57 protein-coding genes and 1 pseudogene (2 of these 58 only partly in view) are annotated in these 55,272 nt (G+C 66.4%); 17 read left to right on the top strand and 41 right to left on the bottom strand.

Going from position 1 to position 55,272, the window contains the following annotated elements:
- Both ACZK1G_RS12615 and ACZK1G_RS12610 read left to right on the top strand, forming a co-directional pair.
- Positions 1-305, top strand: partial view of a host attachment family protein gene (locus ACZK1G_RS12615; protein ID WP_014037377.1) — the 3' portion only. Its footprint begins 112 nt before the window's first position; only the last 305 of its 417 coding nucleotides appear in the window; the start codon falls outside the window, past its left edge; the stop codon is at positions 303-305.
- A gap of 5 nt (positions 306-310) precedes the next feature.
- A pseudogene (locus ACZK1G_RS12610) lies at positions 311-466 on the top strand (thioredoxin domain-containing protein); the annotation flags it as partial.
- Positions 467-518: 52 nt separating this feature from the next.
- Here the strand turns inward: ACZK1G_RS12610 and ACZK1G_RS12605 are convergent.
- Positions 519-761, bottom strand: coding sequence for a hypothetical protein (locus tag ACZK1G_RS12605; protein ID WP_049447317.1), 243 nt, complete (start codon positions 759-761; stop codon positions 519-521).
- Between the two features lie 415 nt (positions 762-1,176).
- Entirely contained in the window at positions 1,177-3,498 is a 2,322-nt protein-coding gene (locus ACZK1G_RS12600; protein ID WP_101765568.1) for an autotransporter family protein, read from the bottom strand.
- Positions 3,499-3,510: 12 nt separating this feature from the next.
- Between ACZK1G_RS12600 and ACZK1G_RS12595 the strand changes: the two genes are divergently transcribed.
- Positions 3,511-3,693 carry a hypothetical protein gene (locus ACZK1G_RS12595; protein ID WP_101765567.1) on the top strand — a complete coding sequence of 61 codons (183 nt, stop codon included), beginning with the start codon at positions 3,511-3,513 and terminating at the stop codon, positions 3,691-3,693.
- A 154-nt stretch (positions 3,694-3,847) separates the two neighbouring features.
- The gene (locus ACZK1G_RS12590; RefSeq protein ID WP_049447314.1) at positions 3,848-6,199 is read left to right on the top strand and encodes a GH92 family glycosyl hydrolase; all 2,352 of its coding nucleotides are present in this window, start codon (positions 3,848-3,850) and stop codon (positions 6,197-6,199) included.
- Positions 6,200-6,362: 163 nt separating this feature from the next.
- Here ACZK1G_RS12590 and ACZK1G_RS12585 read toward each other — a convergent pair whose 3' ends face one another.
- Both ACZK1G_RS12585 and ACZK1G_RS12580 read right to left on the bottom strand, forming a co-directional pair.
- Positions 6,363-7,745, bottom strand: coding sequence for a sensor histidine kinase (locus tag ACZK1G_RS12585; RefSeq protein ID WP_049447313.1), 1,383 nt, complete (start codon positions 7,743-7,745; stop codon positions 6,363-6,365).
- Positions 7,738-8,412, bottom strand: a complete 675-nt coding sequence (locus ACZK1G_RS12580) for a response regulator (RefSeq protein WP_014037371.1) — start codon at positions 8,410-8,412, stop codon at positions 7,738-7,740. The genes ACZK1G_RS12585 and ACZK1G_RS12580 overlap by 8 nt, the downstream gene beginning before the upstream one ends.
- A 62-nt stretch (positions 8,413-8,474) precedes the next feature.
- On the opposite strand from ACZK1G_RS12580, the gene ACZK1G_RS12575 reads away from it, so the two are divergent.
- The 3 genes from ACZK1G_RS12575 to ACZK1G_RS12565 are packed head-to-tail and all read left to right on the top strand — an operon-like array spanning position 8,475 to position 13,965.
- A complete protein-coding gene (locus ACZK1G_RS12575) occupies positions 8,475-9,722 on the top strand; it encodes a TolC family protein (protein ID WP_101765566.1) in 1,248 nt (415 codons plus the stop codon).
- Positions 9,719-10,891 carry an efflux RND transporter periplasmic adaptor subunit gene (locus ACZK1G_RS12570; protein ID WP_101765565.1) on the top strand — a complete coding sequence of 391 codons (1,173 nt, stop codon included), beginning with the start codon at positions 9,719-9,721 and terminating at the stop codon, positions 10,889-10,891. Before ACZK1G_RS12575 ends, ACZK1G_RS12570 begins: the two co-directional genes overlap by 4 nt.
- The gene (locus ACZK1G_RS12565) at positions 10,888-13,965 is read left to right on the top strand and encodes an efflux RND transporter permease subunit (RefSeq protein ID WP_049447305.1); all 3,078 of its coding nucleotides are present in this window, start codon (positions 10,888-10,890) and stop codon (positions 13,963-13,965) included. Before ACZK1G_RS12570 ends, ACZK1G_RS12565 begins: the two co-directional genes overlap by 4 nt.
- A 113-nt stretch (positions 13,966-14,078) precedes the next feature.
- Here the strand turns inward: ACZK1G_RS12565 and ACZK1G_RS12560 are convergent, their stop codons facing one another.
- Positions 14,079-14,822, bottom strand: a complete 744-nt coding sequence (locus ACZK1G_RS12560; protein ID WP_101765564.1) for an SDR family oxidoreductase — start codon at positions 14,820-14,822, stop codon at positions 14,079-14,081.
- A 105-nt stretch (positions 14,823-14,927) separates the two neighbouring features.
- On the opposite strand from ACZK1G_RS12560, the gene ACZK1G_RS12555 reads away from it, so the two are divergent.
- Entirely contained in the window at positions 14,928-15,869 is a 942-nt protein-coding gene (locus ACZK1G_RS12555; protein ID WP_101765563.1) for a LysR family transcriptional regulator, read from the top strand.
- Between the two features lie 19 nt (positions 15,870-15,888).
- Here the strand turns inward: ACZK1G_RS12555 and ACZK1G_RS12550 are convergent, their stop codons facing one another.
- From ACZK1G_RS12550 to dkgB, 5 genes are all read right to left on the bottom strand, one after another.
- The gene (locus tag ACZK1G_RS12550) at positions 15,889-17,256 is read right to left on the bottom strand and encodes a heavy metal sensor histidine kinase (protein ID WP_101765562.1); all 1,368 of its coding nucleotides are present in this window, start codon (positions 17,254-17,256) and stop codon (positions 15,889-15,891) included.
- Complete coding sequence (locus tag ACZK1G_RS12545) at positions 17,253-17,951, bottom strand: heavy metal response regulator transcription factor (RefSeq protein WP_101765561.1); 699 nt, start codon at positions 17,949-17,951, stop codon at positions 17,253-17,255. The genes ACZK1G_RS12550 and ACZK1G_RS12545 overlap by 4 nt, the downstream gene beginning before the upstream one ends.
- Before the next feature lie 45 nt (positions 17,952-17,996).
- Positions 17,997-18,881 (bottom strand): copper homeostasis membrane protein CopD, encoded by an 885-nt coding sequence (copD, locus tag ACZK1G_RS12540; protein ID WP_049444952.1) that lies wholly within the window; start codon positions 18,879-18,881, stop codon positions 17,997-17,999.
- A 10-nt stretch (positions 18,882-18,891) separates the two neighbouring features.
- Positions 18,892-19,269, bottom strand: a complete 378-nt coding sequence (gene copC, locus ACZK1G_RS12535) for a copper homeostasis periplasmic binding protein CopC (RefSeq protein ID WP_049444953.1) — start codon at positions 19,267-19,269, stop codon at positions 18,892-18,894.
- A gap of 126 nt (positions 19,270-19,395) precedes the next feature.
- On the bottom strand, positions 19,396-20,199 hold the full coding sequence (dkgB, locus tag ACZK1G_RS12530) for a 2,5-didehydrogluconate reductase DkgB (RefSeq protein ID WP_049444956.1): 804 nt from the start codon (positions 20,197-20,199) through the stop codon (positions 19,396-19,398).
- A 118-nt stretch (positions 20,200-20,317) separates the two neighbouring features.
- Between dkgB and ACZK1G_RS12525 the strand changes: the two genes are divergently transcribed.
- A complete protein-coding gene (locus ACZK1G_RS12525; RefSeq protein WP_014037360.1) occupies positions 20,318-21,220 on the top strand; it encodes a LysR family transcriptional regulator in 903 nt (300 codons plus the stop codon).
- Positions 21,221-21,361: 141 nt separating this feature from the next.
- Here ACZK1G_RS12525 and ACZK1G_RS12520 read toward each other — a convergent pair whose 3' ends face one another.
- Positions 21,362-21,838: a MerC domain-containing protein gene (locus ACZK1G_RS12520; RefSeq protein ID WP_014037359.1), complete on the bottom strand. Its 477-nt coding sequence runs from the start codon at positions 21,836-21,838 to the stop codon at positions 21,362-21,364.
- Positions 21,839-21,870: 32 nt separating this feature from the next.
- Here ACZK1G_RS12520 and ACZK1G_RS12515 point away from each other — a divergent pair, with 32 nt between their 5' ends.
- From ACZK1G_RS12515 to ACZK1G_RS12480, 8 genes are all read left to right on the top strand, one after another.
- Positions 21,871-22,404 carry a ZrgA family zinc uptake protein gene (locus ACZK1G_RS12515; protein WP_049444963.1) on the top strand — a complete coding sequence of 178 codons (534 nt, stop codon included), beginning with the start codon at positions 21,871-21,873 and terminating at the stop codon, positions 22,402-22,404.
- Positions 22,401-23,096, top strand: coding sequence for an ATP-binding cassette domain-containing protein (locus tag ACZK1G_RS12510; protein WP_049444965.1), 696 nt, complete (start codon positions 22,401-22,403; stop codon positions 23,094-23,096). Before ACZK1G_RS12515 ends, ACZK1G_RS12510 begins: the two co-directional genes overlap by 4 nt.
- Positions 23,089-24,342, top strand: coding sequence for an ABC transporter permease (locus tag ACZK1G_RS12505; RefSeq protein ID WP_049444967.1), 1,254 nt, complete (start codon positions 23,089-23,091; stop codon positions 24,340-24,342). Before ACZK1G_RS12510 ends, ACZK1G_RS12505 begins: the two co-directional genes overlap by 8 nt.
- A gap of 2 nt (positions 24,343-24,344) precedes the next feature.
- Complete coding sequence (locus ACZK1G_RS12500; RefSeq protein ID WP_049444969.1) at positions 24,345-24,896, top strand: DUF3299 domain-containing protein; 552 nt, start codon at positions 24,345-24,347, stop codon at positions 24,894-24,896.
- A complete protein-coding gene (locus tag ACZK1G_RS12495; protein WP_049444971.1) occupies positions 24,886-25,527 on the top strand; it encodes a DUF3299 domain-containing protein in 642 nt (213 codons plus the stop codon). The genes ACZK1G_RS12500 and ACZK1G_RS12495 overlap by 11 nt, the downstream gene beginning before the upstream one ends.
- Positions 25,527-26,273: a hypothetical protein gene (locus tag ACZK1G_RS12490; RefSeq protein ID WP_049444973.1), complete on the top strand. Its 747-nt coding sequence runs from the start codon at positions 25,527-25,529 to the stop codon at positions 26,271-26,273. Before ACZK1G_RS12495 ends, ACZK1G_RS12490 begins: the two co-directional genes overlap by 1 nt.
- 151 nt (positions 26,274-26,424) lie before the next feature.
- The gene (locus tag ACZK1G_RS12485) at positions 26,425-27,957 is read left to right on the top strand and encodes an MFS transporter (protein WP_101765560.1); all 1,533 of its coding nucleotides are present in this window, start codon (positions 26,425-26,427) and stop codon (positions 27,955-27,957) included.
- 4 nt (positions 27,958-27,961) lie between these two features.
- The gene (locus ACZK1G_RS12480; protein ID WP_049444977.1) at positions 27,962-28,519 is read left to right on the top strand and encodes a TetR/AcrR family transcriptional regulator; all 558 of its coding nucleotides are present in this window, start codon (positions 27,962-27,964) and stop codon (positions 28,517-28,519) included.
- Between the two features lie 129 nt (positions 28,520-28,648).
- Here the strand turns inward: ACZK1G_RS12480 and ACZK1G_RS12475 are convergent, their stop codons facing one another.
- From ACZK1G_RS12475 to ACZK1G_RS12330, 30 genes are all read right to left on the bottom strand, one after another.
- A complete protein-coding gene (locus tag ACZK1G_RS12475) occupies positions 28,649-29,530 on the bottom strand; it encodes an AraC family transcriptional regulator (RefSeq protein ID WP_049444980.1) in 882 nt (293 codons plus the stop codon).
- Positions 29,531-29,746: 216 nt separating this feature from the next.
- Positions 29,747-30,508, bottom strand: coding sequence for a DNA adenine methylase (locus ACZK1G_RS12470; protein ID WP_478447548.1), 762 nt, complete (start codon positions 30,506-30,508; stop codon positions 29,747-29,749).
- Positions 30,509-30,646: 138 nt separating this feature from the next.
- Positions 30,647-30,856 carry a phage tail assembly chaperone gene (locus ACZK1G_RS12465; protein WP_478448392.1) on the bottom strand — a complete coding sequence of 70 codons (210 nt, stop codon included), beginning with the start codon at positions 30,854-30,856 and terminating at the stop codon, positions 30,647-30,649.
- 16 nt (positions 30,857-30,872) lie between these two features.
- Positions 30,873-31,616 (bottom strand): hypothetical protein, encoded by a 744-nt coding sequence (locus tag ACZK1G_RS12460; protein WP_478447547.1) that lies wholly within the window; start codon positions 31,614-31,616, stop codon positions 30,873-30,875.
- A gap of 5 nt (positions 31,617-31,621) precedes the next feature.
- Positions 31,622-33,880 (bottom strand): hypothetical protein, encoded by a 2,259-nt coding sequence (locus ACZK1G_RS12455; RefSeq protein ID WP_478447546.1) that lies wholly within the window; start codon positions 33,878-33,880, stop codon positions 31,622-31,624.
- Positions 33,873-34,100, bottom strand: coding sequence for a hypothetical protein (locus ACZK1G_RS12450; RefSeq protein ID WP_478447544.1), 228 nt, complete (start codon positions 34,098-34,100; stop codon positions 33,873-33,875). Before ACZK1G_RS12450 ends, ACZK1G_RS12455 begins: the two co-directional genes overlap by 8 nt.
- Entirely contained in the window at positions 34,100-34,330 is a 231-nt protein-coding gene (locus ACZK1G_RS12445; RefSeq protein WP_049440510.1) for a hypothetical protein, read from the bottom strand. Before ACZK1G_RS12445 ends, ACZK1G_RS12450 begins: the two co-directional genes overlap by 1 nt.
- Positions 34,331-34,340: 10 nt before the next feature.
- On the bottom strand, positions 34,341-35,123 hold the full coding sequence (locus ACZK1G_RS12440; protein ID WP_478447542.1) for a phage BR0599 family protein: 783 nt from the start codon (positions 35,121-35,123) through the stop codon (positions 34,341-34,343).
- A complete protein-coding gene (locus ACZK1G_RS12435; protein ID WP_478447540.1) occupies positions 35,120-36,820 on the bottom strand; it encodes a hypothetical protein in 1,701 nt (566 codons plus the stop codon). The genes ACZK1G_RS12440 and ACZK1G_RS12435 overlap by 4 nt, the downstream gene beginning before the upstream one ends.
- Positions 36,820-37,794: a hypothetical protein gene (locus tag ACZK1G_RS12430; RefSeq protein WP_478447539.1), complete on the bottom strand. Its 975-nt coding sequence runs from the start codon at positions 37,792-37,794 to the stop codon at positions 36,820-36,822. Before ACZK1G_RS12430 ends, ACZK1G_RS12435 begins: the two co-directional genes overlap by 1 nt.
- A gap of 3 nt (positions 37,795-37,797) precedes the next feature.
- Entirely contained in the window at positions 37,798-38,772 is a 975-nt protein-coding gene (locus ACZK1G_RS12425) for a hypothetical protein (protein WP_478447537.1), read from the bottom strand.
- A 2-nt stretch (positions 38,773-38,774) separates the two neighbouring features.
- Positions 38,775-42,296, bottom strand: a complete 3,522-nt coding sequence (locus tag ACZK1G_RS12420; RefSeq protein ID WP_478447535.1) for a phage tail length tape measure family protein — start codon at positions 42,294-42,296, stop codon at positions 38,775-38,777.
- Between the two features lie 2 nt (positions 42,297-42,298).
- The gene (locus ACZK1G_RS12415) at positions 42,299-42,439 is read right to left on the bottom strand and encodes a hypothetical protein (protein ID WP_153857040.1); all 141 of its coding nucleotides are present in this window, start codon (positions 42,437-42,439) and stop codon (positions 42,299-42,301) included.
- A gap of 41 nt (positions 42,440-42,480) precedes the next feature.
- Positions 42,481-42,990, bottom strand: a complete 510-nt coding sequence (locus tag ACZK1G_RS12410) for a DUF6631 family protein (RefSeq protein ID WP_478447534.1) — start codon at positions 42,988-42,990, stop codon at positions 42,481-42,483.
- Positions 42,990-43,745 (bottom strand): phage tail tube protein, encoded by a 756-nt coding sequence (locus ACZK1G_RS12405; RefSeq protein ID WP_049403052.1) that lies wholly within the window; start codon positions 43,743-43,745, stop codon positions 42,990-42,992. Before ACZK1G_RS12405 ends, ACZK1G_RS12410 begins: the two co-directional genes overlap by 1 nt.
- Positions 43,746-43,748: 3 nt before the next feature.
- A complete protein-coding gene (locus tag ACZK1G_RS12400; RefSeq protein ID WP_478447533.1) occupies positions 43,749-43,970 on the bottom strand; it encodes a hypothetical protein in 222 nt (73 codons plus the stop codon).
- Positions 43,967-44,443, bottom strand: coding sequence for a phage tail terminator protein (locus tag ACZK1G_RS12395; protein ID WP_478447532.1), 477 nt, complete (start codon positions 44,441-44,443; stop codon positions 43,967-43,969). The genes ACZK1G_RS12400 and ACZK1G_RS12395 overlap by 4 nt, the downstream gene beginning before the upstream one ends.
- Complete coding sequence (locus ACZK1G_RS12390; RefSeq protein WP_478447530.1) at positions 44,440-44,973, bottom strand: gp436 family protein; 534 nt, start codon at positions 44,971-44,973, stop codon at positions 44,440-44,442. Before ACZK1G_RS12390 ends, ACZK1G_RS12395 begins: the two co-directional genes overlap by 4 nt.
- Before the next feature lie 9 nt (positions 44,974-44,982).
- Positions 44,983-45,468, bottom strand: a complete 486-nt coding sequence (locus tag ACZK1G_RS12385; RefSeq protein ID WP_478447528.1) for a hypothetical protein — start codon at positions 45,466-45,468, stop codon at positions 44,983-44,985.
- 161 nt (positions 45,469-45,629) lie between these two features.
- Positions 45,630-46,574, bottom strand: a complete 945-nt coding sequence (locus ACZK1G_RS12380; protein WP_478447527.1) for a major capsid protein — start codon at positions 46,572-46,574, stop codon at positions 45,630-45,632.
- A gap of 25 nt (positions 46,575-46,599) precedes the next feature.
- Complete coding sequence (locus ACZK1G_RS12375) at positions 46,600-46,941, bottom strand: capsid cement protein (protein WP_478447526.1); 342 nt, start codon at positions 46,939-46,941, stop codon at positions 46,600-46,602.
- A 22-nt stretch (positions 46,942-46,963) separates the two neighbouring features.
- Positions 46,964-48,220 (bottom strand): hypothetical protein, encoded by a 1,257-nt coding sequence (locus tag ACZK1G_RS12370; RefSeq protein WP_478447524.1) that lies wholly within the window; start codon positions 48,218-48,220, stop codon positions 46,964-46,966.
- Positions 48,221-48,465: 245 nt separating this feature from the next.
- Entirely contained in the window at positions 48,466-49,035 is a 570-nt protein-coding gene (locus tag ACZK1G_RS12365; protein WP_478447523.1) for a phage virion morphogenesis protein, read from the bottom strand.
- On the bottom strand, positions 49,035-50,312 hold the full coding sequence (locus ACZK1G_RS12360; protein WP_478447521.1) for a phage head morphogenesis protein: 1,278 nt from the start codon (positions 50,310-50,312) through the stop codon (positions 49,035-49,037). Before ACZK1G_RS12360 ends, ACZK1G_RS12365 begins: the two co-directional genes overlap by 1 nt.
- A gap of 3 nt (positions 50,313-50,315) precedes the next feature.
- Positions 50,316-51,842 carry a DUF935 domain-containing protein gene (locus ACZK1G_RS12355; protein ID WP_478447520.1) on the bottom strand — a complete coding sequence of 509 codons (1,527 nt, stop codon included), beginning with the start codon at positions 51,840-51,842 and terminating at the stop codon, positions 50,316-50,318.
- Positions 51,839-53,575: a hypothetical protein gene (locus tag ACZK1G_RS12350; protein ID WP_478447518.1), complete on the bottom strand. Its 1,737-nt coding sequence runs from the start codon at positions 53,573-53,575 to the stop codon at positions 51,839-51,841. The genes ACZK1G_RS12355 and ACZK1G_RS12350 overlap by 4 nt, the downstream gene beginning before the upstream one ends.
- Positions 53,576-54,133 (bottom strand): DUF3486 family protein, encoded by a 558-nt coding sequence (locus ACZK1G_RS12345; RefSeq protein ID WP_064968339.1) that lies wholly within the window; start codon positions 54,131-54,133, stop codon positions 53,576-53,578.
- Between the two features lie 4 nt (positions 54,134-54,137).
- On the bottom strand, positions 54,138-54,461 hold the full coding sequence (locus tag ACZK1G_RS12340) for a hypothetical protein (protein ID WP_024957611.1): 324 nt from the start codon (positions 54,459-54,461) through the stop codon (positions 54,138-54,140).
- Positions 54,458-54,775: a hypothetical protein gene (locus ACZK1G_RS12335; protein WP_049397725.1), complete on the bottom strand. Its 318-nt coding sequence runs from the start codon at positions 54,773-54,775 to the stop codon at positions 54,458-54,460. The genes ACZK1G_RS12340 and ACZK1G_RS12335 overlap by 4 nt, the downstream gene beginning before the upstream one ends.
- A protein-coding gene (locus ACZK1G_RS12330; protein WP_478447516.1) for a lysis system spanin subunit crosses the window boundary here: on the bottom strand, positions 54,772-55,272 show its 3' portion. 6 nt of this gene lie beyond the right edge of the window; the window shows 501 of its 507 coding nt (coding positions 7-507); the start codon falls outside the window, past its right edge; it ends in the stop codon at positions 54,772-54,774. The genes ACZK1G_RS12335 and ACZK1G_RS12330 overlap by 4 nt, the downstream gene beginning before the upstream one ends.

The raw sequence follows: 55,272 nt of genomic DNA, 5'->3' as shown, positions 1-55,272 counted from the left end.
AACTGCGCCTGCAGGACATCAGCGAACAGGGTGTATCCGGGCAGGGGCCGGCCGGTGCGGTGCCCAAGGACATGTCCATCTCCCAGCTCAACGAAGCGACGTTCGCCAAGCAGGTGGCCGAGCAGCTCAACGAAGATGCACTGAACAACCGCTATGCGCACCTGGTGCTGGTGGCCGACCCGACCACGCTGGGGCGCATCCGGCCGCTGCTGCACAAGGAAGTCCAGGCGCGCCTGCTCGGTGATATTGCCAAGGACCTGACCAACGCACCGTTGGCGGATATCCAGAAGGCGTTGGCGGCGTAGCGCGCATGCCTTTCATGCGTGATCACCTGTCGGCGGAGCCGGCCCGCGCGGATGTGGAAGCACAGGCGCGCGGGCAACTGCTGGAGTTCGGAGCGCCCTGGTGTGGACATTGCCAAGCGGCGCAACCTGCGCTGCAGGCATTCGTGGATGCCAACGATCTGGGGACGGTCGCGCGTGGCCTGTAGATCCGAGCGGGGCTTGGCGACATCGTACCTAGTGGTAGGTCACTTTCTCCGCCTCCTCGCGCAGCGCCCGCAGCAGGCATCGCCCATGCTGGCTCAGCATGACCATCGCATTGGCGATCTGCCTCGGGTTGTATCCCATCGGCGCGGGAGGCTTCGGCTCGGGGCCGTACTGTTCGCCGATGAGGATGGCCATGCCTTCGGCACTGTTGAGGGCATGTTCGATGCGCTGGAACAGCGACTCCATGGCCGGGCTGAGCGGACGTTGGGTCATGCGGGAACTCCTTGGGAAGCGAGGGCCACCGCAAGGGTGGCGGGCGATGCGAGGTTGGAACCCGGAGAGACTGAAGAAGAACTCCGATGGCCAGACGGCCACACGCAGCGCCCGCCATAGTCATGGCAGGCAGATCTTCAGTTTCATCCGGGGGTTCCAATCCCGGCAGCGGCATGTCCGCTGCGGCGCCATCCTGTACGCATCACGACGTGGAACGCTCATTGATGCTTTCTGCCAAACGGGCAGAATCGAAAGGTCATGTCACTCACTGCTGTAGACCCCGGCAAATATGTGTTGGGCGCGACAATCCCTGTCGCGCCCTTCACGCCGTGGCCGGGGACCCCAGTCCGACGGCCACACCTCCCGCCTTGATATCAACCCGCAATCGAAGCGATCACGGGCTGAAGGCGACCGATTACCAGCTGTAACTGACACCCACCTGTGCGGTGGTCTGGTGATAGCCGCTGGCGCGCTGCAGCGACAGCCCGCCCCAGGCGCCGATGCCGTTGGCGAACTTCACCGACGCACCGCCGCTGAACTCGCCACGGCTGCGCGGCACGCGTGCATCGGCGATCTCGTCATCCATGCGGATCCGCGATTCGGCACGGGTATGCAGCCAGTTGGCGGCCAGGTACGGCTGCACCTCGGTGGACCCGTTGCCCCAGCGGGTCACGCCGGACAGGCGCAGGCCCGCACGGCCGAACAGGCCGTTGGCATTCTCGGCACCCACCACCGTGCCGTTGGCCTCGGTTTGGCGGTTGCTGTCCCAGCGGCTGTAGCCCACCTGCAGCTGCGGTTCCAGATAGATGCCGCCGTTGCTGGCGCCACCCACACGGAATGCGTAGCCGGTTTCCACCGCACCCTGCCAAGCGCGGCTGTCGTAGCGCTCGGCAGCCAGGCCGATACCCTCTACGCGGTTACGGAACTGCGCACGCTGCAGCGAGCCGTCCACGTAGAAGCCCGCATACGGGTCGGCACCGTTGCCGCCGCGCCAAGTGCCATAGAGGCCCAGCGCCTCGCCCTTCACCTTGCCGCGGGCGTAGTAGCCCGTCAGTTCATTGGTGGAGGTGCTGGTGGCGTTGCCGGTCGACAACATCACACCCGCACTGCTGCCCGATTCGTGACGCCACAGATCGGCACCGACGGTCAGCGCCTGGCTTTTGCCTCGGATATCCAGCTGCTTGCTGACCGCATCGAAGCCATTGCGCGAGCCGTCCACGCGGGCCCAGGCACGGCCGGAGTTCTGGCCGGCGTTGCGGTCGTGGTAGCCCAGGCGGAACATGCTCTGCGCGGCCTGCAGGTTGGCCAGGTAGGCGCCGGGCTCGGGGCGCAGCACCGGCTCGCCCGGATCCACGGGATCGACCGGTTGGCATTGCGGCAGGCTGGGATCGACCACGCATGGGTCCGGCACGGTCGGCAGCTGCGAACGCAGGTACCAGTTGCCGTCGGCACCGGTGCCCTTGTGCAGGAAGTACTCATACTGGCCACCGACGGCACGGCCGGCCAGGTTGAACTGGCCATTGGACGCGCCGCCGACCTGGATCAGCTGGATGCCCTGGTTGGTCTGCGCACCGGCACCGCCCACGTTGTTGACGCGCACGTTGGCGGTACCGCTGGTGTCGCCACCGATGATCAGCTTGTCGGTGGCTGCATCATCGCCGGCCAGCACGGTGTTGAAGGCGAGGGTGCCGCCATTGCCAGTGAAGTTGCCGGCCACGTTGAGGGTGTGGAAGGCCGAACCGTCGCCGAGGGAGACGGTGCCGTTGCCGAGGTTGAGGGCGCCGACCGTGGAGTTTCCGGTCATGTTCCAGGTGGCGGAATCCAGCGTGGCGCTGGTGACGTTGGTCATCGCGCCGTTCAGTACGGCGCCGTTGGAGAAATTGGCGTGCAACTGCGACGTTGCATCGGCACGAAGCGTGCCCTGCAGTTGCGATGCGTCCACGTTCAGATTCAGGGTGCCCCCGTAAACGGCTTCTGCAATCACGCCATTGCCGCCGCTGACGGTGCTGCCGTTGAGAACGTTGACGGTGGTTGGGGCAATGATCCCTGCGCCGCTGACCACAATGCCTGAGCCGTTGCGGCCGATGACGCGCGACTTGTCGACGGTGAGAACGTTGTCAGTGATCGTACTGGTGGGCGTTCCCCCGATGTCCTTCACAAAGATGCCGTTCTCATCTCCGGCAATTGCGGAGCCATTGGTGATGCTGACGTTTGAATTGGAGAAGACTGCCAGACCGGACGAGATTTCGGGTGGAAGAAGCCCGGCTCCGATGCCGGTTCCATCAATCGTTGTGTTGCTCAGCGTCAGCATGCCACCCTGAACATAGCTTCCGATTCCCTGGCCGCTGATGCTCGAGTCAGTAACCGATGCGTTGCCGGCAGCACCACCAGAGCTGCCATTGGTTACCGCCAATCCCGCAGCGCGATTGTTCTGTATCCGGGTGCCGGTGATCGTCGCGCTGGAGGAGGCGATCTGGACGGCAGCAAACGGATTGGTGGCGGTGGCTGTTGCCCCCGTCATGGTGAGCGTGGATCCGTCGCTGATGCCTACGGATGTGGCGGCGCTGCCGGTGCTGAAGGTCAGCGTGGCGCCCTGTGCAGACCAGCTCTCAATAGGGTCGCCAGCATTGACGATGGCCGACTGGCCAGGACCGAGAGTTCCGGCCTGGGCGGTGGAGGCGAGGGCGACGCCGGCGGCGATGGCCAGCGGAAGGGAACGACGAACTGCGATCTTCATGACGGGACTCCTGTGGACATCGAACTTCAGGAAAGGGACCGCATTCACTTCGTCGGCGTGAATGAAACGCCGCTATCGTGTGAAGAGAAGGTGATTGCGATGCCATTTCCGGCCCAGGTGGCGCGAAGTGCGATGGCGGTCACGTCGCAGCCGGGGTTGTCGCGGGACGCCTTTTCGCGCCGCTTTTGGGCTTGACGACAGTCTGGTGAGCGCCATGGCGCCGAACCATGCAAATAGTTGCATTGGAAATCAGACAACTCCTGTCGCCTTTGGATTCATTCAGCTGCGCCGCAACATGCGGCGCCTGAGTCCCGGTGCTAGCATCCGGTCACCATCTGAATCGATCCAAATGCCGATGCCCACGCTGGACCGTCGTCTCCTGATCGCCTTCGCCGCTACCGCCATGCTTGCCTCCGGTGCCGCCCTGGCTGCCACACCGAACACCGCTGCCGAACGCGCCTATGCCGCGGTCGATCCCTTCATCGGCACCGGTGGAGAGGGCCATACCTACCCGGGCGCCACGGTACCGTTCGGCATGGTCCAGCTCAGCCCGGACACACGCATCCAGCCGCGCGAGAAGGCCTATGGCTGGGCAGCCGGCTACCGTTACGACGACAGCAGCATCGTCGGCTTCTCGCATACGCATTTTTCCGGCACCGGTCATTCGGACCTGGGCGACATCCTGCTGATGCCGTTCACCGGCAACCCCGGCCTGGAGCGCGGTGATCCGGAGAAGCCGCGCAGCGGCTATGCATCGCGCTTCCGCCACGCTGATGAGAAGGCCGAGCCGGGCTACTACGCGGTCACCCTGGATGACTACAAGGTGCGCGCCGAACTGACCACCAGTGCGCGCGTGGGCGTGCACCGCTATGCCTTCCCCAAGGGCACCGACGCCAAGGTGCTGCTGGACATGCGCACCAGCATGTACGACTACCCGGGCAAGGTGCTGTGGTCGCGGGTGCGGGTGCGCGCCGACGGTACGGTGACCGGCTTCCGCGAGACGCGCGGCTGGGCGCCGGGCCGCCAGCTGTATTTCGCGATGCGTTTCTCGCGGCCGCTTTCCGGGCACGAGCTGCACAACACCGAGCAGGACATCGTCTACAAGGGCTTCCCCCCGCCGGGTGAGAAGGATCCCGCGCAGCGTGCGCAGATCGAGGGCCGTCAGCTGGTCGGTACGTTCGCGTTCGGCAAGCTGGACGCACCACTGGTGGTCAAGGTGGCGATCTCGCCGGTCAGTGAAGCCGGTGCCATCGCCAACCTCGACGCGGAAGTGGCGGACTTCGATTTCGACCGCGTGCGTGCGCAGGCAAAGCAGGAATGGACGCAGGCGCTGTCGGTGCTCGATATCGATGCGCCGGAACACGCCCGGCGCAGCGCCTATACCGCGCTGTACCACACGATGCTGGGGCCGACGCTGTTCATGGATGCCGATGGCCAGTACCGCGGTTCGGACAACGCCGTGCACAAAGCCGATGGTTTCACGAACTATTCGACGTTCTCGCTGTGGGACACCTACCGTGCGCTGCATCCGCTGCTGACGCTTGTGCAGCCGGAGAAGCGCAACAGCGACTTCGTCAATTCGATGCTGGCCCACCATGAGCACAGCCCCTACGGCATGCTGCCGGTGTGGTCGTTCCACGGCCTGGAAGACTGGTGCATGATCGGCTACCACGCGGTGCCGGTAATCGCCGACGCCTACGTGAAGGGCATCCGCGGCTTCGACGCCAACAAGGCGCTGAAGGCGATGGTCGAGACCGCCAACTACGGTCCCTACGACGGCATCGCGCAGTACCGTGAGCTGGGCTACGTACCGATCGACGAGGAAGGCGAAGCGGCCAGCAAGACGCTGGAATACGCCTTCGATGACTGGACCATCGCACGCATGGCGCAGGCCATGGGCAAGACCGATATCGCGGCCACCTTCGACAAGCGCGCCGGCAACTGGCGCAACGCGTTCGACAAGGACACCGGCTTCATGCGTGCGCGCAAGCGTGATGGCAGTTTCCGCACGCCGTTCGATCCCAGTGCCAGTGGTTACGGCACCGACTACACCGAGGGCAACGCCTGGCAGTACTCATGGTACGTGCCGCAGGATGTGGCCGGCCTGGCGGCAGCGCACGGTGGCAGTGACAAGCTGCTCGCGCGCCTGGACGAGGTGTTCAACGCCAAGGTAGATCCGTCCATCTTCGAGCACATGGAAGACATCACCGGCCTGATCGGCTGGTATGCGCATGGCAACGAGCCCAGCCACCACGTGGCCTACCTGTATTCGTACGCCGGCCAGCCGTGGCGCACGCAGGCGCGCCTGAAGCAGATCATGGATACCCAGTATGCCGACCGCCCCGATGGCCTGGCCGGCAACGATGACGTCGGCCAGATGTCGGCGTGGTACGTGTTCACCGCGCTGGGCTTCTACCCGGTGGCACCGGGTTCGGGCGAGTACATCCTGGGTCGTCCGTTCCTTCCGAAGACCGCGATGCGACTGCCGAACGGCAAGACGTTCACCATCGTGGCCGACGGGCTGGATGACAGGCACACCTACGTCGGCAGCGTGAGCCTCAACGGCAAGCCGCTGCAGCGCACCTTCCTGCGCCACGACGAGATCCTGGCCGGCGGCGAACTGCGCTTCAGCATGCAGGCTGAGCCCAACAAGGCGTGGCCCGGGCAGGGCGCGCAGGCGCCGTATTCGATGAGCCGGTGATGATGGGCAGCCCCGCATTGCCGCCGTCATTGCCCCGCACTTGGTAGGTGCCAACCTTGGTTGGCACGCGGAACATCAACGGTGCCAACCAAGGTTGGCATCTACCGGAATCCGCCGGCCGTGGGCCCTTGGTAGGTGCCAACCTTGGTTGGCACGCCGGACGTCAGTGGGAACGAAACCGCAACCCCACCCGCGCGCCACCAATCGGCGCGCCATCAATCACCAGCGCCGCACCATGCCGCTGCGCGATCTCGGCCACGATCGCCAGCCCCAGCCCGCAGCCGTCGCCCTCGCTGCTGGCCCGGTAGAAGCGTTCCGTGACGCGCTCGCGCTCGGGCTCGGCAATGCCGGTGCCGTCATCGTCCACCCACACCTGCACGCCCTCGGCATCCTGCTGTAGCCCCAGGGTGATCACACCGGGCACGGCACCGTAGCGCAGCGCGTTGTCCAGCAGATTGCCCAGCGCCTCGCGCAGCAGCTGCGGATCACCCAGTACCTGCACGCCGTCGTCGGGTCCCTCGTAACCCAGGTCCACGCCCGCCGCCAACGCACGATCGGCGTAGCGCTCCACCACGCCGCGCGCCAGCGCGGCCAGGTCCAGCGGCTGCAGCGGCAGTGCGCTGCCATGCGGATCCTCGGAACGGCTGAGCATCAGCAGCTGGTTGACCAGGTGCTGCAGCCGCGCCAGCCCGGCCAGCGTGCCGGACAGCGCCAGCTGCTGGGCCTGCGGATCATGCTGGCGCAGCGAACTCTCCAGCTCCACCTGCATCGCCGCCAGCGGCGTGCGCAACTGGTGTGCGGCGTTGCTGACAAAGCGCCGTTGCGCGGCCTGCATCGCGTCCAGCCGTTGCAGCAGCGCGTTGTAGGCCTCCACCGCCGGCCACAGTTCGCGTGGGGCTTCCTGCGCGGGCTCCAGTGGCGCCAGCGGGTCCGGGCGCGGGCTGGCCAAGCGCCGCGCCACCTGGTTGGCATGGCGTGCGGCAGCGCCGGTACCGGACCAGGCCAACCATGCGGCCAGCGCCAGGATCGCGGCCTGGAACGGGATGCTGGTCAGCAGCAGCTTGCGTTCCAGGCGATGGCGCTTGCGCAGCGTTTCGGCCACGCGCAGCCGGATATCGTGGCCCGGCCCGGCACTGACCACCACTTCCACCATGCGCACGGCTTGCCCACGAAGGCGCGCATCGTAGTAGACGGCGTCGTCATCACCTGCAGGGCCGGCCGCGGGGCGTGGCAGCGCCTCAGGCAGGTCGCCATACAGTCGCCCGCCATCGGCATCCACCACCTCGCCGTGCACTTCGTCGGCGGTGTCCCAGGTGAACATGCGCGACACCGCCGGGGTGATCTCGATCGAGGCACGCCCGTCCTGCACCTTCACCAGCTCGGACAACGACATCGCCGAGTCCAGCAGCCAGCGGTCGTAGACCTGGCCGGCGTAGAAGCGGGCCAGCGCAAATGAACCCACCGCGCTGCACAGCAGCAGTACCAGCAGCGGCAGCCACAGGCGGCGCAGCAGCAGGCCACGCAGGCTGTGCACGCGCTCAGTCACCGCCGGCCTCCAGCCGATAGCCCAGGCCACGCAGCATGCGGATGCCGACGCCGGCGCGCGCCTGTTCCAGCTTGCGGCGCAGGCGGCTGACATGCACTTCGATCACCGACAGGTTGGCCTCGTGATCCCAGCTGTACAAGGCGTCGAACAGGCGCTGTTTGGTGACGGTGCGGCCGGGGTGCTGCATCAGAGCCTCGACCAGCGACAGCTCGCGGGCGGTCAGTTCGATGCGTTGGCCATCTACCTGCGCTTCATTGCGGATGCTGTCGAAGCACAACCGGCCCAGGCGCTTCTGCGCCGGTGCATCGCTGCGGCGGCGTGACAGTGCACGCAGGCGGGCTTCCAGCTCACCCAGTGCGAACGGCTTGGCCAGGTAATCATCGCCACCGCGGTCCAGGCCAAGAATGCGGTCCTCCACGCCATCGCGCGCCGTGAGGATCAGCACCGGCAGGGTGACGCCGTCGTTGCGCAGGCGCGAGAGCAGGTCCAGGCCATCGACGTCGGGCAATGAAAGGTCGAGCACCATCACGTCATACGGTGCGCTGGCCAGTGCAGCCGGCGCGTGCAGCCCACGCGAGAGGTGGTCGCAGAGATGGCCGGCGCCCTGCAGGGCACGGATCAGTCCATCCGCCAGAGCGGCGTCGTCTTCGATCAGCAGGATTCGCATTGCAAGCTTCGTGCAAGGTTGGGGCAAGTTTGGCGCAAGTGCGTCACCTTACCGTGACGTGCATGAATTTCTCCCCTCGTCTTGCGGCTCTGCTGGCCGCCCTTTCGTGCGCGCCTGCGGCTTCGGCGCTGTCCCTGGCGGATGCGCAGCGCGCAATGGAAGCGCACAACCCGGACCTGCGCGCGGCGGCACTGGAGCTGCGCGGGGTGCAGGGTGATGCGCAGACAGCGGCACTGCGCCCGGCCACCGAGCTGTCGATCGGTACCAGCAAGATCAGCCCCAAGCATGGCATCGGCCCGGGGCGCTGGCAGGACAAGCGGGTGGACAGCACGCTGGGCCTGGGCTGGACCTGGGAGCGCGGCGGCAAGCGCGCATTGCGCATCCGCCAGGCGGACGCGCTGCTGGAAGTGGCCGGACTGGACATGCTCGATACCCGGCGCCGCCAGCAGGTGGCGCTGCATGAAGCCTATTTCGGCCTGAAGGGTGCGCAGGAGCGGGCGCAGATTGCCGACGCCAACCGGCGGAGTTCGGTCGAACAGATGGCGGCGGCCGACAAGCAGGTGGCCACCGGGGCGATGGCGCCGGTGGATCGTGCGCGGCTGGCGGTGGACGATCTGGCGGTGGCCGACGCGGCGCGCGAGGCGGCCCTGGATCTGCGCGATGCGCGGCATGCGCTGGGCCTGCTGCTCGGCAGCGATGACAGCCGCGACCTCAGTGCCGATGACCCCTGGCCGGATGCCAGCGGCGTGGCCGATGTGCGCGCGTTCGATCCGCAGCAGCGCGCCGACCTGCGTGCGGCGCGTTCGCGCCTGGCCGCCGCCGACGCGGGCGTGGCACTGGCGCGTAGCGAGCGCCATCGCGACGTCCAGCTGGGCGTGGAGGCGGAGCGCGAGCCCACCGACATCAGCGGTGTCACCTGGGGTGTGTCGTTGACCATTCCACTCGGTGGCCCGTCGCGCGCACGCGGCGCGATCCAGCGTGCCGAGGCCGACCGCGACAGCGCCGCGCTGGAATTGCAGGTGCTGCAGCGCGAAGCACGCGCCGAGCTGGATCAGCTGCAGGCCAGCGCACAGTCCGCCGCACAGCGCCGCAGCGACTACGAGGGGCTGCAGTCCGACGCTGCACGCAAGGCGGTGGAGGGCATCGAACTGGCCTATCGCCGTGGCGCCGCCAGCCTGACCGATCTGCTCGACGCGCGGCGCAGCTGGCGCGATTTCGAGGCTGCGCTGATCGAAGCGCGTGCCGACCATGCCATTGCCCTGGCGCGCTGGGAAGCGGCCACATCCGTTGCTGAAGGAGAGTCCCGATGAAGTCCACCGTCACTTATCGCCCGCAGGCGCGACACGCCGTGCTGCCGGCCTTGCTGGCGCTGGCCCTGCTGGGCGGCTGCGGTCGCGAGCCGGCGTCCTATGCCGAGGACGCGCCCCAGGTCAGTGCCGGCCAGATCCAGTTTCCCGCCGACAGCCGCCAGCTGGACGTGCTGCGCAGCGAGGCGGTGACCGCCGGCGCCAGCGCCAGCCTGCAGCTGCCGGGCCGGGTGGTCTGGGACGAGACGCGCTCCAGCGCGCTGCGCACGCCGCTGGCGGGGCAGGTGGCGCGCATCGAGGCGCAGCCGGGGCAGAAAGTGAAGGCCGGCCAGGTGATCGCCTGGATCACCTCGCCCGAGTTCGGCCAGGCGCAGGCGGAGGGCGTGCGTGGCCGCGCCGAGCTGCAGCAGGCGCGCAAGGAGCTGGACCGTACCCGTGAACTGCATGCTGCGGGTGTGGCGTCCGGCCGTGAGCTGGATGAAGCCGAGGCCAGCTTCGCGGGCAGCCAGGCCGATCATGCGCGCGCCACCGCCTTCGCCAGGGCCTATGGCAATGGCCAGCACGTCGACCAGCGCCTGCCGCTGCGCGCGCCCATCGATGGCGTGCTGGTGGAGCGGCGGATGAGCCCGGGCATGTCGGTCAGCCCCGACAGTGAACAACCATTGGCGGTGATCGGCGATCCGGACCGGCTGTGGTTGCTGCTGGACATCCCCGAAAGCCTGGCGGGACGGCTGAAGGCGGGCATGCAGGTGAGCGTGCCCGGTGCCGATGGACAGCCGTTGCAGGCGACCCTGCAGCACGTGGATGACTTCGTCGACAGCGAGCGCCGCGTGGTGCAAGCGCGCGCCGAGCTGGACAACCGAGCGCGTGGCTTCAAGGCAGGGCAATACGTGCGCGCCCAGGTGGCGTTGCCGGCCGAGGGCGGTGTCTCGCTGCCCGACGCAGCGGTGCTGCTGATTGATGGAAAGCAGGTGGTGTTCGTGGAGGAAGGCAAGGGCCGCTTCGTGCGCCATGCCGTGCACGCCGAGGAGCTGGGTGACGGCCGTCTGTCGGTGCGTGAGGGCCTGCCCGTGGGCAGCAGGGTGGTGGTCGAAGGGGGGCTGCTGCTGCAGCAGCTGGTCGACAGTGCGCCAGCAGCGGCCAGCACCGGCGCGGGGCATGCCGCCCCATGATCGATCGCCTGATTGCCTACTGCCTGCGCCAGCCGCTGATGGTGATGCTGGCGCTGCTGTTGTTCATCGGCGCTGGCATCGCCGCGTTCCGCGTGCTGCCGGTGGAGGCCTTCCCGGACGTCTCCGACACCCAGGTGACGGTGGTGTCGCTGCACCCGGGCCGCGCCGCCGAAGAGGTGGAACGCGAAGTGACGATGCCGCTGGAAGTGGCGCTGTCCGGCATTCCGCATTCGGTGCGGGTGTTCTCGCATACGCAGTTCGGCCTGTCGATGATCATCCTGACCTTCGACGACAAGGCCGATGACTATTTCGCGCGCCAGCAGGTGCTGGAGCGCCTGCAGGGCGTGGAGCTGCCGGAAGGGGTGAGCCCGGAGCTGGAGGCGATGAGTTCGGCGGTAGGCGAGATCTACCGTTACGTGCTCAAGGGCCCGCACATGACACCGACCCAGCTGCGCACCGTGCAGGAATGGACGATGGAGCGCAGCCTGCGCACCGTGCCGGGCGTGGCCGATGTGATCAGCTTCGGCGGCTTCGCGCGCACCTTCCAGGTCAAGCCGGACCTGGACAAGCTGCGTGACCGCGGGATCAGCCTCGGTGAGTTCGCCGAGGCGCTGGAAAAGGGCAGCTCGAACGCCGGCGGCGGCTACGTGGAGCGCGGCCAGCAGCAGTTCCTGATCCGTGGCGTGGGCCTGATGCGTTCGCCGGCCGACATCGGCAACGTGGTGGTGGCGCAGCGTGGTGGCACGCCGATCCTGGTGCGCGACCTGGCCAGCATCGCCGATACCGGCCTGCCACGGCAGGGCCTGGTCGGCCAGGACGACAATGACGATGCGGTGTTCGGCATGGTGCTGATGCGCAAGGGCGAGAATCCGTCCGACGTGCTCGACGCCCTGCATGCCCGCATTGCCGAGATCCAGGCGAACCAGCTGCCGGCCGGGGTCAGCATCGAGCCGTTCTACGACCGCTCGTGGCTGGTGTCGACCACGCTGAAGACCGTCTTCCGCAATCTGCTGGAAGGCGCAGTGCTGGTGTTCCTGGTGCTGTGGCTGTTCCTGTACAACGCCCGCGCCGCGCTGATCGTGGCGGCGATGATGCCGCTGGCGCTGCTGTCGACCTTCCTCGGCCTGCACCTGTGGGGCGTGCCGGCCAACCTGCTGTCGTTGGGCGCGATGGACTTCGGCATCATCATCGATGGCGCGGTGATCGTGACCGAGCACATCGTCTCGCGATTGTCGAAGCTGCCACCCACGGCTGATCGGAAGACGCGGTTCTCGACCATTCTTTCTGCCGCATCGGAAGTGGGCCGGCCGACGTTCTTCTCGATGCTGATCATCATCGCCGCGCACATTCCGATCTTCACCCTGCAGCGCCAGGAAGGCCGCATGTTCGCGCCAATGGCGTACTCGGTGACCTCGGCGTTGATCGGTGCGTTGATCCTGGCGCTGACCGTGGTGCCGCTGTTCTGCTACTGGTGGCTGCGGCGTGACCGCATGCGCGACGGCAACCCGCTGATGGACCGCCTGACCGGCTGGTACCGGCCGATCCTGGAGCGCGCACTGGCGCGCCCGCGTGCGGTGGTGCTGACCGCGGTCGCGCTGCTGGTCGGCACGCTGGCACTGGGTACCCGCCTGGGCTCGGAGTTCCTGCCCGAGCTGGACGAAGGATCGATCTGGCTGACCGCCACGCTCGACCCGAGCACCAGCCTGGCCGAAGCGCAGCAGCAGTCGCGGCGCATCCGTGAGCTGGTCGGCACCTTCCCGCAGGTGTCGACGGTGGTGGCCAAGCTGGGGCGGCCGGAGGACGGCTCCGATGCCAAGGGCGCCAACCAGATCGAAGCGCTGGTGGCGTTGAAGCCGGAGAAGGAATGGCCGAAGGGTGTGGACAAGCGGCAGCTGGTCAGTGATCTGCAGCGCACGCTGGAGCAGCGCATTCCGGGGCCGGAGTTCTCGATCTCGCAGCCGGTGCGCGACAACATCCTGGAGAGCATCTCGCAGATCAAGGGTCAGGTGGTGATCAAGGTCAGTGGCTCGGATCTGGACGTGCTCAACCAGCACGCGCAGGCGATCCTGGGGCAGGTGCGTGGCGTGGAGGGCGTGGAGAGTGCCTTCATCGACCGCGACGGCTCCCTGCCGCAGCTGCAGATCGAGATCGACCGTGACCGCGCCGCGCGCTATGGCCTGAACGTGCGCGACATCGACGAGGTGATCGAGACCGCGCTGGGCGGGCGCCAGGTCGGCGAGCTGTGGGAGGGCGACCGCAAGTTCCCGATCACGCTGCGCCTGGACGATGCCGATCGTGACCTGCAGCGGCTGCGCACGGTGCCGGTGGGCATCGGCGATGGCCACACCGTAACGCTGTCCGACGTGGCCGACTTCCGCATGGCCAGCGGCGCGATCAACATTTCGCGCGAGAACGCACAGCGGGTGAAGGCGGTGAGCATCTTCATCGCCGGGCGTGACATGGGCAGCGTGGTGGCCGACATGCGCAAGCGGGTGGACGCCAGCGTGCAGCTGCCGGAAGGCTACCGGCTGGAGTGGTCCGGCGAGTTCGAGAACCAGCAGCGTGCGATGAAGCGGCTGGGCTGGGTGATTCCGCTGTCGGTGCTGATCATCTTCGTGTTGCTGTTCGATGCCTTCAAGGAGATCAGCAGCGCCGCACTGATCCTGGCCAACGTGCCCCTGGCGATGATCGGCGGCATCCTGGCCCTGTGGCTGACCGGCATTCCGCTGTCGGTGTCGGCGGCGATCGGCTTCATTGCATTGTTCGGGCAGGCGGTGCTGAACGGCGTGGTGATGCTCAGTCGCTTCGCGCAGCTGCGCGAGCAGGGCATGGACCTGCTGCAGTCGGTGGTGCAGGGCTCGCTGCAGCGCCTGCGTACGGTGCTGATGACCGCGCTGCTGGCGATGTTCGGCCTGCTGCCGATGGCGACCTCGCACGCGATCGGTGCCGAGACCCAGAAGCCGTTGGCGGTGGTGGTGATCGGCGGCCTGCTGTCGGCGATGCTGCTGACCCTGCTGGTGTTGCCGACGCTGTACTACTGGGTGCACCGCCGCCGCGAGGCGCGCGCCGGATGATCGGCACGGTAGATCCACGCCATGCGCGGATGCGACCCGGCCGCCAGGCATGGCCCGGTAGGTGCCCACCTTGGTGGGCACGCGGCGACGCGCCCACCAAGGTGGGCGACCACCTACACCATCCCGCCATTGGCGCGCAGCACCTGGCCATTGATCCACCGGCCATCGGCACCGGTCAGGAAGGCCACCGCGCCGGCGATGTCCTCCGGCGTACCCAGCCGTTCCAGGGGATTCATCTTCGCCAACCGCTCGATCAGCTCGGGTGACTTGCCCTCCAGGAACAGGTCGGTGGCCGTCGGGCCCGGTGCCACTGCATTGACGGTGATGTTGCGCCCACGCAGTTCCTTGCTGAGGATCGCGCCCATCGTTTCCACTGCAGCCTTGCTGGCGGCATACACGCTGTAGTTCTCCAGCCGGATGCCGACCACGCTGGTCGACAGGCTGATCAGGCGGCCGCCGTCGCGCACCCGTCGCGCACTTTCGCGCAGCACGTTGAAGGCGCCCTTCAGGTTGATCCCGATCACCCGTTCGAACAGGGCATCGTCGCTGTCGGCCAGCGGCGCCAGCTGCAGCACGCCGGCACTGTTGACCACCACGTCGATGCCGCCGAAACGGGCCTCGATGGCGTCGAACAGCTGGCGCACCGCCTGCGGGTCGGCCACATCGGCCTGCAGGGCAAGGGCCTGCGCACCGGCGGCGTTGAGCTCGGCGGCCAATGCCTCGGCATCATCGCGGCGACCGGCATAGTTGATCACCACCGCATGGCCGTCGGCGGCGAGTCGGCGCGAAATGGCGGCACCGATGCCGCGGGAGCCGCCGGTGACCAGGGCAACGGAGCGGGTGGAGGAGAGGGTCATGGTGGCGTCCAGCAGGCACGCCGGAATGGCGCAGGGCCATCTTCGTCATCTTTTCCGCCCGGATAATCATGCATAATCCGCCAACATCATCCGGGTAGCCGAATAATGGACCGTTTCACGGCCATGCGCGCCTTCGTCCGTATCGTCGAGCGCCGCAGCTTCACCCGTGCCTGCGAGGACCTGGGCCTGCCACGGGCCACGGTGACCGACGCGATCAAGGCGCTGGAGCATCGGCTGGGCGTGCGCCTGCTTCACCGGACCACACGGCTGGTGGTGCCCACCCTGGAAGGCGAGGCGTTCTATGGGCGTTGCCTGCGCCTGATCGCCGACATGGACGATGCCGAGGCCGCGTTCCGTGACGTGCCGCCGCGTGGCCCGCTGCGCATTGAAGTGCATGGCACGCTGGGCCGGCACCTGCTGTTTCCGCACCTGCCGGACTTCCTGCAGCGCTACCCGGAGATCGAACTGGAGGTCAGCGAGGGCGATCGCTACGTGGATCTGTTGCGCGAAGGCGTGGATGTGGCGCTGCGTGTCGGCACGCTGGCTGACAGCGATCTGGCGGCGCGGCGGTTGACGCTGCTGCGCGAAGTCACCGTGGCTTCGCCAGATTACGTGCAGGCATATGGCATGCCCGGGACCATCGAATCGCTGGAGCAAGGTCACCGGATGGTCGGCTACCGCTCCAGTGCCACCGGCCAACTGATTCCGCTGGAGTTCCAGCAGGGCGCGCAGGTGCGCCATGTGCCGCTGCCGGTGAGCGTGCGTGTTTCCGGTGCGGATGCCTTCCTGGGTGCAGCGCTCGCGGGGCTGGGCATCATCCAGGCGCCACGCTACCGGATGGACCCGTACATCGGAAGCGGGCAGCTGGTTGAACTATTGCCGGACTCGCCGCCGACACCGAGCCCGTTGAGCCTGGTCTACCCGCGCAACCGCACGCCTTCGCCGCGGCTGCGGGTGTTCATTGATTGGGTGGCCGGGGTGTTCGACCCGGCCGGGGTTGCCGGCCAGCGGCCGGCACTACCGAACAGGGGCGTGCGCGCTGGGTAGTGCCGGCCGCTGGCCGGCATTACCGGGCTGATGCGCTCGGCAGCACCAGCTCGAACACGGTGCCGGTTTCATCGGAGGTCACGCTTACCGTTCCGCCATGCGCCTGTGCGATCGCGCGGGTGATTGCCAGGCCCAGTCCGGCGCCCTCGTGGCGGCCGCGCTCGCCGCGGTAGAAGCGATCGAACAGGCGCGGCAGTGCTTCTTCGGCAATCGGCGTACCGATGTTGTGCACGCTGATCCTGCACAGGTTCCCGTCCTCGACCAGACGCACCCGCACGTCGCTGCCCAGCGCCGCGTGCTTCAACGCGTTCGACAGCAGGTTGGCGATCGCCCGGTGCAGCATCAGCCGGTTGCCTTCGACGCGTGCGGTGCCTTCGCGATGCAGGGTCAACTGCCGGTCTTCGGCCAGCAGGTCATAGAACTCCAACAGCGAATCCACCACTACGTCCAGCGCCACCGGCTCGCGCGAAGGCAGCGCGCCGGGCGCCTCGGCCTGCGCCAGGTACAGCAGGTCACCCACGGTCTGCGCGAGCTGCTGCAGCTCCTCGGCACAGGACACCAGCGTCTCGCGATAGGCCTCGTTGCTGCGCGGGTGCGCCAGCACCACCTGCACCTGGGTCAGCATGTTGGTGATCGGCGTGCGCAGTTCATGGGCCAGGTCACCGGAGAACCCGGTCAACCGCGCGAAGTCCTGCTGCAACCGTGCCAGCATGCCGTTGAGCGTCTGCGCCAGCTGTTCCAGTTCGGCCGGTGCACTGCGCGCGCTCAGGCGCCGCTGCAACCGGCCGGCGGTGATCTGCCGGGCTTCATCGGCCAGCGTGCGCAGCGGTCGCAGTGTTCGCCGCACGACGTAGCCACCGAGCAGGCTGCTGGCCACCGCGGCACCGATGATCGCGATCGCCAGCAGGTGGCGGAAGCGCTGCAGGAAATCGGCATGGCGGTCGTCGTCGATGGCCAGCAGGGTCACCAGCTGGCTGCCATCGGCCAGGGTCAGGCGCAGGTGCAGGGCATGCATGCAGCGGCCATCGGCCAGGATCCAGTCGTGCCGCCGTGGCGCAGCGTCGACCGGCTGGCTGCGCGCATGCTCGCGCAGCAGTGCCGGGGCGGTGGAGAACAGCACCGCACCGCTCCCATCAGCAATGTGGAAGGCGATATCCGGATGGTGGCCCAGCGCCTCTGCCAAGCGCTGCCCGCGCGCGGATACAGGCCCGTTGCCGGCGAGGTCACGGATCAGCGCGACCTTGTTTTCCAGTTCGATGAAATCCTGGGCGACCAGGTCGTGGCGGGCGCTGACATAGATCGCCACGCCCAGCACGGCCAGCACCAGCGTGGCGACGGTGGCGAACAGCAGCGTCAGCCGTACCGCGATGGAGCGGCGCAGGTTCATCCGCTGTGGGCTGCGCCGTCGTCCGGCGCCTCCAGCACGTAGCCCATGCCACGCACGGTGACGATCAGCCTGGCGTCGAAGCCATCGTCGATCTTGGCGCGCAGGCGGCGGATCGCCACGTCGATCACGTTGGTGTCGCTGTCGAAGTTCATGTCCCACACCTGCGAGGCGATCAACGAGCGCGGCAGCACCTCGCCGCGGCGTCGCGCCAGCAGTTCCAGCAGGGTGTACTCCTTCGGACTGAGGGTGATGCGCTGCCCAGCGCGTTCGACCCGGCGGCGCAGGGTGTCCACCACCAGATCGGCGATGACGATGCGCTCGGCCTGCGGCAGCGCCTGGCCCCGGCGCAGCAGGGTACGCACGCGCGCCAGCAGCTCGGCGAAGGCGAACGGCTTGCCCAGATAGTCGTCGGCGCCCAGCTCCAGGCCCTGCACGCGGTCGGCAATGCTGCTGCGCGCGGTGAGGAACAGCACCGGCACCTGCCAGCCGGCTTCGCGCAGCCGCGACAGCACGTTCCAGCCATCCAGGCCGGGCAGCATCACGTCGAGGATGACCAGCTGGTACTCGCCGCTGCCGGCCAGATGCAGTCCATCGACGCCGTTGCAGGCGAGATCGACCACGTAGCCGGCTTCGATCAGGCCCTGGCGCAGGTAATTGCCGGTCTTGGGTTCGTCTTCGACGATCAGCAGTTTCATGATGCGCCCATCATCGCAGCTTGCGTGCAGGCCGGCTGCGCAGGCTCATGTCAGGGGATCCAATGTGCCGAGTACCGCCACGCAGGCCAGCACCAGCAGCGCCAGCACCGACTCGCAGGCCAGGCTGTGGCGCAGCGAGCGCAGCGGCCGCGGTTGCCAGCCGCCGCGGATGGAGGTGGCCAGCGCCGGCACCAGCCGCCAGCGATGCAGTGCCGCCAGCCCCAGCATGCCACCCACCAGCGCCAGCTTGATCAGCAACCATCGTCCATGCGCGGTGCCGGTCAGGGTCTGCAGGGAGCCGCCGAGATCGACATAGGTATAGGTGCCGGTCATCGCCAGCGTGGCGACGATGATCGTGCCGGGCAGGGCGAAGCGGTGCGCGGCCTGCCACAGTTCATGGGTGCGTTCGCGCAGGCGCAGGCCCTGCGGACGCAGCGCCAGCTGCAGGATGGCGGCGATTGCGCCGACCCAAGCACCGGCGGCCAGCAGATGCACGACGCCGGCCACCAGTCGCAAGGTACCGGCTAACCCATCGCCCGCAGCGGCATGCCCATTCCAGGACAGGCTGGCCAGGGCCGTGCCGGAAAGCACCAGCAGGGCTACACGGCGCAGGCCCCGCAGCGGCGCGGCGAATGCCAGCAGCGGCAGCATCGCCAGTAGCGCCAGGAGGCGCAGCAGGCCCGCTTCACCCACCGGCGTACCGGTAAGGAACCAGCGCGCCATGTCGAGGTCGATGTCGGCCGGCGACAGACCGAGCACGCTGGACAACCGGGTCACGGCATCGGTGACCCCCACCAGCAACGCGATCAGGACGAGTGCCAACAGGATGGGACGGGGCAGCGCAGGCCGGGCGAACAGGATCCGCCCGAACAGCAGCATCAGCACCAGGTACAACGCCAGCCGCAGCGCGTACGGCGAGAGCTCGGCCACGACCGCCGCCCTACTTCACGGTGAAGCGGTAGCTGCCGGTGATCGGATGGCTGTCCTGGCCGACCGCGCGCCACTGCAGTGCGTAACTGCCTGCCGGCAGCGGCTTGGCGAAGCGGGCACGCAGGGTGTGCCCGTCTTCGGAGATGTCCTGCGCGGTGGTGGGCATGGCCATCTTCATGCGGCCATGGTCCATGCTCAGTTCGATGCGGGTGGCGCGCGGCATCACCTTTTCACTGAACTGCAGCTCGATCTGGCTGGCCGGAGCCACGCTGGCGTCGGCGGCCGGCGTCGAGCGCACCAGGCTGGGATGGGCCAGGGCCAGCGGTGCAACCGCGAGGCTGGACAGCAGAAGGATGAGCGACGCGGGGCGGAACAGGGAACGGGTCATGCGCAGGCACCGGCAGGGAAGTGGCCCTCAGGGTGGAGGGCGGCGCCTTTCGCTGCCCTGACCCGTACATTACCGATCTGTCATGTTGGCCAGCGCGTCGCATGCCGATACGGGGTCACGCGCCGCTCAGTCCCAGGCCGGTGCCAGGCCGGGCGGATCGACTTCGCGGCCGTTGCGCTCAAGCGCAGCGATCGCGGCCATGTCATCGGCATCCAGGCGCAGGTCCTGGGCGAGCAGGTTGCTGGCCAGGTTCTCGCGCTTGGTCGACGACGGAATGACCGAGTAACCGCGCTGCAGCGCCCACGCCAGCGCGACCTGGGCCACGGTGGCGTGGTGCTTGTCGGCGATGGCGGCCAGCACCGGGTCCTTCAGCACCTTGCCGTAGGCCAGGGTCATGTAGGAGGTGACGGCGATGCCCTGGTCCTGCAGGAAAGCGGTCAGCGCCGGGTTCTGCAGGTAGGGGCTCAGTTCGATCTGGTTGGTGGTGATCTCGCCGGCGCCGACCACCTCGATGGCCTGCCGGGTCAGCGCAATGTTGAAGTTGGACACACCGATCTGGCGGGTCAGGCCCAGCTGCTTGGCTTCGGCCAGCGCGGTCATGTACTCGCGCAGTTCAACGCCATTGCCCGGCGCCGGCCAGTGGATCAGCAGCAGGTCCACATGATCGGTGCGCAGCTTGGCCAGGCTGTCGCGCAGGCTCGGGATCAGTTTGTCGGCGGCGTAATTGTCCACCCAGATCTTGGTGGTCAGGAACAGCTGGTCGCGCGGCACGCCGGATTCGGCGATGGCCTGGCCGACCTCGGCTTCGTTGCCGTAGATCTGCGCGGTGTCGATCGCACGGTAGCCGACCTCGAGGGCGTTGCGTACCGAGTCGATGACGGTCTGGCCGGTCAGGCGGAAAGTGCCGACGCCAAAGGAAGGAACGCTCATGGTGGACTCCAGGGACTTCGTTGAGAGCCGGTGGGCTCGGGACAGGGCGAAGTGTGGGCGCTTTACATTTGTTGATTAAGCTGTGTATACGGGAAATTCTTTTGCGCCGAGGTAAACAATGAAAACCACCCTGGATGAGCTGAAGGCCTTCGTTGCGGTGGTCGACAGTGGCTCGATCACCGCAGCGGCCGAAGGGCTGGAGCTGACCATCTCGGCCACCAGCCGCACCCTGGCGCGGCTGGAGGACAAGCTGCAGACCACGCTGCTGCGGCGGACCACGCGGCGGCTGGAACTGACCGAGGAAGGTGCAGCGTTCCTGGAGTACGCGCGCACGATCCTGGCCACGGTCGACGAGGCCGAGGAGCAGATGGCTGCGCGACGCCTGCAACCGGTCGGGCGCCTGCGCGTGGACGCGGCCACGCCGTTCATGCTGCACGTGATCGTGCCGCTGCTGGAAGGCTTCCGCGCGCGCTACCCGCAGGTGGAGCTGGAGCTGAATTCCAATGAGGGCATCACCGACCTGATCGAGAAACGCACCGACGTGGCGTTCCGCATCGGCGTGCTGCGCGATTCCACCCTGCATGCACGGCCGATCGGCCACAGCCGCATCCGCGTGGTGGCCAGCCCCGAGTACCTGCGCCGGCACGGCACGCCGACGCGCGTGGAGCAGCTGCGCACGCATGACCTGCTCGGCTTCACCCAGCCCAGTTCATTGAACGAGTGGCCGCTGCTCGATGACGATGGTGGGCCGTTCGTGATCGAGCCGGCAATCGCTTCGTCCAGCGGCGAGACGCTGCGGCAGATGGCGGTGGCCGGGCTGGGCATCGCCTGCCTGTCCGATTTCCTGACCCGACAGGACCGGCGTGAGGGCCGACTGGTGCAGCTGTTCGCCAGGCAGACGCAGGACGTGCGGCAGCCGATCAACGCGGTGTACTACCGCAACACCGCGCTGGCTGCGCGCATTACCTGCTTCGTCGACCACGTGACGCAGACGCTGGGGCAGCGCCCGTTCGACGAGTGAGGGTGGGTAGAGCCGGCATGCCCTGTCCGCCGGATCACCGCGGATGCCGGCCAGCGGCCGGCACTACCGTTGGCTGCGTGAATGTTTCAGTAGATCCACGCCATGCGTGGATGGGGGCTTCCCGCCGGCCGCTGGCCGGCACTACCGGCGGTTGTGCAGCGCGCGCCGGTTGCCGATGTGTGCGCACGCCAGCAGCACGCCACCGCTGGCCGTCGCCACGCCGTGCCAGAGCAGCGATTCCTTCAACGGCAGGTACAGCGAGGCGGACAACAACAGGATGGCGCCGGCGCAGGCCAACTGCAGGGATCGCCAGTGACCATGCCGGTGCAATCCGGCCGTGGTACTGGCCAATGCCAGCGATGAGGCCAGCAGCGCGAACAGCCATTCCCAGCGCGACATCACCAGCAGCACCGTCATCGCGCCATGGCCGGGGTGCTGGAACGAACGCAGCGCCATCATCGCCGCCGGCACGAAGGCGAGCAGCAGGGGCAGGGCGATGCAGTGGGCGGCGCAGGCCAGGGACAGCCAGGCGCCGGCCAGATCAACGCGGGGATGCCAGCGTGCCGAAGTTGGCGGCTGGGCCAGGGCCCTTGCGGGCGTCGTGGGGATGTGGTCCATAATGTTACATAGTAACAATTGGAGCCTCCCCCATGAAGTGTTCTGCTGCTCTTTTCCTGCTGCTGGCTGCCAGCGCCGCACAGGCCCATGATGTCCGCCAGCTGGGTGCGCACGTACACGGCCAGGCCACCGTTGATCTTGCGCTCGACCAGCAGACGCTGGAATTCGCCCTGCAGGCACCCGGTATCGGCATCCTTGATTTCGAACGGCCGCCGGTCAATGCGACCGAGCAGGCGGCATTGGCGCGTGCGGTTGCGCTGCTGAAGGACGGTCGCTGGGTCACCCTGCCCACCGCTGCGGACTGCCGCCTTTCCAGCAGCGATGCCAAGGCGGAAGGTTTCGATGCGACGGCCACGCCGCCGCCGGCAGGACAGCATCGGCATGCGGGATTCAGCGCAACGCTGCAGTACCACTGCGCCAAGCCGGCCGAGCTGCGGGCCATCGTCGTGCGCCTGCCTGCGCTGTTCCCGGGCCTGCACGAGGTGATCGTCAACAGCGCAACCCCCCATGGCCAGAGCCGCAGCGTGCTGACCCCGGGCAACCTGCGCGTGGTGCTGGCACCGTGAGCATGCGACCGGTGATTGCGCTGGATGATGTGCAGTTCGGCTATGGCCGGCGGCTGGTGCTGGACGTGCCGCGGCTGTGGATCGAGCAGGGCAGCAGTGTGCTGCTGCGCGGGATCAGTGGCGGTGGCAAGAGCACACTGCTGGGGCTGCTGGCGGGGGTGCTACTGCCCGGCAGGGGCAGCGTCGAGGTCGCCGGCCACGGGCTGCAGGCAATGCGCGGGGCCGCACGGGATCGGTTCCGTGCCGATCATCTGGGCGTGATCTTCCAGCAGTTCAACCTGCTGCCGTTCCTCAGCGTGCGCGACAACATTGCGCTGGGCCTGCGCTTCTCGCGCCTGCGTAGCGAACGCATCAGTGGTTCGGTGGATGCCGAGATCGTGCGCCTGCTGCGCGCCCTGCAGCTGGATCCGGCGCTGATGCAGCGGCGCGCGGGTACGCTCAGTGTTGGCCAGCAACAACGCGTGGCGGCAGCACGCGCCCTGATCGGTCGGCCGGCGTTGCTGCTGGCCGATGAGCCCACCTCAGCGCTCGACCGCGAAGCGGCGACCGCCTTCCTGCAGCTGATGTCCGCGCAATGCCAGGCGGCCGGCACCACGGTGCTGGTGGTCAGCCATGACGACAGCCTGCAACCGCTGTTCGATCGCACGATTGCCCTGTCCGAGATCAACCAGGCAGGTGCCGGCCATGCTTGAACTCGCCTGGGCCAGCCTGCGCAGCCGCGCGTTGAGCGTGGGCCTGACCGTACTGGTCATCACCCTCAGCGTGGTGTTGTTGCTGGGTGTCGAACGCGTGCGCACGCAGGCGCACGAGGGGTTCGCCAGCACCGTGTCGGGCACCGACCTGATCGTGGGCGCGCGTTCGGGGCCGGTGAACCTGCTGCTGTACTCGGTGTTCCATATCGGTGACCCGACCAACAACGTGTCCTGGCAGTCCTACCAGGCGCTGTCCGCGATGCCGCAGGTGAAGTGGGCGGTGCCGCTGTCGCTGGGGGATTCCTGGCGCGGCTACCGCGTGGTCGGCACCAGCGGCGGCTACTTCGAGCACTACCGCTACGGCGCAGGGCATGCGCTGGCGTTTGCGCAGGGGCGGGCATTCGACGACCTGTACGACGCGGTGATCGGTGCCGAGGTGGCACGCGCGCAGGAGGTCGGTCTCGGCGATGAGATCGTGCTCGCCCATGGCACCGGTGCGGTCACGCTCGCCACGCATGCCGACAAGCCGTTCCGGGTCTCCGGCATCCTGCAGCGCACCGGCACGCCGGTCGATTCGTCACTGCTGGTCTCGCTGCCGGCCATCGAGGCTATCCACGTCGACTGGCGCTCGGGCGTGCAGCTGCGCAGCCAGAGCGTCAGTGCCGAGCAGGCGCGCCACCTCGACCTGACCCCGACCAGCATCACCGCGTTCATGCTCGGCCTGAACTCGCGCATCGCCACCTTCTCGGTGCAGCGCAGGATCAATGAGTATCCCGAGGAGGCGATGCTGGCCATCCTGCCCGGCGTGACGCTGCAGCAGCTGTGGCAGTCGCTGGGCACGGCCGAGCGCGCCCTGCAGCTGATCAGCGCGATGGTGGTGCTGCTGGGCATGGTCTCGCTGGTGGCGTTGCTGGTATCGACACTGCAGGAGCGGCGGCGCGAGATGGCGATCCTGCGTGCGACCGGCGCACGGCCGGGTTACATCGCCGGCCTGCTGGTGGTGGAAGCGGTGGCGACCAGTGCCGTGGCCTGCGTGCTGGCGTTGGCGCTGCTGGTGGCCGCCAGCATTGCCGGGCGTGGCTGGGCGCTGGCGACCTTCGGTCTGTCGATCACCCATGTGTGGCCGGATGGCCGCGAACTGGCGTGGGTGGCGGGCGTGCTGGCGATCAGCACGGCGGCCGGGCTGGTGCCGGCGTTGCTGGCCTACCGGCGCACGCTGGCCGATGGCCTGTCACCGGGAGGCTGAGCATGCGCTGGTTGCTGTCGCTGCCGATGGTGCTGGCACTGGCCGCCTGCGAGCGGCCGGTGGATACCGGTGTGCAGGCCTTGCCGCCATCGCCGCTGGTTGAACGCGAGCGCCCCGCAGACGCCACGGAGCAGGAGCTGGATTGGCTGCAGATGATGCCGAAGGATGAGCTGGCCGCGCTGGAGCGGGGCGGGGGCCCGGAGGTGGAGCACAACGGCAACCGGCGTATGCCGCAGTTCGGCACGTTCCGCACCGTGGATACGGTGCTACAACGTCCGGTGCGCCTGCCCGGCTACGTGGTACCACTGGCCAACGCGCAGGACGGGCGCCTGACCGAATTCCTGTTCGTGCCGTACTACGGCGCCTGCATCCACGTGCCGCCACCGCCGCCGAACCAGATCGTGCACGTGGTGCTGCCGCGCCCGATCGCGATGCCGGACATGTACTCGCCGTTCTTCCTGGCCGGCACCCTGCGCGCCGAACGGCTGGATGACGAGCTGGCCGGCTCGGCCTACACCATGCGCGATGCGGAGCTGAGGCCGTATGAACCGTAATGTCCTGATGGGAGTGGCGTGCTGCCTGGGCTTGCTGGGGTGCACGCAGGCAGGCGGGAACGCGACGACCGTCACTGCTGCACCGGCCCCCGCGCCGGCACAGCCCGTCGCGGCTGGGCCCGTCGCGGCTGAAGCACCCATCGACCGTTGGGACGCGCTGCGGCCCGATGAGGTGACCTATCAGCGCCCGCCACCGCAGATCGGCCTGTCACGCAATGGCATGGAGGGGGTGGGCGGGCTGATCGACGACACCGGCTCCGGCACGCCGCCGGGTCAGGAGATCGACCATTCCAGCCCGGACCGCGCCAAGCAGTTCGGCTCCTCGCGCGTCGTCGACGCCGTCGACGGTCGCGCGGTGGATCTGGATGGCTACGTGGTACCGCTTGGCACCAACGATGCAGGCCTGGTCGATGAACTGCTGTTCGTGCCGTTCTACGGTGCGTGCATCCACGTGCCGCCGCCGCCACCGAACCAGATCATCCACGTGACCCTGGCCACGCCGATCGCACTGGGTGACCTGTGGGATCCGTACCGGTTGGCCGGTCGCCTGCAAGTGAAGCGCTTCGATGCGGACATTGCCAGCGCGTCCTACGATGCCGCAGCGGCAACGCTGACGGCGATCCACAACTGATGCGTGCGCGCTGGACCATCGTTGCAGCAGCCTTGCTGGTGGCGGTTGCGCTGCTGGTGTGGTGGCAGCGGCAGGCTGCACCCATCGCGCCACCCGCCATCGCATTTCCGCCGCCTTCGTCCGGTGCCCGCCAGCGCATCGAACAGCGCATGGCCGATGACCATGCCTTTCGCAACGACGTGCTGTTCCTGCTTGCGGCGACCCTGCGCGACCGCTGCCAGCCGGCGCAGGCGGGACTGCTGGCGCGCATGGCCAATCGTGCATCGCTGCCGGTGCTGGCGGCGGTCAGTGCGGTGACCCAGCAGGATCCATCACTGGACCGGCCGATCTACCAGTACATCCAGCATCGGGCGGACGCGACGCCGTGTGGCCAGCCGCTGCAGATGCCGTTGGCCGGTGGGCGCAGCATGGCCGTGGACATCGAGCAGTACGCGCGCACTTTCCCGGACAGCTATTTCGACCCGCAGCGCAGCAGCGAGCCGCGGGATTTCGGCGGACTGTCGCTGCAGCAACGCGCAGGGAATGCCTGCAACAGCGTGGTGTATTCGGTGTTGCCGCTGGGCGGCAGCGATTGGCGGTGCAGCAGCCTGCGCGCCAATGCCCGCGCACGGGTGCGTGGGCTGTGCGAGGACGAACTGCGGCGCCAGCATGGGGGAACGGGCGGGGAACTGGACATGGCCGTGGGGCAGGGCATGCAGGGCGCGGTGGTGTCGGCGATTGCCGCGCTGCCGGACGACTGCCGATAAGCGTTTACCAGTAGAGCCAGGCCATGCCTGGCTGGCGGTTCAGCCAAGCAGGTCCGGCTCTACAAACGCTGAACCGGTGGATCCTGAAGGTCATAACTATACAGGACATCCTGTATAGTTATGGCCGTACTCCACCCCATCAGGTTCTCCCATGGCTTTGTCCCAGCCCCTGGCCGGTGCTCCGGCCCTGTCGCGTGCCCGTCGCTGGGCGCTGTTGTTCACCGTCGCCGCTGGTCTGTTGCTGGTCACGCTCGACAACTCCGTGCTCTACACCGCACTGCCCACCCTGACCGAGGAACTCTCGGCCAGTGCCGGGCAGGCGTTGTGGATCATCAACGCCTACCCGCTGGTGATGGCCGGCCTGCTGCTCGGTGCCGGCACGCTGGGCGACCGCATCGGCCACCGCCGCATTTTCCTGATCGGCCTGGTGGTGTTCGGCCTCGCCTCGCTGGCAGCGGCATTCGCCGACAGCGCCGCGCAGCTGATCGCTGCCCGTGCGTTACTGGCAGTTGGTGCGGCGGCGATGATGCCGGCCACGCTGGCCCTGATCGGCCTGAGCTTCCACGAAGAGCGCGAGCGCAACATCGCCATCGCGATCTGGGGTTCGGTGGCGATCGTCGGTGCGGGTCTCGGCCCGATCATCGGTGGCTGGCTGCTGCAGCACTTCTGGTGGGGTTCGGTGTTCCTGATCAACGTACCGGTGGTGGTGGTGGCCTTCGTCGCTACGCTGCTATTGGCGCCGGAAGGCCAGCGCGACACGTCGCGCCCCTGGGACATGGTGTCCTCGCTGCTGGCGCTGGCCGCACTGTCCGGCCTGGTGCTGGCGATCAAGTCGCTGATCGCTACGCCGCCGTCGTATGCCCTGGGTGCGGGCGCGCTGCTGTTGGCGGTTATTGCGGGTGCGGCGTTCGCGCGCCGCCAGCAGCAGCTGCCGTACCCGCTGCTGGACTTCGCGATCTTCCGCAATCCGGCGTTCCTGGCCGGCACGCTGTCGGCGGTGTTCACCCTGTTTGCCATGGCTGGCCTGCAGCTGGTCACCACCCAGCGCTTCCAGCTGGTGGCGGGCTTCACCCCGCTGCAGGCGGGTCTGCTGGTGTCGGTGGCGGCGCTGGGCAGCCTGCCGAGTGCGCTGCTGGGCGGTAGCATCCTGCACCGTGTCGGCCTGCGCCCGCTGATCTGCGGCGGCCTGGCCGCAGGTGCGCTGGGTGTCGGCGTGGTGGCGTTCGGTTTCCCGCATGGCCTGGGTTGGGTGGTGGCTGGCATGGCCATCACCGGGTTCGGCATGGGCTCGGCCATCTCGGTGGCGTCCACTGCCATCCTCAACAACGTACCGGCGCACCGTGCGGGCATGGCCTCGTCGGTCGAAGAGGTGTCGTATGAATTCGGTGGCCTGCTGGCGGTGGCGATGCTGGGCAGCCTGAGCGCGGCGATGTATGGCGCCTTCCTGCCGGCCTCGGCCGACATGCCCGAGCTTGCCCGCGAAGGCTTCACCCAGGCGCTGCACGTGGCGCGCGAAAGCGGGCAGGGCGAGTGGTTCGCACTGGCTGCGGCCGCGTATGACCGCGGCTACCAGATCGTGCTGCTGGTGATCACGGTGATGCTGGTGCTCGGCGCGACGATCATCGCGCGCCTGCTGCGTGGCCGCGTCGGCAGCCGCGAGGGCGCGGCCGATCGCGTAAAATAAGGCGATGAGAACCAGCAAGCGCGACCGCATCCTCGACGCCGCCGTCAACGTGATCAATCGTGACGGTGTGCGTGCGGTGACCTTCGAGTCGGTGGCGGCCGAGGCCCAGCTGACCCGTGGCGGCCTGCTGTACCACTTCCCGTCGCGCGAGGCACTGCTGCGCGGCATCGACGAGCACCTGGTGCAGGCCTGGGAGACGTCGATGGAATCGCTGCTGGGCAAGGGTGCGGAAGAAGCATCGGCGCTGGAGCGCTACCAGACCTTCGTGCGCGTCTCGGCGCAGAGCGCCACCCGCGCCGAGCTGATGTTCATGCTCGAATCGGCCGACCCGGACGCCGATGAGCGCCCGTGGGGCCCGGCGGTACGGCGCTGGGCGCCGTTGCCGCCGTCGACCGGGCAGAATGACCCGGCCGCGCTCGACAATTTCGTGGCACGGCTGGCTGCCGATGGTCTCTGGATCTACGAGGCGATGTACGAAGGCCAGCTGGATGAAAGCGTGCGCGCCCAAGTGGCCGAGCGCATCGCCGGGCTGCTGGCGAAGCCCGATGGATCATCGCGCTAGCGGGTAGAGCCGACCGCTGGGTCGGCTGTCCTGTAGCGTCGAGCCATGCTCGACTGTCTTCCCGTCAGGCCACAAGATCCCGCGCTCCGCGCGATAGTCGACCAGCGGTCGACTCTACCCCTCACCCATTTACCCGACCTGTGCTGCGGTCGCTGCCAGCCACGATCTCGGCGAAGCCCCCAACCGCTTCCGGAACGCCTTCGACAACGACGCGGTATCGGCAAACCCCACCTCGATCGCCACCTGCTTGACCGCCACGCCCGCCCGCAGTTGCGCGCAGGCCAGGCTGAGCCGCCAGTCGAGCAGATAGCTGGCCGGCGTTGCCTGCATCACGTCCTTGAACACGGCCGCGAACGCGCTGCGTGACATGCCGGCGGTCGCGGCCATCCGTGGCAGCGTCCATTCGTCCTGCGGCGCCTGGTGCATCGCCACCAGCGTGCGTGCCAGCCGCGCGTCGGACAGCCCGCGCATCAGCCCATGGCTGACGCCTGCCGCATCCGGATGGTCCACCACCCAGCGCAGGATCTGGATCAGCGCCACCTCGAACAGGCGGTTGGTCAGCAGCCGTGACCCGCAGCGCTGGCGGTCGGCCTCGGTGAACAGCAGGTGCAGGGTGTCGTCCAGTTCGGTGATCGCGGCCAGCGGCACCACCATCACCGGCGGCAGCGACTGCACGATCGGATTGCGCGCGCCGCCATCGAAGTCCAGCGTCGCGCAGGTGAAGTCCGGGCCCTCCAGTGGGGCATTGAAGAACACGTGGTGCAGCGGCTGCGGGTACAGCAGCAGGCTGGGGGTGTCGATCTTCAACCGTGGCAGCGCGGTATCGCCATCGGGATGGCGCACCTCCATCTCACCCCGGCGCAGGATGTGCAGGAACGCGCGCCCGGGTTGCGGCTCGAACACCTGCCGTCCACACAGCGGACCGCTGTGGAACAGCGCGGCCTGCACCCGGAAGCGTTCCAGCAGGGAGGAGAGGCGATCGGGTGCGGAGGCGTCGAGGGGAAGGTTCATGGACGTATGGACAACATATCCGGCTTATTAAGTGCGATGTGTCCAGTGAGTCTACCTAGGATGAGCGGGTCGTCCAATCCCGGGCGCTTTCCCAAGGAGATTGTAACGGCGCGCGATAAATCGCCCGCCACACGTGAGATAAACGGTGGGGCGCCCATGTTGCGCCCACCGGAATGAAATTGCACGGGGCGGAAACCGCCCCGTGCCCCGGTTGGACTACCAGGTCGTGTAGATCAGCTCGCGCCGCTGCACCGCCTGCCGGCCGATCGTGTACCGGATTGGCACCACCCGGTCCCTGAACTGGCCGAACACCTCCCGCATGGCCGGGTGGTCATTGATCGTCAGGATGGCAGAGCCACGCAGCCCAGCCATCTGACGCGCCAGCTCCTGGTATTGCTCCATCCCAAAGGGCGTGCCATATCCCTCGGTCTCCCAGTACGGCGGATCCAGGAAGAACAGGGTATCGGCGGCATCGTACTTGGCCATGCACTGCTGCCAGGCGAGGTGTTCGACGGTGACCTTGTGGAGCCGGAGGTGTGCAGCGCTCAGATCCTCTTCGATGCGCAGCAGATTGAGGCCCTTGCCGCCCCGGCCGAAACCCGGAGTCTGGCAAGTCGCCTTCCCACCCCAAGCCAGGCGCTGCAGGTAGTAGAAGCGCGCAGCTCGCTGGATGTCGGTAAGGGTGTCCGGGTGCTGGAGCTGGCACCAGCGGAACATTTCCCGGCTCGTCAGCGCCCACTTGAACTGGCGGACGAACTCCTCGAGGTGGTTGGCCACCACCCGGTATAGGCGCACCAACTCGCCGTGACAGTCATTAAGCACCTCGGTCCTGGCCGGATCCCTAGCGAACAGGAGAGCAGCCCCGCCAGCGAATGCTTCGACGTAGGTCCGGTGAGGGGTCTCGGCTACCAGCGGCAGTAGGTGGGGAAGCAGGCGGGTCTTGCCGCCTGGCCAGGGGAAAAGTGTGGTCGTCTTCATTCTCAGCCTCTGCGATGGGTCTAGGCGAGGCTTGTCTCCCCCGCGCGGGGGGCAGGGCCTCAGCCAATGCCAGGTGCTGAGATCACCTGTGTTGCGGCGCCAGGCTGGCAGTTGCAGCTGCCAGCCTGGCGCCCTGTTTCAGGAGTGAAGGGGCGCGCGATCCAACCCGGTAGCCCCTTCAGGCAGTATCGGCGGTGTTGGCCACGGGGCATTCGGGAAGTCAGGTTGCGCCGGAAGATCGCGTAGCTTCTGGCGGTACTCGGCGCATGCCAGCTTTGCTGCAGGCGACAGCTGGCAGTCTTCTCCTTGGGTCCAGTCGGTCGACCGAAGCAGCCCATTCCGCGACATACGGACCATGATGGCTTTAACGTCCATACGTGTACCCCGCCACCCAAGCCAGCGAGCCATTGCTGCTAGCTGTTGAGTAACAGACTTGCAGGTTGTCCCCAGTCGCTGGATACGGCGCATCCAGCTTCTGCGCAGAATTGCCAGGCAAGAAGGTGATCCAAGAGTTGTCGCCAGCCACGGGGCCATTCGCGTAGCCCACGTACATGTTCACAGGCGATTGATTAAGGACCAGCAGCTGCGCTGATTGACTGGTGATGGGGCAATAGCCGGACAGATCCACAGTGGTTGGAACAGCCGGATTTCCGTTGAACACGAGTTGCTGGCTCACATTTCCAGCGTAGGAGACTTGCCCCCCCGAATGCGCGAACTTCAGGATCTGACCACTGGCGTTGGTGCGGAAGCTGCCGATGTACCGCCGCGTGTTGTCGCTGGTCTTGGCGCGAGCAGTCCCGCTGTACGGGGTGGCCGGTGCCGCCGTCACGGCCTCGATCGCCGGCGTTGAGCCGTTGAGGTACAGGTACAGGTGGTACCAGGTACTGGCCGCCAGCGTCAGGCCGCTGAGGGTCAGCGCGGCCGGCACCTCAATGGCCTGCTGCAACGACGGAATCCACGCGCTGCCGCTGGAAACGCGAATGGAGGCCGGCCCCACGTACTCCATGCGCAGGCCGAGGATGTGGCCAGCCATCGTCCACAGGCCGGCGCCGGCGGCCACCGAGGCCGCGCTGGCGGCGGCGAGCTGGGAGAGTTTGACGTCAGGCATTGGGGTTACTCCAGGATGATCGGGTCGCCGGCTTCCGTGACGATGCGGTCGCCCGCTTCGGTCACCAGTTGGGCGCGGTAGAGGAAGGTGTGCTGCAGGCGCTGCCAGCTGGTGAAGCCGTCGCGGACAGCCTCGATCTCAACCCGCAGGGTCTTGCCGCCGCTGCCGACCGGCGGCAGGTAGCTGTCGGTGGCGGCCGTGATGCCCGTCTGCGTGCGCACCAGGGCGTCCTGCAGGTACCAGCGGGCGGTGTAGGTAGTGCCTGGCTCTGGGCCGATGCTGGACTGCTCGGAGTCGACCAGCTGGTCGGCCTGCAGGAGGCGATCGCGATGTGCCCAGGTAGCCACCACGGTGCCGCCAGTGCCCCAGGCTTCGGCAGGATAGGTGTCGCCATTGATGCGCAGCCGTCCCGGCGGGTATGGCCGGATCTGGCGACGGCGCATCGTCAGCGCGATCGCCGTGGCCAGATCCGGGTTCAGCTGGCCCTGGCTGGTGCGGGTGATCAGCTTGGCCTGGGGGGATTCGTTAGCCAGGTACTCGCGACCGTCGAAACCAACATACTCATCGGTGAACCACACCCGCGTGCCCACGGCATGCGGGACCGGCACAGTGTCCACGCAGCCCCGCGCCACGGTAAGCGTCGCCGCCACGGGATCGATCGAGACTACCCGAACCAGCTCGTCATCGATCAGCGCCTCGGTGCCGACCTCGATCATGTCCAGGCTGATGCCAGCGGACAGCGCGATGGCCGTCGTGGTAGCCGTCATTGCGGTGATCAGCAGGCCGGTAGGGGCGAAGTCGGCCGCGCCCGCCTCGGCGAACGCCGCACCGCCCAGCCGGGTCTGCAGCGTGTAGCCGAATGCCACCGACGACGGCCGCACGCCTATCGAGGTCAGGAAGCCGACATCGGCCGGCACACCGGCCAGCTCCGTCGCCCCAAGGGTGGTGGCTAGGTCGCGGTAGCTGGCCTCCTGCAGCCGCTGCACGGCGACCGGCTTGGGCTTGGTATCGGGCTCTACCCAGGCGCTGTCCGAAGGCTGGATGTAGCTGGCTGAAGCCATGCCAGCGATGTCTTGGACGACGGTCAGCACCACGGCCGTTTCGGTCTGTGTGCCGTCGTCGACGTCCAGGATACGCACCGGCATGCGGGCCACGCCGCGCCGTGGCCACGACAGGGCGCGCACCTGCCCGCGCTTAAAGGGACCGGCATCCTGGCGTACCCGGATCTTGACCCTGCACGGCAGGCTGCTCACGGCGGCTACTTCGCGCGCCGCCACTCGCCCCGCGAGCGCAGCGTTCCACAGGCCCGGATAGTTCTTCCGAGTGCTGACCACGCGGCCCTGGGCCTGAACGCTGGCGAGGTTCTGATAGGTGACGGCAGCGTCTTTGTTGGTGGCGATATCCCGATAGACGACCGTGATTTCATTGACGCTGCCCTCCAGCATCGGCTGCTGCCACTCCATCAGCTCGATGATGCTCGCCGGGCCGATTTCCTCCAGGGTGGCCGGATCGTAGTCCGGCCGCACCAGCACCAGCTCGGTCAAGCCCGTCACCGGATCCTCGATACGCATGCCACCAATGTGGTCGCAGACCATGTCCATGAACTCGCCTGCAGGGACCGATCGGGACCACTTCAGGCACAGGCCGAAGCCCTCGTTCTTCAGCGTCTGCGCCGCCTTGCGGAAGCTCTCATCGTTGATCACGTCGATCGGGTGGCCCATTCCCTCGGTACGGACCTGATAGACGATGTGGGCCGGGTTCATACCCTCATCGATCTGCACCAGGTCAACCTGCCAGAGCCCCTTCTTCCAACCTTGGCGCCAGCGCGAGACCTTCTTCGTCCAGTTCTTGATGTAGGGATTCATGGCCGATACCTGGCCGTTGAAAACCGTAGTAAACAGGCCACGTGCGGCTGGCCACGGGCCGGGCACCAGCGACTGCAGGTAGGTGCTGGGCATCTGTGTAGGTTCACCCATGCGCACTTCCAGCGTGCCGACGATGCCGCCTTCGCCCTTGTCACCGCCGAAGATCTCTGGCGCCAGGATGGTGATCGAGCGGGACGCTGTGATCGGACCGGTGGCAGGAATAGTCCTGGGGATGTTCATCCCGAGGATCTGGGTCCACGCCGTTTGCGCGCTACCGTCCCAGACCTTGCGATCGCCCACGCGGATCTCCCGCAGCGCGTCGACCGGGCCAAGGCACTCGCCCATGTAGAGCCCCATGTAGTAGCGGTAGCCGACGGTCTGCTTCTTGCCACTACCCACGGCTGGCCTCCTCGCGAGCGATCGCGGCCAGGCGGTGTGCGAATGCGTCGTCCAGCGCTTCGAACTGCTCTACCGGCAGGCCTTCATCCAGGAATCGGCGCAGATCCAGCCCATGCCGATCCATCCAGGTACGGATGCCGGCAGCGCACAACACACCGCTTTGCTCGCCCAACTTGGCCGCGCGCGCGTGATCGACGGTAACCAGGACAGGGCGCTCCATCACTTCTTGCCGCCTTTGACCTTGATCGGCGTAGTACGCAGATCGCCGTAGTACAGGACATTGGGATCATCAATCCACACCGTGCCGAAGATCATGCTGCATTCGCGGCCGTCCTCGGCGGTGGGGACATTGAAGTCCTCCAAGGCCGCAGGCTTGGGTACCGTGGGCTTCGGGCGCATCACGTAACTGACGATCAGCGCCACGATCATTACGACGATTTGAACCCACATGCGAAGCTCCTCAGAAGATGGGGTCAGGGCCGAAAGGGTTCTTCGGCGGGATGGTGTGCTGGCCGCCGTAGTTCAACGCGTTGTTGAACTTCTCGTGGCAGATCTGCAGGGCGTGGCCACAGCCTGGGAAGGCGGACACCAGCGCGCCACCGGTGAGCGGGGTTGCGGTCAGCAGCGTGAGGGTCGGCCCAACATGGCCAACCACGAAGCGGTACTCGACGGCTGTGCCCTGGACCCACTTGATGAAGCCGCCCACGAACCAGCCGTCCGGCTTCGCCGCAAAGGCATTGGACGTGATCGTCTGGGCGGAAGCCGCCGACAACACGCCGTCGACTCGGAACAGCTCCGGGTTCAAGCCGCAGTCTGCGTCGAAGAGAGCGAATGGGCACTGGCCCTGCCAGCATCGGCGCAGTCCGTTGGTCGCGGCAGCGCCGGCGTTGCTCTGGCAGGTCAGTAGCAAATCGTTCTGACGCTCGCTGAAGTCGCTCAGGATGCCATTCCAGGTGCCACGGATCGCGCCGTCGCTCTTCCGCACCCGCCGCCACCGGACCACGATGCGATCAGTCGGCGGATAGGGGCGCAGGACTGACGCGAGCGATATTGACAACGGTACGGTCACCTCCAGGTTTGACCTGGCTTCCTGGGCAGACTGGCCAAGCCGGCCGCGCTTGATCGCCTCGGGGGAAAACGTCTGCGAATCGTAGATCTCGGCTCGATCGCTGGAGGTGTAACGCCAGCGCTGGGAACCGCGCCCAAACTCATACAGCTCGACATGTCGGGAGAACAGGCTCACGGTTCGCTCTCCTCTGCGCCGACGCCGGCGAAGGACACGCGGCAACGCGCGACGCCCTCACCATCGGTTTCATGCGATAGCTCCACGGTGTCGGAGCTGAGGCGTGCCAGTACCATCCAGCTGATCAGTCGAATGGCGCTGGGCTGCAAGGCGATCCCGTGTGGCACGTCCAGCTGCAGGAACTCCCGCTGCGGATCCAGCTCGGTGGCCTCAATCAGCTGGCGGTACAGCACCTGTCCACTGAACAGTTCGATGCGCAGATGCCGCCGCCCGGCCTGGGCACGCCCGAAGCGGGCCACGCCCGCCCAGGCCACCACAATGCCGCTGGACGTGGTGAGGGCCGGCTCGATCAGCTCCAAGTCGTCGGCCCAGGACGGCACCCACAGCGCGGCCGCTCGGCCCTGCAGCCAGTACAGCAGGCTGCGCAGGTTGGCCTGTTCCGTGCGCCCCCAGGTCTGCCAGGCGTGGGACTGCAGGGGCCAGGCCTTGCCGGTGATGTCATCGAGGGCCACCGGGCCGATATCGCCATCAATCACCACCAACTGTCTGCCGAACTCGGCCGTCTGCGCCTGGTCGAGGTCGGGGCGCTGCTCCAACACTGGTCGACCGCGATAGGCCGCCGCCGGCGCCACCGCTGGCCAGTCGCAAATCTCCACCGCAGCCAGGCGCACGGTCGACCGCATGACCTGGTCGGTGACGCGCTCGAGGCTCGGAGTCTCCGCAATACGCGCCGTCCTGCAGGGCAGTACGCGGGTGCCAGGCGCCCAGACATTGGCAGTGGGACGGGCCAGCTGCAGGCTGTTGGCGGAGATACTGGCTACCTCTACCAGCTCGTACGTGGCCACGTCTTTCCAGAGCATCGCCAGGCCACCGGGCCGGTAGTCGCGTTGGGTGGCCGCCTGCACCGGGATGGACTGAACTCCCAGCGCCAGGCGCGCCTGTAGCCACGACACGTCGTTCCAGACCGGCAGTGCCCAAGTGCGCGCCGACCAGTCGAACAGCGCCTGCTCAAGCACCTGGCGTTCGCGGCGATCGGCCAGCACGCTGAATTCCCAGGAACGCCTTGGCGCACTACGCAGCGGGAATCGGGCTTCGCCGCCACCGACCGACTGCTGGACGTCCGTCGCCCATGCCAGCGTTTCGGTGACAGGGCGCTCCCAGTCCGGCGGCAGCATCCACGCCGACATACGATTGCCGGTAATCGTGACGGTGCGCCGTCCCAGCGCCACGAAGTCAAAGGACAGGGTGGCCGCGATGACGGGCGCACCTTCCGTGGTGATCGACAACTGCCATCGGCGAAGCTGCAGCGGCACGAAGGCCAGCGGCGGCGAGCCAGGACCGACCAGCTCGATGCCTTCACCATTATCCAGCGCCACCGAGTTCAACGTCTGAGGCGCAAGGTAGGCATTCCAAAGCTGAACGTAACGGACCTGATTGGTCACCAAGTTGCCGAGGTCAATGCGCAGCGGCAGGACGTGGATTCGGTGATACCAGTCATCGAACGAGGTGCGTTGTTCAGGCCCGCTCGACCGCTGATCCGCTTCGATGATGGTCGACTCCCTGGTCGGGCCAGCCCGAAGGCTGTACGCGGCGAGCACCCCGTTGAATGGCAGGGGTCTGCGGGTGCGCGGCGTTGCCAGATTGGCGCTGCGCCAGTTCGGCCCCGTGCTCTGCTGGTTGGCAAGAACAATGGCCATCAGGACTTCTTCACCGCCCAGCCATAGTTACCACTGGCCGGCGGCGCGTTGGTGACGCTGCTCATTGCCAGCTTGCGCAGCCAAGGAAACACCATCCAGGTGTCATCACCAATTGTGATCTCCTGTTCGGGCTCCAGCTTCTCCAGATAGCAGGCCCGAAGGCCCGATACGCGCCCCAGCGGCGACAGGTAGGGCGAGGCACCGGCGCGGCGCACATTCAACTGGATGGGGTGGAGAATGCTGCGACCCGAGAAGATGTTCTCGTCCGCGCCCCCCAGGGCATACCCAAGCCAGTTGCTGTCGTAGCTCGAAGAGCTGGTCGCCTGCGCGATTGTGCCGACACTGCTGCCTGCCTGGCCTTCAGCATTCAGCGAACTCCCAAAGTAGTTGCACAGCAGGTTGTAGCTATTGGTTCGGCCATCCTCGGTCGAATCCGCCCGAACGTGGCCGCAGCCGGTGTTGCTGGTGTTAAAACCGAACAGGACGACATTGTTGCCGCTCGACGAAACCATCCCACTGTAGCCACCAGTGCGCGCCCAATACGTCCCGTCAACATAAGTCCCGCCGGTATAGGCACCCGCCTTCTCCAGGACGCCGAAAGCGTGATGGCGATACTCGCCGGCGATGGCCTGGGAGATGGCTACATGGATGGCGTAGCCATTGGAGAACAGCTTCAGTCTCGGGAATGCACCGACCAGTTCATAGGTTGATACGTCGCGCGGCGAAACCAGTGGTTGCGATGCGGGAGCCGCGCCGCCGTCGTAACCAATCGAAAGGCGGGATCGCAAAGACAGCTGGTCCGAGTTGAACAGGTGGATGTAGTCCGATACCCCTGGAATGCGGAGGGTGGCAGTGCGGTTGGCACCCGAAAGACTGTTGCGCTCCACGGTCCAGCCATTGGCCTGAGCGAACTGAACAACAAGATCGATCAGTGTCTGAAGGTTCGGAATGTTGCTGAATTCTGCGTAGGCCATTTCTCACTCCAGGGCAAATGCGGCGTACTCGCCATCGCCGGTGCGATACACGTTTGGCACCAGCAGATGATCCTTGCCGTCAACGGTGGCGATCTGTTCGGCCGTTGCTCCAAAGGCTGGCGTGTAGAACACGCCATCGAAGTCGCCATAGAACTGCCCACCTTCCGGCATTTCATCGACACGGTTTCCTCGATCGGGACTGCTGGAGAGCCAACCAATTCCCATGAGCTGGCCCCGTTTCAGCCAGCGCTGGCCGTCGAGGCAGTTGCGCACATTCTGGTTCACTACGCCCGGCGCCCACGGCAGGGTCATGCGTGCTCGGGTAAACGCGTTGTCCTGGTAGCGATTGCGAATCGGCAACCATGCCTGCACCGGCGTAAAGAGGTAGGCCTGACTCAGTGAATTGTTGTTCTGGCCAGAGGCATTTGGATTCCAGAAGTTTGAATGCTGGTAGGTGTCCAAGGACGCCATTGCATTGCTATCAAGGCAGGAGGCACCGATGAACAGCGGATAGCTCCAGTCCCCAGGCAGGTGTTCGGGCAGAATGAAACCCGCGTACATGGCGTCATAGCGACCATTGATGCGCGTGATGACCTTGAAGCAGCGGCCGTTGGCGATGAACCAGTATTTAATCGCCGAGTTGACGCCCAGCAGAGTGACGTAATTCGAGTTGGCGCCGGCCGGGTCGACGCCAGGCATCGCGGGGTTGTATGCGGTGTGGCCGCGCATCCGCATGTTGTAGTAGTTGCTGGCAGGAACGATCCACGCCTCCAGCGAGAGGTAGATCTCGTCCTCGCCGGCAAGACCTCGCCCTTTGAGCGACACAAAATTGTTGGCCGCGATCGGTCCACTGGCCACACCACCCACCACCTGCCACTGCTGGTTCGCTGCCACCAGGGCGGCGTTGGTAGTCAGAAAGTCCCGCAACCGGGCCATGAGGTCGGTGATGTTGGCTGCGGTGTCTGTTGCCCAGGCCATGTTCAGAGTCCCAATACTTGGCGGATGGCCGCAGCGTTGCGGCTGATCTTGTTGATGACGGTGGTGTCGCTGCCTGGATCGTCCAGGTACTGGTCGAGCAGGTCCGGCGAAACCTGGTTGATGACGCGCAGGCCCAGCTGCGCAGCAGTGCTCGGCGGCGCCGAAGCTGCGCTGGTGAACACGGGGGACCGCTGCAGCGTGGGCATCGCTGCCACATGCCCTCCGTCGGCATAGCCACGCCAACGCTCAAGCGCGGCCATACCCACCCGATTGAAGTCGTAGAGGAATGCCAGGGCGCCAGGCTGGCGTACTACTTCCTGACGATGGACGAATTCACCCGCGTGGACCGTGCCGGCCTCCTGATACTTGCTGCCAGGGCCGGTGTAACCGCCTACCGCATAGCTGGCGGCCGCTCTCACGGCCGACGCAGCGGCCATCGCCTGTGCCGCAGCCTGCATCTGGATGGCGGCCGCCGTCACCGCAGATGCCCCAGTGATCAAGCCCGCGCCCGAGGTGCTTAGCGCGGTTGCGCTGGTGGCCACTGCCGTGGCGCCGGCGGTGACGCCGGCAGCGGCAGTCGACAGAGCTGCTGCTGAAGCCTGAGTCGCGGCAGCGGCGGCCGCGTCAGTCCCGGCATCGACCCCCTTGTCGAACACCATCGACGTGATTCGATTGGCCAACGCCTGCGACCACTGATCGGCCACGAACTCGGCCAAGCCGCTGGAAACGGACAAGAAAAATCCGCGCACCGCGTCAGTTAACGAGGCGCTTCCATTTGCCAGCGACATAAAGGCTTCTTTGAAGCCGTTCTGAAGCGTCGTCCTAACGGTTTGCTGAAGCAGGTTCGTGGTCTGAACCATTTCCTTGAGCTTCAGGTCGATCTGATCGACCGCGGCGATTGCTTCCGGCGTTCCCAGTGCCATTGCCGCTGCTCGCATCTGCGGAACAAGATCTCGCAAGGCCGAGCTCTGCTTCTGATACAGGTCAACCACGCGTTGCTGTGCGTCGGCTTGCGTGATCAAGCCTGCTTCCAGCTCCACTTGGATTCTTTGCTGGCCCAGCGCGATGCCGGCCATGACCTGGTTGTAGGTGTCCTGAAGGTTCTTCAGATCCGTGCTGGCCTTGCTCAGATTGAGGAGCTTGGCAACATCTGCAGCGTCAGCAGACCGTCCGGCGGCTTCCAGCTCTTCCTTCAGCTTCGTCAGTTCACGCGTGGTCTTGGCCAACTCCGCATCCGGACCTCGGCCCTGCAGAGCTGCAATGCGATCGCGGATCTCCAGCATCTTGCGGTCGGCCTCGACCCGCAGGTTGGCCAGATCCAGCTTCTTGGCTTCGTCCAGCAACTCCTGCTTGGTCTTCGCCGAAGCATTCTGGAAGTTGCCCTCAGCAATAGCTGCCTGGATGCGGGCAGTCTCGGTCGCTTTCTTGCGAGTCTCATCCAGGGTTCCGACCAGATCGATCTGCTGCTTGAGTCGCTCCAGCTCTCGCTGTGCTGCGGCCTCATCCTTCTGACCTTCCGTCTTCGGCGCTTTCCGGGTGCGCTCTTTGAACTTCTCCTGCAGCTGGGCAACCCGCTTGTCGTAGGCACCGCCGCTGACGCTGCCATCGTCGCCGAAGCTGACACCCTTGAGGAGGTCGCTTCCTGGATTAGCCTTGCGCAGCTCGCGGAACTGCTTGGCAACCTCTTCGGTCGCCTTCTTCAGCTTCTCCGCTTTGCTGGCACCTTCCTCCAGACCCGATGCGATCGCCTTGGCGGCTTCGACGCCGGCATCCTGGATGCGCTGAGCTTGGCCGGCGCTCTCGGCAGCATTGACGTCACGATCGTAGGCGGACCGAGCCTTGCGGAGCCGGTCCATCTGCTTGATCTGCAGGTCGTAGTAGTAGCTGATGGCTGGCGTGTTGCCGTTCTTCAGCGCCTGCTGCAGCTGCTCGGTCGTACCACGCATCGCCGCAGTTTCCGCGCGGAGCATCGCCTCGGAGTCGGTGCGGCCAATGTCCTTCAGCCCTTGCCAAACCCTCTTGAGCGTACGGGCCACTGCATCCCATGCCTGCTCCAGATAGCCCGCCCGCGATTCCATTTCTTTGACGCGCTGGTCACTGACATTGGCAATCGCCTCCAGCGCGGCCTTGGCGGCATCGGTCGCCTTGCCCTGGTCCTCCAGGGCTCGAACCTGTTCGTACACCGCTGCGGTGAGGAAGTGGTACTGCTCGTTGAGCTTAGCCAGCGTAGCCGAAGGGGCCTTGGAGACCTCGATCACCTTGGCGGTGGTGCCCTCGATCGACTCGCCCGTCAGCTTGGCCAGGTTGACCGCGACACTGATTGCAGTGGATAGCGTGTTGGCCGTCAGCTTCCCACTGGAAGCAAGCTGCTGCGCGGCCGCCGTAGCATCGGAGTACTCGCCGGTGACCGCACCGACGGCATTCGCCTGGGCATAGAGCTGACCGCTGGACACGCCAAGTGAATGGCCGGTCGAGATCACAGCGGCGTCAAAGGCTCGCAGCTGCTTGTAGCCCTGCAGCGCTGCAAAGCCAACAACACCCAGTCCGGCAGCCACACCGCCCAGGACGACCACCGCGGGGTTGAGCGCACTGGTAAGTGCGCGGGCGGCGGGGACGACACCGCCGAAGGAATCCTTCAGCTGGCCGCCCTGCTGGATGGCCACCATCCAGATCGGCATGCCGCTGACGATGCTGGTGGTGATATCGGTGATCTGCGCCGGCAGCTGGCGCATGGCCATCTGGTACTGGCCGGCCGAGATCGCCCCGGCGCCCAGGCTGCGGCTGGTCGCTTCGGCAACCTTGACCGCGTTGCGCTGGACGTTGATGCCCGCCAGGGCGCGGTTGTACTGCTCGCGACTGATGCGGCCGGCATCCACCGCCGCCTTGAGTTCCTGCTCGTCCCGCTCGAGCTTCTGCAGCTTTACTGATGCACTGTCATAGCGCCCCAGGGCGCCCTCAACAGCACGCTGACGCTGTTGCTCCGACCGAGCCAGGCCCGCTTCCTGCTTGTCCAGCGCCTTGAGCGCGCTGTTGTAATCCTCGGTGGTGATCAGGCCGCGCGCCATCACCCGATCAAGCATCGCCTCGGTGTCGGCCAGATCGGACATGCTCGCCGCGCCGCGCTCCAGACGTGCATCGAGCTCGGAGATCAGGCGAATCTCATCGGCCACTGTCTTCTGTACCGCTGCACCGGACATTCGGACGCGATCTGCGGCGGTGGCCACATCCGCCGACATGGCCTTAGCTGATTCTCCTGCCGTGGCCATGCCCGCCGCGCCGGCGGCCGCCTTCTGGCCAGCATCCTCCATTTGGCTGCCCGAGGCGGCACTGCTGCGCGCGGCCCTGTCCAAGGCATCAGCGGCCTTCTTCGCCTCTTTCGTGACGTCGCCCAGGCCGGCGCCGGCATCCTGGCCGGCGCCCTTGACCGAGGCGAGCCCCTTCTGGACCACTGGCAGCGCCTGGCGCACCTGCTCGATGTCCAGGGCGATACGCATCGCCAGTTCGAGGTTGCGCGAGGAGGCCATTGTTATTTCAGATCCTTCAGCAAGGTGGTCATCGAATTACCGCCGGCATACGCAGCGTTGGCGTCGGTAATGCGCTCCCGCCGTGCCCGCCGCTGCTGAGCCTGGACGTGCTCCCAGGCGAGGGATATCTGGCGCTTGGTCATGCGACCGATATCGCCAAAGCTGCGGCCGTAGCCAGCGTTGATCAGGTCGGTGAAGACGCGTCCGTAACCGACGGGAGTGCCTTTTGACTGACGGCGTTTCGGAGCAGGCGGCGGAGAAAAAAACTGCTATTGGCCTGCCACCACAAGAGCAGCATCTGCTCGCCATCGGTTTCGTTGAGCGTCTCCAGCCACGCTTCCTGCTCCCGCACCTCGGCTGCGTGATCCTTGGCATCAGCCGGCGGCGCTGCGATCGAGCATGCCAGTAGATGCCGGATCAGATCCGGGTGGGACATAAGTGCATCCATCACCTGCAGCATGGAAGGCGGATCGGTGCCTTCGAACAGCGGCTGCAGGTCCCCAACCAGTGGTGCGGCGGTCTGCAGGATGCGAGCGGCCTCAAAGAAGCCGTACTCGCGCACTGTGATGGTCTTTCCGCCGAGCTGCCCCTGCTGCTGGCCGGCCAGCACGTCCAGCTCACCGGCTATGGCCCCCGGATCCGTAGTGCCGGATCCGGGGGACTGCTGACCGACATTGCCGATCACCTTGGCCATCAGGCTGCATCCACCAGCAGGGCACGGGCGTACAGGCCGAAGCGCGGATCGGCCTGCCGCACCGGGTCAATCTTGGCCTCGCCGGTGAGCGCAATCTCACCGAAGGTGTCGTTGATCAGCGACAGCGTCTCCGAGGCCGGGAAGGTGACGCGGTGAACCTCGCCGCGGAAGCGCATGGTGGTGCCATCAACACTGTTGACGCCGTCGAAGAGTACGTAGTACTCGGACTTGGTGCTTTCGAAGACCTTCACCAGGCTGTGCGCAGCGTACTCATAGGTCTTGGCCACCACCGCCGTCTTAGCGGTGAGGAAGGTGACGATGCCGGTGGTCAGGTTGACGGTGTAGTCGGTGTCCAGCACCAACGGCGCGGCTGGGGTGCCGCCCTCCAGTACCAGTGCACTGATCGCCGCATACTCCAGCGCGACCACATCACCCGGCTTGACCGTACCAATGGCCTCGTTGGCTGCTGAGCCGGCAGCCAGCTCCATGCGGGTGCCGTCCGTGGCCAGCGCCAGGTGATCGGTGTTGAGCTGGCCCAGGGTCAGATTGACGCCGAGGTTGCGCTCGGTGGTCATGGTAGCGCCGACGCCGCGCACACCGGACCAGCTTTCCTTCTTGGTTTCACGAGTGCTGGACATGGTCAGCTCGAGGACGCTGGCGTCATACGCCCAACGCGCCGGTGCGCGGCTGCCGTCGGCATTGCGCAGGCCCAGGTACACACGACCCTGCAGGGAGAAATACTCGGTATCGGACATGGCTTACTTCGCCTCCTGGGCGCTGGCAGCAGTCGCCTGGCCGTTGGCCTTGCGCGACGGATTGGGGGAAGAATCGGCGTCGGGAGCGTCGATGAAGCCGCGCTCAACCGCCCAGGGCACTAGGTCGGCAGGAAGCTCCACCGTTTCGCCTTCCGCAATGGGCTTGCTCGCAAGCGTCAGGCCCGCCTTCTTGATCGTGTGCTTCTGAGTGGTCTGGGTAGTCATCGCGGAATCTCGGGTTGAAGAACGGCTTGGGTCTTCCATACGTCGACCCACAGGGCGGTGGCAGCGTCGTAGTCCTCGAGGTTGCCCTCGATGAGCTGGCAGGCACGGCCACCAGAAATAGGCGGTGTCCAGCCCAGCAGCGGCTGACGAACCTTGCCCAGCAGCAGACGCAGCTCATCGATCACCTGCGCCCCGCGCTGCTCGCGGTAGTTGCGGCAGACGGTCACCACCGCGAAGTTCACTTCGACCAACTGCGCCAGGCGCGTCTGCTGCCCGGGAAACGAAGCGCCGGTCTTGGTCTCCAACGGCATCTCGCGGGCCAGCAGCACGTAGCAGCACGGCGCAGGGAAGTCGCGCAGCGCCTGGACGGCGGCATAGTCGGCGCTGCCCTGGACCTGCCGCAGCTCCTTCTCGTTGACGCCCTGGCGGATGCGATCGCGCACCAGGCCAGTGTCGAAGGGCTGGGTGCTCACCGGCCGTAGTCCTGCAGAGTTCGATGACTGAACTCCCGCGGCGGTGCACAGACCTCAGGTGCGCCACCGCTCGGCGCCGGCAGCGGGTCATCGGCGCCGAGGCTGAACTTGCCGTCGCGCACCAGCTCCAGAAAGCGCAGTGCTTCCTTGTAGTCGCGTACCACCGGATCGGTACGCTCCTCGGTGTTGACCCGGTCCTTATGCAGCAGGTAGCGCGCAATCCACCGTGCCCACGTGGACACGATGCCCGGTACCGGCGCCGGCAACGGCACCGGATAGGGCTTGGGCTTGCGCATGACCAGGTAGCCGTTGATCACGCCATCGGCGTCGTCCAGAGCGCGCTGCACGTGCGCGGCCGCCTCATCGGCGATCGCCACGTCGGCTGGGTCGAAGGCGCTGCGATCGCCGCCGAGCAGCGTGGCATCCATCAGCGCATCGTCCACGATCGGATAGCGCTCCGGCGTGGCCACCTGCGCCAGCTCCTGGGCGAGCTTGGCCGCCGACAGCAGTGCGAGCGTGCAGTAGGACATGGCGGCCGGTTACTCCAGCTCTTCCTGGGTGGCCGGTTCGTCACCGAGAGCGCCAGCATCCTGGTAGTCCTCGGCCTCATCCCAGGTCATCGGGATCCACGCAGGCGGCTTGACGACTACGTCGGCGTGCTTGAACGGGCTGAGTACTTCGAACCACCAGATGCTCGGCGTGTCATCGCCCGAGCTGGTGGAAGTGGCAGGCGCAGTGACAACGTCGAGAGACGCAGCGTCAGGCGAAGAAGCACCCGCTTCGATGCCAGCGTCCTGGTCCGCTGCCGAATGGTTGACCTGCGACTGGTCGACGGCAGCACCATCGGCTGCAGAGACAATCGACGCGGCGGACTCCAGCTCGCCTTGGCCTTGCTCCGGTACCGAGTCATCCGCCGCCGGCGGCGCGTCGGCAGTCTTCTCTTCCGTGACGACCGGCACGTCGGCCGGCTTGTCATCCTGGACGGTCTTGGGTGCGCTGGGCGGCGCAGTGCGGGGCTTGGCCACGACGATATCTCCGAATAGGTGTGGTGCCGTGCTCTCCGACTGTCACGCATAGTTCTCCTGTGCTTTGCACGGACAGGCCCGCGTTCGCCTGGTGCCACCGCTCGCTGGGTTGTACGGGTAAGGCGGGGACTACGCCGACTGTCCTTTGCCGGCTCCTTTCATCAGTTGCCCGCGCCGGTGATCAGGTAGCCGGCGGCCATGCCTGCCAGGACCGGGGTGGCGTCGTTGCTGACCCCGTAGATCCAGCTCTTGGCGCTGTTGTCCCAGTAGGGAACTTCGACCAGGGGCATGCCTTCGATGCGATAGCCATAGCCGTAGCTGGGCTCCTCGACGTTGGCGTTCACGTCAGCGCCAGGGCTGACGTAGGCCAGAACAGCCGAAGTACCCCAGACATCACCGAATGCGCCATTGTCATCGGCCACCACACCGCCGCCGACGACAATGTTGTCGATCTCGAACACCTGCTTGAGCAGATCCAAGGTGACCTTGCGAATGCCGGTGCTGGCCGAGCGATCAATCAGCTTCGGATGCTGCTTGAGCTGCTTGAACGCCTTGGCAGACAACAGCATGGTGTTGGGATACAGACCGATGCTGTCGCGCACCGCTTCCTTGCCGGTTTCGACATCCTGCGCCGGGTTTGAGGCGGCGTTGGACCACACGTTGTTGCCAGCCAGCGTGACCTTGTGGTCGTTGTCGTAGTTGGCTGCGTTGGTGGCGATCTTGGCGCTGTCCACCTCGTATTCCAGCAGCAGCGAGCGCAGCACGATGTTCACGGCCCGGGTGCTCAGGTTGATCCCCGGCACCTGGCTCGCATCTCGCATGTGCTCACGCGGCACCGGCGCTTCCAGTGCGCTCGGGACGATGGCGTACGGCTTGCCCTCATAGCCGAAGCGGATGCGCTTGGTATTCGCACCGGGGGCCCGCTTGGCGTTGTAGATCTTGAAGGATTCCTTGCCGAACTCGATCACCTGGCCGCCATAGGCGGCGACGTCGGCGAAGGGGAACAGCGCGTTGGCCACGAGCTGCGCCTGGCGGTAGCCACGGGCGTGTTCGGAAAGGATCGGGTCAACGACGCGAACCTGGCCGGGGGTCATCTGTGCGGACATGTAAATCTCCTGCGGCGCTAGCCGGTCAGTTCGGGATGAGGATCACTTCGAGGACGTCGCCGTCAGCGGCTGCTATGGCGCCCGGGGCGGCGCGGGCAACGACCTTGCCTGCGTCAGCCGTGACGGCCTTGCCGTCAGCGCCGACCTCAATGGCAGCGCCCGCAGCAATGGCGGCACCCGCGGTCACCTGGGTCGTGCCCAGCACGTCAACCGGAGCGAGTTGTCCGATCACTGCATCGGAGCGCGTGACGCCGCAGGCGTTGCCGCCGGCAGCGGCGACACCACCGACCGGCGAGACGAAGCGGTTGTGGGTGAGTGCCGCCGTGGCCTGCACGGACAGCGTGAGCAGAGCGATGTTCTGGGACATGGTGGGCTCCTGGATGGGAAGGTCAGCCGCCGACCGCGGCGACTGCAGCCGCCCAGGACGTGCCGGGGTGCTGCTGCTGATAGGCCTTGGCCTTGTTGAACAGATCCGCGCGGCCGGCGTCGACATGCGTCCCAGGAGGGGCAGCGAAATTCGCGGCTGTGCTGGGTGCGTCGCCGCCAGACTTCTCGCTGAAGTCAACAGCCTTGGGCAGGCTGGTCAGCAGCTCGCGCAGCACCGACTCCGCCGGCTTGGACACCGTCGTTTCGCCCTCGGCGAAGTTCAGTGGTTCCTTGCCATTCGGCTGGGCCAGCAGCAGCTCCACCACCGCCGGCTGCTGACGGGGCAGCAACTTACCTTCCTTCACCAGGCCTTCGGCGAACGCCACTGCGTCTTCGCGTCGCACGGCCTGTTCACGGGCGGCGAGGGCCTTCTCGCGAGCGTCCAGGGTGGAAGCCTGCTGGTCGAGCTGCTGCTGGCGCTGTGCCTGCTCGGCGTTGTTCTGCTGGGACATGGGGTCGATCTCCGATTTGACCTGTTCACGAGTGGAAGGCGTTGCCTGGGAGGGCGCGGGCGCGCCGATGGCGCTGCGCGGGAACTGGGTGAGCAATGGCGACGCAAAGAGGGCGGAGTTGCGCGCATCTTCGTCATCGCGTGTGCTGCTCTCGATCCCACGGATCTGCCAGTCAGGAATGACCTGGTCGGCCGTCTCAAGACCTTGGGTGTCGATCAGCCAGTCGCGGAAGCGGCGGAACAGGTCCGTCAGCGTCCAGCCCAGAGGGGCCAGCGACATGGCAAAGCAGGCGGCATCGTCGCCCTCAGCGAACGAGGCCGACTTGAGCCCCTTCACCGCCGGCGGCTGCGCGCCCAGGAAGCCGATGTGGCGCAGGTAGTACTTGCCCGGCGTCGGATTGCCCGGCGAATCGGGCATGAAGATCGAGGCGCTGATCTTCTTGAAGCGACCGTTGTTGGCCAGCTCCGCGAACGCAGGATCAACCTGATGGGGTTCGGCCATCAGGAGACCGTCCTTGGCCTGAAGTGCTTTGCCCCAGCCATAGGCCGGATCATCGGTCTTGGGGTGGCCCACCACGATGGGCGCTTCATGCAGGGCCGGATCGTAGATGTCAGCAATCTGCTGTACGTCCGCTTCGCTGAAGGTCAGCGTGCGGCCGTCTTCGGCAACGTGCGTGCCAGCTTTGAAGATCTGCAGGGTGGCGGCGGGTTGGTTCATGCCGCCAGTTTTCCCGCGCCGGAGAGCGCTGTCTTTGAAACTGGTTTCCAACTTTCAGGAGTAGCGACGGATTGGCTCATGCCCTCCGTTTTCCCGCAGTGCCGTCTCACGTATTGGGACGGCGGCTCGCAAGAAATGATCGCTCTTGCGACGATGCTGCGGGCACCACATCCGATCGAGCGGATTCTTGGCCGCGAACACGCCAGAGAGGCGTGTCAGACACCAAGCGGGCCCTGATGACGTCCGAGTGTGGCGGCCCCGGCATGGAGGCGCGCACAGCGCCTCCTGCGCGATGATCACTCGAAGGCGCCGCTCACGTGATCGTGGGCGATGTCGAGCAGCTCCTTCTCATCCTCGCGACTGACGCCGAGCCACGGACGAGCTGGCATTGTGATCGTGTAGGCAGGCAACGTGACCCGACGCCGGTACCGTTGATTCTGCCGGTTGGCTTTTACGAATCGGCTCCCGCCTTTTCTTTTTTTTAGATGGACGTGTGTCGAACGCGCCGGGCGACTGATCGTTCCGCCGCCCTGATGGATGGCGCCATAGGGCGCGTTGGTGCCGACCAACACGGCATCGCCCCCATCCAACTGCCACGACGCCATGTCGCCGAGCATATGGAAGTCGAATTCCAGGATTGGCCTGCCTGGACGTTTGCGCTGCTTGTAGCGCTTGTAGGACGGCGAAAGCGCTCGCCACTTCCGACCGGATGGATCGACCTGTTGCTTCCCGCGGCGGCGGGTTGACCCGAGCAAGTACTCGCCCCAGTCCTTCAGGATCAGCTCGCGCGCCTCTCCTTCCAGCTGCCGCAGCGCATCGGCCAGTGCGGGTGTTGCCGAATCCAGAGTGACTTCGAGCTGCGCCATCAGATCTCTCCCTGCAGCAGCTGCAGCGTGCCATCGGCAACGCCGCGCTGGAGTTCGGCGGGCATCAGCATCTGCAGCTGGGACTGTACCGTGCTGACGCCCGTTTCCGAGATGGCCACATCGACCACCATGAAGGCAGGACGCCCCACCGCCAGCACATAGCGCAGGCGACCTGCGGCAACGTCCAGCAGGATGGCCGCCGCATCGAGGAGGCGGATCGGCAGCTCGGCTGCGGCGATGGCCACCGCGCCAGGCCGAGTGATGGGGAGCTGCTCGGCCAACACGGCAAAGGCCGCCGTCGCTGGGCGAACGGCGGCACGCTGCAGCTGCGACACCAGTCCGGGCGACAGTGCTCCGGCCAGGTAGCGGGCAGCGTGGGCAGCATCGGCATCAATGCTGGCCAGCCAGCTGGCATAGCCGGCCTGCAGCGCATCCCTGGCGCGCGGCCGCGCCAAGGCCTGGGTAGCGCTGGCAGCTGCTGGCGCCGCCGGCAACCGCGCTCCCGTCTCCAGGGCGTTCTGCAGAGCGGAGGTGAGCTGCCCGGTCAACGATGGCGGAGTGACCGGACCACCACGCCCGCCGGGCCAGTGATCGGCCGTTGCGCCGGGTGCGTAGCCGAACCCAGGATCGACGCCTGCCGGCGTCAACACGGTGCGCGGCCCACCAGGACTGCGCTGCCCGACGGTCATCGACTGCATCACGATCTCGGGAGCCTTGTCCGGACCATTCTTGCCCAACCGGCGCAGGTCGCGCTCGTTGAGAGCATCGACATAGCACTGGCAGCCCCAGCCGTTGGCTGGATAGTGGTAGCGCCACCACGGATCGTCGTGGCGCAGCACCAGGCCATTCCACGACACGTGCAGCAGCCGAGGGTGCTCGACGGCGTCGTTGTGGTTGTAGCGCCAGAACGGCCGCACCTTGATCAGCTGCTGCAGCTGGGCCCAGCGTCCGGCGTTGTAGCTCTGACGCAGGTTGGTCTCGTAGATCACCCGTGAGCGCCAGTTCCGACCGCCGTTGTAGTCCCAACCATGCGTGGCCACGATCCGGTCGAAGTCCTCCCGGAACTGCTGAAGAGTCCGCCCCTCAGCAATGACCCGATCGATGGATTGCCGGAAGTCCGCCAGCAGCGCGTCCCGATTGGCGCCGGCCACCATGAAGCTGGAGTCGTGCTCCGACTCCCAAACGTCGAGGTAGCTCTCGGTGAGCACGTTCTTTTTGCGACGGAAGAACTCGATCTGCTCCCGGAACGGAAGTTGAGCGTAGGCGACCCCGGCCATTGATCAGTCTCCCGCGCCCTGGATGTCGGTACGGCCAGCCAGCGTCGCTGCCGTCATCGCATCGGCCATCACCGAGGCGTAGTCGTCCAGGGTCATATTCGGATGCAGCTCGAACAGCCGGTCGCGCAACTGCTCCAGCGAATCGACCTCATCGACCAGCTGGCGGATCTGCTCGACCCATCCAGCACCAATGGGCGACAGCCGGCGATCGAGCTGCTGGCCCAGCTCGACAGCGGGATCGGGCGTCTTCGGGGTGCCGTCGGCAAAGGCGGCGGGATAGTGCCTGCGCAGCAAGCTGACCACCGCACCGCCGGCGTCGGCGAACTGGGCGCCATCGATCGCCGTCGGTACCGCAGGCGGATCCTGCGGCGCCTGGACAGGCTCGTAGTTGTCGCCGTAGGTCTGATCCATGTAGACCTGCTTGGGCTTGTAGCCCAGGTCAAGGATCTTCTTGTCACGGCTGGCGGTAGCGTCCAGATCCTCCGGCTCTTCCGTGACGCGATAGACCCGAGGAATCGCCGCGCCAGGGAAGTTCCATTCGGTGAGCCAGCGCGCTGGCCCCTTGTTGAAGGACTCGCATACCAGGTCGGCATCGGAGGTAATGATGTCGCGGCGCACTTCGCGCTGCAGCTGGTCGTTGCCCAGCTTGCCGGGCGTGCCCTGGGTGCTGGCGGTCTGGCCCAGCACCACCTTCTGGATGGTGGCATCCATGTAGTCCTGCAGGGCCTTGTAATCGGCCGTGCCGCTCCGTCCGGCCTCCAGCAGTCTCAGCGCCATGCCCTTGGGCATGATGATGCCGCTGTCGGTCTGGATCGCGCGTGTGGCCTGCAGCAGCTTGGCCTTCTCTGGATCGGTAGCATTTTCGTCGTATTCGCCGACGGCGGTGGGCATGCCGAACTTCTCCAGGAAGATCAGCCAGAACTTGAGCCCGTTGCGCTTGAACAGCACCGGCCAGTACAGCCAGTGCGCCAGGCCCAGGCCATAGGGCTCATCGTCGTGGTCGGCACCGGAGCAGAAGTTCCAGAAATAGGGCGCGTGCGCCGGCACGCCCTCGGTCATCTGGGTCTGGGTGAGTAGGCGCAGGTCACCTTCCTTGCCGTAACGGAAGCGCCGACGGTTACGAACCTTGATGTCCTTCAGGCCGATGCGGGTGCCGTCGACCTTGTACAGGATCTCTGCCACGCCATAGCCGTAGAACACGCCGAAGAGCATCTTGCGGGTGACGTTGTCCCAGCCGATGCCGTGCAGCTGCTCCTGCAGATACTCTGCCGCTTGGCGATCGATACGCTTCTCGCCGCCGGGCTCCACCTGCCATTCGCAGGCCACCACCGAGTCCTGGCGAGAGCCGAAGGTGGTCTTCACCTCCGGGTCGGACAGCACTTGTTCGTAGATCTGAAGGTCGTAGCCGCCGCGGTTGCGCAGGACACTGTCAAAGGGCAGTAGCAGTGGCCCGGTGTAACCACGGGTGATGTCGATGCCATCGGCAGTGGTGGCAATCTCGCGGCCGATCTCTGGGCGGGCGGTGGTCATGCAAATCCTCCAAAATCATTGCCGCCGCTGACCGTGCCGAAGGCATCATCGGTCACGACGGTTGCCACGCCGTCTGCTCGGCCGTCGCCGATGTAGGCGCGCGCGCCGGCTGCCTGGAACTCAATGGGCACCGAGGTGACGTGGTTGAGTGCGGCAAACTGCATCAGCACGCCGGCGATCGCGCCGTCGCCGTGGCGCACCAGCTCCGGATCCTGCAGGTCCTTGCGCTCCAGACGCGGCACCATCGGGATACCGTCGACGTACTCCACCGCGCGGTGGTCGTCTTCCAGGGACGCGTCCCTGGGCAGGCTGAGGAAGCCGTCTTCGAACAGCGCGATGTACTTGGGCATCCATTCGCCGTACCAGGGGCGCGACAGGGTGACCTCGTGGATTGGGCCACCGATGTAGCGGCCGGTCTCGGTATCGAGCTCAGCCCGGCCGTAGCGGTCGCCGGTGTACTCCATCAAGGTCTGGCCGGGGCCAGTGGCATCGCCGGCGAATGACCAGCGGCCAGGGAATCCTTCCTTCAGCGCGTCCAGCAGCGCCCACAGGATCTGCTCCTGCTGGCGAGTGGGCGCGTTGGCCATCTCGATCAGGAACGGCACGTCGCGGCGCAGATCCTGACCGACCTTGGCAGGCTTGATGACCGAGAAGTGACGGTGGCGCGCGAAGTCCATGCCGATCGCCCAGCGCCCGGTGAACCCGGCCACCGCAGCACGGAGCACTGGCAGCAGCGTGGTGGCGATCCAGACCGAGCACCAGATCTCGCGCTCCTTCTCAGAGCGCTTGGGGAAGTCATCATCGAAGACCAGGCGCAGCACGGGCCGGGCCTCGGGCATGGCCCGATCGATCCAGACCGAGGGGATGGCTGAGCCATCGCCATCGCGCGGGATGACGTCCAGCTCCTCGCGCATGGCGGCCTTGCGCGGGCCGTAGGCCGAGCGAATCGCGGTGTACCACTCCTTCTTGCCCTCGGCGGTGGCCACCTTGCCACGCATAGCGCAGACCCGCTCGTACAGGCCATTGGACACCGCATCATCGAAGCTGATGCGGATGACCCCGGCCTTCTTGCCGTAGCGGCCGGCCTGGACGTCCTGAACCAGCTGATTGAACGGGTTCTTCTTGCCGCGGTGGGTGGACCACACGCGGATGCGGCCGCCCCAGATCAGCAGGGCGGTGGCCGACTCGAGCACCTTGGCCACGTCCTTGTGCAGCGCCGCTTCGTCCAGGTCGACCACGCCCTGCAGGCCGTGGATGTTCTCCGGGCGCGAGGACAGTGCCGTGATACGGAAACCACTGGCGAAGCGAACCCGGAATGCCTGGATCTGCCGACTGGTGCCGTCGGGCTGCTGGTCCTGGAAGATGTGCTGCTCGATCCGCGAGGCCTGGCCTCGAGCGATGATCGGCGCGAACTTGGCCACGTAGCCAATGAACTCCAGGCCCTTTTCCTTGGTGTCGGCCATATACCACACGTTGTCGCCGCCGGCGTCCTTGGCGGAAGCCGCAGTGATGGTGTCGGCCAAGGCCTGGGCAAAGGTGATGCCGGTACGGCGCCCCTTCTCGCAGACCGCGATATCTAGCCCTTCCTGCATCCGGATCCATTCGGACTGATGGGCCATCAGCACGCCAGCCTTACTGATGTCGAAGTTGGCCGAAATGGCGCGCACGCTCTCGGGCAACTCATCCCAGTCCAGGATGCGCTCGGTATCGGGCAGGGAACCGAGTGCGCTCACTTAGCCGACCCCATGCAGCACTTGGTTCTTCCAGAAATCCACCCCGGCAGCGTCCAGGCCCTGTGCGCGTGCCGCTTCCTCAACCCGGCTGGCAGCGTCGATCAGCGCCTTCTGGCGGATCTCGCCGGCCCATTTCTCGCGCACGATGGAAGAGCGGGTCAGTTCAGCAATGGCCTTAGCCGCCTTGCTGTACAGCGCAATGCGATCGGCTGGGGAAATGCTCTCATCGTCCTGGTCGGCCGCTTCCTGGAACTGCAGCAGTGCTTCGAACAGGTCGGTCTGCAGCAGGCCCAGCAGTGCACTGCCGCGCTCGGCGGCATTATCCGGCGCCTGCTCGGCCACCAGCTTCATGGCCTCGGTGCTGGCACTGATCGAGGCCAGGCGGCGCTTGAGCCGCTTGGCCCGCTCGTTGACGGTGGTCTTGCTGATCTCATAGCCCTGCTCGCCCAGCCATTCGGACAGCGAGATGCTGCCGCCGAAGGCATTGGCGACCAGGCGCCGATCCAGCTCGTCGCGTACCTCGGCCGGCAATAGGTCGATCTTGCTCACGGGAGGCATGGGATCACCAGTACTTCGGTGGGCGCGCGATGCCCGGCCCGCAGTCGATGCTGTACTCGACAATATCCACACCGTGGCGCGTCAGCTCAGCCGACCACGGCCCCGAAGGGGATTTGGTGATGTCGATCAGGCGGCGGGTGTCCAGGTAATCCAGCTCCCTGCGCACTTCCAAAGCGGTGGCATCCGGATACATGTCCTGGGCGGCGCCGGCCAGGACGGCTTCGCCGATCGGATACGGGCGAGAGCGATCCAGCACCAGCAGCATCAGCCAGCGCAGCTGCTCCCGGCGCAACTTACCCAGATCCGGGCCCTGATTTCCGTGACTCACGGCGTGTTCCCCTTGCTTTGCATGTTCGTGATCTTCGAGGCCACTGCATCGAGCTTTGCCTCGATGACGCTCTGCCCGCGGGCATAGTCCTCGCGGCGGACGTATTCCTTCGCAACTTCCAGGCGGAAGTCGGTGAGGTGGCTCTCAACCTCGCGCCAGCGCTTGCTGTCGTTAATCAGGATGGCCAACTGCTGATCAGTGCGTTGCTGCAGTTGGTTGACCAGCCAGCGACCGCCGGCGATCAGGCCGCCGAGCAGGGTGATGCCGATGCCGGCGAACCACACCAGGTAGAGCGGCTGCACTTCAACGATCATGGGTTGGCCTCGACGGAAGGGTGCTGTCCGGTGAGGACACCGATGACGCGCTGGCAGGCCCGGACGTGGTTGTCGGCGTCGCGTCCGACTCGAACAAGATCGCCCGCGACCTCTGCTCGTAGTTGGGCGCTCGCATCACGTTCGACGGCGCCAGAGACGGCTTGGGACAGGCGAGCGGTGTGGCAGGTGGCGAGGTCGTTGCGCAACCTGAGATCGCCAGTACGCACGTCAGCCACAACGGCAGCAGGGACGGACGCGGACGCCTCCCGATGATTTTCATGTTCGTCTCCGATCTGGGCCATCGCCTTGGCCTGGGTGTGCTCGATGCCACGAGCGCTGCGCTCGTCTTCAAGCTGCGATTCAAGCGTGGTCAGACGCTGCTGCGCCGTGGCGTCACGAGCCTGCGCATCCAGGGCATTGCCGCGGTAGAGAAGTGCTGCGGCAATGGCCACCAGCAGGAGCACCAGCAGCAGGGCGACCGTTGCGATCAGGGCGCG

It is taken from the genome of Stenotrophomonas sp. 109824_Sma (assembly GCF_056480025.1).
Note: the sequence above shows the minus strand (reverse complement) of the source record. Positions and strands in the feature narration are given on the sequence as shown.

Excerpts from the sequence above, each read along its gene's own strand:
- copC (WP_049444953.1), bottom strand. The coding sequence starts at position 19,269 with ATGACCCGTTCCCTGTTCCGCCCCGCGTCGCTCATCCTTCTGCTGTCC.
- ACZK1G_RS12505 (WP_049444967.1), top strand. The coding sequence starts at position 23,089 with ATGCTTGAACTCGCCTGGGCCAGCCTGCGCAGCCGCGCGTTGAGCGTG.
- ACZK1G_RS12345 (WP_064968339.1), bottom strand. The coding sequence starts at position 54,133 with ATGCCTCCCGTGAGCAAGATCGACCTATTGCCGGCCGAGGTACGCGAC.
- ACZK1G_RS12500 (WP_049444969.1), top strand. The coding sequence starts at position 24,345 with ATGCGCTGGTTGCTGTCGCTGCCGATGGTGCTGGCACTGGCCGCCTGC.
- ACZK1G_RS12450 (WP_478447544.1), bottom strand. The coding sequence starts at position 34,100 with ATGGAGCGCCCTGTCCTGGTTACCGTCGATCACGCGCGCGCGGCCAAG.
- ACZK1G_RS12570 (WP_101765565.1), top strand. The coding sequence starts at position 9,719 with ATGAAGTCCACCGTCACTTATCGCCCGCAGGCGCGACACGCCGTGCTG.
- ACZK1G_RS12565 (WP_049447305.1), top strand. The coding sequence starts at position 10,888 with ATGATCGATCGCCTGATTGCCTACTGCCTGCGCCAGCCGCTGATGGTG.
- ACZK1G_RS12485 (WP_101765560.1), top strand. The coding sequence starts at position 26,425 with ATGGCTTTGTCCCAGCCCCTGGCCGGTGCTCCGGCCCTGTCGCGTGCC.
- ACZK1G_RS12390 (WP_478447530.1), bottom strand. The coding sequence starts at position 44,973 with ATGTCCTACTGCACGCTCGCACTGCTGTCGGCGGCCAAGCTCGCCCAG.
- ACZK1G_RS12590 (WP_049447314.1), top strand. The coding sequence starts at position 3,848 with ATGCCGATGCCCACGCTGGACCGTCGTCTCCTGATCGCCTTCGCCGCT.
- ACZK1G_RS12420 (WP_478447535.1), bottom strand. The coding sequence starts at position 42,296 with ATGGCCTCCTCGCGCAACCTCGAACTGGCGATGCGTATCGCCCTGGAC.
- ACZK1G_RS12545 (WP_101765561.1), bottom strand. The coding sequence starts at position 17,951 with ATGAAACTGCTGATCGTCGAAGACGAACCCAAGACCGGCAATTACCTG.
- ACZK1G_RS12380 (WP_478447527.1), bottom strand. The coding sequence starts at position 46,574 with ATGTCCGCACAGATGACCCCCGGCCAGGTTCGCGTCGTTGACCCGATC.
- ACZK1G_RS12460 (WP_478447547.1), bottom strand. The coding sequence starts at position 31,616 with ATGCCTGACGTCAAACTCTCCCAGCTCGCCGCCGCCAGCGCGGCCTCG.
- ACZK1G_RS12405 (WP_049403052.1), bottom strand. The coding sequence starts at position 43,745 with ATGTCCGATACCGAGTATTTCTCCCTGCAGGGTCGTGTGTACCTGGGC.
- ACZK1G_RS12600 (WP_101765568.1), bottom strand. The coding sequence starts at position 3,498 with ATGAAGATCGCAGTTCGTCGTTCCCTTCCGCTGGCCATCGCCGCCGGC.
- ACZK1G_RS12480 (WP_049444977.1), top strand. The coding sequence starts at position 27,962 with ATGAGAACCAGCAAGCGCGACCGCATCCTCGACGCCGCCGTCAACGTG.
- ACZK1G_RS12520 (WP_014037359.1), bottom strand. The coding sequence starts at position 21,838 with ATGGACCACATCCCCACGACGCCCGCAAGGGCCCTGGCCCAGCCGCCA.
- ACZK1G_RS12435 (WP_478447540.1), bottom strand. The coding sequence starts at position 36,820 with ATGGCCATTGTTCTTGCCAACCAGCAGAGCACGGGGCCGAACTGGCGC.
- ACZK1G_RS12555 (WP_101765563.1), top strand. The coding sequence starts at position 14,928 with ATGGACCGTTTCACGGCCATGCGCGCCTTCGTCCGTATCGTCGAGCGC.
- ACZK1G_RS12490 (WP_049444973.1), top strand. The coding sequence starts at position 25,527 with ATGCGTGCGCGCTGGACCATCGTTGCAGCAGCCTTGCTGGTGGCGGTT.
- ACZK1G_RS12360 (WP_478447521.1), bottom strand. The coding sequence starts at position 50,312 with ATGGCCGGGGTCGCCTACGCTCAACTTCCGTTCCGGGAGCAGATCGAG.
- ACZK1G_RS12465 (WP_478448392.1), bottom strand. The coding sequence starts at position 30,856 with ATGTCGCGGAATGGGCTGCTTCGGTCGACCGACTGGACCCAAGGAGAA.
- ACZK1G_RS12365 (WP_478447523.1), bottom strand. The coding sequence starts at position 49,035 with ATGGCGCAGCTCGAAGTCACTCTGGATTCGGCAACACCCGCACTGGCC.
- dkgB (WP_049444956.1), bottom strand. The coding sequence starts at position 20,199 with ATGAGCGTTCCTTCCTTTGGCGTCGGCACTTTCCGCCTGACCGGCCAG.
- ACZK1G_RS12580 (WP_014037371.1), bottom strand. The coding sequence starts at position 8,412 with ATGCGAATCCTGCTGATCGAAGACGACGCCGCTCTGGCGGATGGACTG.
- ACZK1G_RS12430 (WP_478447539.1), bottom strand. The coding sequence starts at position 37,794 with ATGGCCTACGCAGAATTCAGCAACATTCCGAACCTTCAGACACTGATC.
- ACZK1G_RS12550 (WP_101765562.1), bottom strand. The coding sequence starts at position 17,256 with ATGAACCTGCGCCGCTCCATCGCGGTACGGCTGACGCTGCTGTTCGCC.
- ACZK1G_RS12475 (WP_049444980.1), bottom strand. The coding sequence starts at position 29,530 with ATGAACCTTCCCCTCGACGCCTCCGCACCCGATCGCCTCTCCTCCCTG.
- ACZK1G_RS12515 (WP_049444963.1), top strand. The coding sequence starts at position 21,871 with ATGAAGTGTTCTGCTGCTCTTTTCCTGCTGCTGGCTGCCAGCGCCGCA.
- ACZK1G_RS12560 (WP_101765564.1), bottom strand. The coding sequence starts at position 14,822 with ATGACCCTCTCCTCCACCCGCTCCGTTGCCCTGGTCACCGGCGGCTCC.
- ACZK1G_RS12425 (WP_478447537.1), bottom strand. The coding sequence starts at position 38,772 with ATGGCCTGGGCAACAGACACCGCAGCCAACATCACCGACCTCATGGCC.
- ACZK1G_RS12375 (WP_478447526.1), bottom strand. The coding sequence starts at position 46,941 with ATGTCCCAGAACATCGCTCTGCTCACGCTGTCCGTGCAGGCCACGGCG.
- ACZK1G_RS12575 (WP_101765566.1), top strand. The coding sequence starts at position 8,475 with ATGAATTTCTCCCCTCGTCTTGCGGCTCTGCTGGCCGCCCTTTCGTGC.
- ACZK1G_RS12495 (WP_049444971.1), top strand. The coding sequence starts at position 24,886 with ATGAACCGTAATGTCCTGATGGGAGTGGCGTGCTGCCTGGGCTTGCTG.
- ACZK1G_RS12355 (WP_478447520.1), bottom strand. The coding sequence starts at position 51,842 with ATGACCACCGCCCGCCCAGAGATCGGCCGCGAGATTGCCACCACTGCC.
- ACZK1G_RS12470 (WP_478447548.1), bottom strand. The coding sequence starts at position 30,508 with ATGAAGACGACCACACTTTTCCCCTGGCCAGGCGGCAAGACCCGCCTG.
- ACZK1G_RS12335 (WP_049397725.1), bottom strand. The coding sequence starts at position 54,775 with ATGATCGTTGAAGTGCAGCCGCTCTACCTGGTGTGGTTCGCCGGCATC.
- ACZK1G_RS12525 (WP_014037360.1), top strand. The coding sequence starts at position 20,318 with ATGAAAACCACCCTGGATGAGCTGAAGGCCTTCGTTGCGGTGGTCGAC.
- ACZK1G_RS12605 (WP_049447317.1), bottom strand. The coding sequence starts at position 761 with ATGACCCAACGTCCGCTCAGCCCGGCCATGGAGTCGCTGTTCCAGCGC.
- ACZK1G_RS12400 (WP_478447533.1), bottom strand. The coding sequence starts at position 43,970 with ATGACTACCCAGACCACTCAGAAGCACACGATCAAGAAGGCGGGCCTG.
- ACZK1G_RS12410 (WP_478447534.1), bottom strand. The coding sequence starts at position 42,990 with ATGGCCAAGGTGATCGGCAATGTCGGTCAGCAGTCCCCCGGATCCGGC.
- ACZK1G_RS12415 (WP_153857040.1), bottom strand. The coding sequence starts at position 42,439 with ATGACCAAGCGCCAGATATCCCTCGCCTGGGAGCACGTCCAGGCTCAG.
- ACZK1G_RS12445 (WP_049440510.1), bottom strand. The coding sequence starts at position 34,330 with ATGTGGGTTCAAATCGTCGTAATGATCGTGGCGCTGATCGTCAGTTAC.